This is a genomic window from Pseudomonas thermotolerans DSM 14292, assembly GCF_000364625.1.
Classification (GTDB): domain Bacteria; phylum Pseudomonadota; class Gammaproteobacteria; order Pseudomonadales; family Pseudomonadaceae; genus Aquipseudomonas; species Aquipseudomonas thermotolerans.
The window spans coordinates 1-56,007 of sequence record NZ_KB822616.1 but is presented as its reverse complement, the minus strand read 5'-3'; the positions used below and the strand labels follow the sequence as shown (position 1 = coordinate 56,007).

Annotated in this window: 51 protein-coding genes (1 of these 51 only partly in view); 36 read left to right on the top strand and 15 right to left on the bottom strand. The window is 68.3% G+C overall.

The genetic code is table 11. The features are described from left to right. On the top strand, positions 1–678 hold the 3' end of the coding sequence (gene glmS / locus H165_RS0113600) for a glutamine--fructose-6-phosphate transaminase (isomerizing) (RefSeq protein WP_017939487.1). Its footprint begins 1,158 nt before the window's first position; the window shows 678 of its 1,836 coding nt (coding positions 1,159–1,836); its start codon lies beyond the left edge, outside the window; its stop codon occupies positions 676–678. Between the two features lie 25 nt (positions 679–703). On the opposite strand, the gene H165_RS0113595 is transcribed toward glmS, so the two are convergent. Next, positions 704–1,678, bottom strand: coding sequence for an aliphatic sulfonate ABC transporter substrate-binding protein (locus H165_RS0113595; protein ID WP_017939486.1), 975 nt, complete (start codon positions 1,676–1,678; stop codon positions 704–706). A 296-nt stretch (positions 1,679–1,974) separates the two neighbouring features. On the opposite strand from H165_RS0113595, the gene H165_RS0113590 reads away from it, so the two are divergent. The 8 genes from H165_RS0113590 to H165_RS0113555 all read left to right on the top strand — a co-directional run bounded on the left by H165_RS0113590 (position 1,975) and on the right by H165_RS0113555 (position 14,361). Next, complete coding sequence (locus tag H165_RS0113590) at positions 1,975–3,639, top strand: SulP family inorganic anion transporter (protein ID WP_017939485.1); 1,665 nt, start codon at positions 1,975–1,977, stop codon at positions 3,637–3,639. A gap of 97 nt (positions 3,640–3,736) precedes the next feature. Further along, positions 3,737–4,921 (top strand): C17 cyclopropane fatty acid synthase CfaB, encoded by a 1,185-nt coding sequence (gene cfaB / locus H165_RS0113585; RefSeq protein WP_017939484.1) that lies wholly within the window; start codon positions 3,737–3,739, stop codon positions 4,919–4,921. A gap of 89 nt (positions 4,922–5,010) precedes the next feature. Next, on the top strand, positions 5,011–6,810 hold the full coding sequence (locus tag H165_RS18605) for a sensor histidine kinase (RefSeq protein ID WP_051059508.1): 1,800 nt from the start codon (positions 5,011–5,013) through the stop codon (positions 6,808–6,810). Continuing rightward, entirely contained in the window at positions 6,807–8,153 is a 1,347-nt protein-coding gene (locus H165_RS0113575; protein WP_017939482.1) for a sigma-54-dependent transcriptional regulator, read from the top strand. Before H165_RS18605 ends, H165_RS0113575 begins: the two co-directional genes overlap by 4 nt. A 223-nt stretch (positions 8,154–8,376) precedes the next feature. After that, positions 8,377–9,330: a TAXI family TRAP transporter solute-binding subunit gene (locus H165_RS0113570; protein ID WP_017939481.1), complete on the top strand. Its 954-nt coding sequence runs from the start codon at positions 8,377–8,379 to the stop codon at positions 9,328–9,330. Positions 9,331–9,539: 209 nt separating this feature from the next. Continuing rightward, on the top strand, positions 9,540–11,570 hold the full coding sequence (locus H165_RS0113565; RefSeq protein WP_017939480.1) for a TRAP transporter permease: 2,031 nt from the start codon (positions 9,540–9,542) through the stop codon (positions 11,568–11,570). 11 nt (positions 11,571–11,581) lie between these two features. Further along, the gene (locus H165_RS0113560) at positions 11,582–11,989 is read left to right on the top strand and encodes a DUF1850 domain-containing protein (RefSeq protein WP_017939479.1); all 408 of its coding nucleotides are present in this window, start codon (positions 11,582–11,584) and stop codon (positions 11,987–11,989) included. A 263-nt stretch (positions 11,990–12,252) separates the two neighbouring features. After that, entirely contained in the window at positions 12,253–14,361 is a 2,109-nt protein-coding gene (locus tag H165_RS0113555) for a TonB-dependent siderophore receptor (RefSeq protein WP_017939478.1), read from the top strand. 34 nt (positions 14,362–14,395) lie between these two features. Here the strand turns inward: H165_RS0113555 and cls are convergent, their stop codons facing one another. Together cls and folE2 are read right to left on the bottom strand one after the other, a co-directional pair. Beyond that, on the bottom strand, positions 14,396–15,838 hold the full coding sequence (gene cls, locus H165_RS0113550) for a cardiolipin synthase (protein ID WP_026146626.1): 1,443 nt from the start codon (positions 15,836–15,838) through the stop codon (positions 14,396–14,398). 53 nt (positions 15,839–15,891) lie between these two features. Then, positions 15,892–16,785, bottom strand: a complete 894-nt coding sequence (gene folE2, locus H165_RS0113545; protein ID WP_017939476.1) for a GTP cyclohydrolase FolE2 — start codon at positions 16,783–16,785, stop codon at positions 15,892–15,894. Between the two features lie 112 nt (positions 16,786–16,897). On the opposite strand from folE2, the gene zigA reads away from it, so the two are divergent. Then, on the top strand, positions 16,898–18,103 hold the full coding sequence (zigA, locus tag H165_RS0113540) for a zinc metallochaperone GTPase ZigA (RefSeq protein WP_017939475.1): 1,206 nt from the start codon (positions 16,898–16,900) through the stop codon (positions 18,101–18,103). Here zigA and H165_RS0113535 read toward each other — a convergent pair. Beyond that, positions 18,100–18,453 (bottom strand): hypothetical protein, encoded by a 354-nt coding sequence (locus tag H165_RS0113535; RefSeq protein ID WP_017939474.1) that lies wholly within the window; start codon positions 18,451–18,453, stop codon positions 18,100–18,102. The genes zigA and H165_RS0113535 overlap by 4 nt on opposite strands. Positions 18,454–18,520: 67 nt before the next feature. Here H165_RS0113535 and H165_RS0113530 point away from each other — a divergent pair, with 67 nt between their 5' ends. Continuing rightward, the gene (locus tag H165_RS0113530; RefSeq protein ID WP_026146625.1) at positions 18,521–19,495 is read left to right on the top strand and encodes a CobW family GTP-binding protein; all 975 of its coding nucleotides are present in this window, start codon (positions 18,521–18,523) and stop codon (positions 19,493–19,495) included. Positions 19,496–19,586: 91 nt separating this feature from the next. Here H165_RS0113530 and H165_RS0113525 read toward each other — a convergent pair whose 3' ends face one another. Further along, positions 19,587–20,894 carry an MFS transporter gene (locus H165_RS0113525; RefSeq protein ID WP_017939472.1) on the bottom strand — a complete coding sequence of 436 codons (1,308 nt, stop codon included), beginning with the start codon at positions 20,892–20,894 and terminating at the stop codon, positions 19,587–19,589. Positions 20,895–21,282: 388 nt separating this feature from the next. Between H165_RS0113525 and H165_RS0113520 the strand changes: the two genes are divergently transcribed. Then, the gene (locus H165_RS0113520) at positions 21,283–22,167 is read left to right on the top strand and encodes an alpha/beta fold hydrolase (RefSeq protein ID WP_017939471.1); all 885 of its coding nucleotides are present in this window, start codon (positions 21,283–21,285) and stop codon (positions 22,165–22,167) included. Continuing rightward, entirely contained in the window at positions 22,164–22,538 is a 375-nt protein-coding gene (locus tag H165_RS0113515) for a DUF7079 family protein (protein ID WP_017939470.1), read from the top strand. The genes H165_RS0113520 and H165_RS0113515 overlap by 4 nt, the downstream gene beginning before the upstream one ends. On the opposite strand, the gene H165_RS0113510 is transcribed toward H165_RS0113515, so the two are convergent. The 5 genes from H165_RS0113510 to H165_RS0113480 all read right to left on the bottom strand — a co-directional run bounded on the left by H165_RS0113510 (position 22,523) and on the right by H165_RS0113480 (position 26,991). After that, entirely contained in the window at positions 22,523–22,951 is a 429-nt protein-coding gene (locus H165_RS0113510; RefSeq protein WP_017939469.1) for a DUF3301 domain-containing protein, read from the bottom strand. The two genes, H165_RS0113515 and H165_RS0113510, sit on opposite strands and share 16 nt — an antisense overlap. Positions 22,952–23,220: 269 nt before the next feature. Further along, on the bottom strand, positions 23,221–23,364 hold the full coding sequence (locus H165_RS19620; protein ID WP_017939468.1) for a hypothetical protein: 144 nt from the start codon (positions 23,362–23,364) through the stop codon (positions 23,221–23,223). A 73-nt stretch (positions 23,365–23,437) separates the two neighbouring features. After that, on the bottom strand, positions 23,438–23,917 hold the full coding sequence (locus H165_RS0113495; protein ID WP_017939467.1) for an acyl-CoA thioesterase: 480 nt from the start codon (positions 23,915–23,917) through the stop codon (positions 23,438–23,440). A gap of 121 nt (positions 23,918–24,038) precedes the next feature. Next, positions 24,039–25,406 (bottom strand): glutamine synthetase family protein, encoded by a 1,368-nt coding sequence (locus H165_RS0113490; protein ID WP_017939466.1) that lies wholly within the window; start codon positions 25,404–25,406, stop codon positions 24,039–24,041. A gap of 193 nt (positions 25,407–25,599) precedes the next feature. Next, positions 25,600–26,991, bottom strand: a complete 1,392-nt coding sequence (locus H165_RS0113480; RefSeq protein WP_017939464.1) for an aspartate aminotransferase family protein — start codon at positions 26,989–26,991, stop codon at positions 25,600–25,602. Positions 26,992–27,112: 121 nt separating this feature from the next. On the opposite strand from H165_RS0113480, the gene H165_RS0113475 reads away from it, so the two are divergent. The 8 genes from H165_RS0113475 to mnhG all read left to right on the top strand — a co-directional run bounded on the left by H165_RS0113475 (position 27,113) and on the right by mnhG (position 35,039). Beyond that, positions 27,113–27,889, top strand: a complete 777-nt coding sequence (locus H165_RS0113475) for an SDR family NAD(P)-dependent oxidoreductase (protein ID WP_026146624.1) — start codon at positions 27,113–27,115, stop codon at positions 27,887–27,889. A 34-nt stretch (positions 27,890–27,923) separates the two neighbouring features. Beyond that, on the top strand, positions 27,924–28,622 hold the full coding sequence (locus H165_RS0113470; RefSeq protein WP_017939462.1) for a GntR family transcriptional regulator: 699 nt from the start codon (positions 27,924–27,926) through the stop codon (positions 28,620–28,622). 396 nt (positions 28,623–29,018) lie between these two features. Next, on the top strand, positions 29,019–31,904 hold the full coding sequence (locus H165_RS0113465) for a monovalent cation/H+ antiporter subunit A (protein ID WP_017939461.1): 2,886 nt from the start codon (positions 29,019–29,021) through the stop codon (positions 31,902–31,904). Positions 31,905–31,923: 19 nt separating this feature from the next. Continuing rightward, complete coding sequence (locus H165_RS0113460) at positions 31,924–32,271, top strand: Na+/H+ antiporter subunit C (RefSeq protein ID WP_017939460.1); 348 nt, start codon at positions 31,924–31,926, stop codon at positions 32,269–32,271. Then, positions 32,268–33,890, top strand: a complete 1,623-nt coding sequence (locus tag H165_RS0113455) for a monovalent cation/H+ antiporter subunit D (protein WP_017939459.1) — start codon at positions 32,268–32,270, stop codon at positions 33,888–33,890. Before H165_RS0113460 ends, H165_RS0113455 begins: the two co-directional genes overlap by 4 nt. Continuing rightward, on the top strand, positions 33,887–34,381 hold the full coding sequence (locus H165_RS0113450) for a Na+/H+ antiporter subunit E (protein WP_017939458.1): 495 nt from the start codon (positions 33,887–33,889) through the stop codon (positions 34,379–34,381). Before H165_RS0113455 ends, H165_RS0113450 begins: the two co-directional genes overlap by 4 nt. Further along, a complete protein-coding gene (locus H165_RS0113445; protein WP_197020043.1) occupies positions 34,381–34,659 on the top strand; it encodes a K+/H+ antiporter subunit F in 279 nt (92 codons plus the stop codon). Before H165_RS0113450 ends, H165_RS0113445 begins: the two co-directional genes overlap by 1 nt. Beyond that, entirely contained in the window at positions 34,656–35,039 is a 384-nt protein-coding gene (gene mnhG, locus H165_RS0113440; protein WP_017939456.1) for a monovalent cation/H(+) antiporter subunit G, read from the top strand. Before H165_RS0113445 ends, mnhG begins: the two co-directional genes overlap by 4 nt. A gap of 10 nt (positions 35,040–35,049) precedes the next feature. Here mnhG and H165_RS0113435 read toward each other — a convergent pair whose 3' ends face one another. Further along, the gene (locus H165_RS0113435; RefSeq protein ID WP_017939455.1) at positions 35,050–35,457 is read right to left on the bottom strand and encodes an SMI1/KNR4 family protein; all 408 of its coding nucleotides are present in this window, start codon (positions 35,455–35,457) and stop codon (positions 35,050–35,052) included. 154 nt (positions 35,458–35,611) lie between these two features. On the opposite strand from H165_RS0113435, the gene H165_RS0113430 reads away from it, so the two are divergent. Further along, positions 35,612–36,994 carry a diguanylate cyclase gene (locus tag H165_RS0113430; protein ID WP_017939454.1) on the top strand — a complete coding sequence of 461 codons (1,383 nt, stop codon included), beginning with the start codon at positions 35,612–35,614 and terminating at the stop codon, positions 36,992–36,994. Between the two features lie 43 nt (positions 36,995–37,037). Here H165_RS0113430 and H165_RS0113425 read toward each other — a convergent pair whose 3' ends face one another. Continuing rightward, positions 37,038–37,871, bottom strand: a complete 834-nt coding sequence (locus H165_RS0113425; protein ID WP_017939453.1) for a Tim44 domain-containing protein — start codon at positions 37,869–37,871, stop codon at positions 37,038–37,040. Between the two features lie 162 nt (positions 37,872–38,033). Continuing rightward, positions 38,034–40,214 carry a DNA helicase II gene (uvrD, locus tag H165_RS0113420; protein ID WP_017939452.1) on the bottom strand — a complete coding sequence of 727 codons (2,181 nt, stop codon included), beginning with the start codon at positions 40,212–40,214 and terminating at the stop codon, positions 38,034–38,036. 293 nt (positions 40,215–40,507) lie between these two features. On the opposite strand from uvrD, the gene H165_RS0113415 reads away from it, so the two are divergent. The 4 genes from H165_RS0113415 to H165_RS0113400 all read left to right on the top strand — a co-directional run bounded on the left by H165_RS0113415 (position 40,508) and on the right by H165_RS0113400 (position 46,095). Beyond that, entirely contained in the window at positions 40,508–43,303 is a 2,796-nt protein-coding gene (locus H165_RS0113415; protein WP_017939451.1) for a putative bifunctional diguanylate cyclase/phosphodiesterase, read from the top strand. 116 nt (positions 43,304–43,419) lie between these two features. Next, entirely contained in the window at positions 43,420–44,073 is a 654-nt protein-coding gene (locus H165_RS0113410; protein WP_017939450.1) for a hypothetical protein, read from the top strand. Between the two features lie 108 nt (positions 44,074–44,181). Next, positions 44,182–45,243, top strand: coding sequence for a PA0069 family radical SAM protein (locus H165_RS0113405; protein ID WP_017939449.1), 1,062 nt, complete (start codon positions 44,182–44,184; stop codon positions 45,241–45,243). A 138-nt stretch (positions 45,244–45,381) separates the two neighbouring features. After that, entirely contained in the window at positions 45,382–46,095 is a 714-nt protein-coding gene (locus tag H165_RS0113400; RefSeq protein WP_017939448.1) for a carbonic anhydrase, read from the top strand. Positions 46,096–46,134: 39 nt separating this feature from the next. On the opposite strand, the gene H165_RS0113395 is transcribed toward H165_RS0113400, so the two are convergent. Beyond that, positions 46,135–46,809 (bottom strand): hypothetical protein, encoded by a 675-nt coding sequence (locus tag H165_RS0113395; protein ID WP_017939447.1) that lies wholly within the window; start codon positions 46,807–46,809, stop codon positions 46,135–46,137. Positions 46,810–47,216: 407 nt separating this feature from the next. On the opposite strand from H165_RS0113395, the gene coxB reads away from it, so the two are divergent. Genes coxB through H165_RS0113375 form a run of 4 tightly spaced genes read left to right on the top strand, consistent with a single transcriptional unit; the run spans position 47,217 to position 51,426 of the window. Beyond that, complete coding sequence (coxB, locus tag H165_RS0113390; protein ID WP_026146621.1) at positions 47,217–48,344, top strand: cytochrome c oxidase subunit II; 1,128 nt, start codon at positions 47,217–47,219, stop codon at positions 48,342–48,344. Positions 48,345–48,349: 5 nt separating this feature from the next. Further along, entirely contained in the window at positions 48,350–49,936 is a 1,587-nt protein-coding gene (gene ctaD, locus H165_RS0113385) for a cytochrome c oxidase subunit I (RefSeq protein ID WP_017939445.1), read from the top strand. A gap of 42 nt (positions 49,937–49,978) precedes the next feature. After that, complete coding sequence (locus H165_RS0113380; RefSeq protein ID WP_017939444.1) at positions 49,979–50,527, top strand: cytochrome c oxidase assembly protein; 549 nt, start codon at positions 49,979–49,981, stop codon at positions 50,525–50,527. 11 nt (positions 50,528–50,538) lie between these two features. Continuing rightward, on the top strand, positions 50,539–51,426 hold the full coding sequence (locus H165_RS0113375; RefSeq protein ID WP_017939443.1) for a cytochrome c oxidase subunit 3: 888 nt from the start codon (positions 50,539–50,541) through the stop codon (positions 51,424–51,426). A 36-nt stretch (positions 51,427–51,462) separates the two neighbouring features. Here the strand turns inward: H165_RS0113375 and H165_RS0113370 are convergent, their stop codons facing one another. Further along, complete coding sequence (locus H165_RS0113370) at positions 51,463–51,666, bottom strand: twin transmembrane helix small protein (protein WP_017939442.1); 204 nt, start codon at positions 51,664–51,666, stop codon at positions 51,463–51,465. A gap of 70 nt (positions 51,667–51,736) precedes the next feature. Between H165_RS0113370 and H165_RS0113365 the strand changes: the two genes are divergently transcribed. The 6 genes from H165_RS0113365 to H165_RS0113340 form a co-directional block, all read left to right on the top strand. Then, entirely contained in the window at positions 51,737–52,474 is a 738-nt protein-coding gene (locus H165_RS0113365) for an SURF1 family protein (RefSeq protein WP_017939441.1), read from the top strand. Next, positions 52,458–53,033 carry a hypothetical protein gene (locus H165_RS0113360; protein ID WP_026146620.1) on the top strand — a complete coding sequence of 192 codons (576 nt, stop codon included), beginning with the start codon at positions 52,458–52,460 and terminating at the stop codon, positions 53,031–53,033. The genes H165_RS0113365 and H165_RS0113360 overlap by 17 nt, the downstream gene beginning before the upstream one ends. Before the next feature lie 10 nt (positions 53,034–53,043). Continuing rightward, positions 53,044–54,102: a COX15/CtaA family protein gene (locus tag H165_RS0113355; protein WP_017939439.1), complete on the top strand. Its 1,059-nt coding sequence runs from the start codon at positions 53,044–53,046 to the stop codon at positions 54,100–54,102. A 17-nt stretch (positions 54,103–54,119) separates the two neighbouring features. After that, positions 54,120–55,025 carry a heme o synthase gene (cyoE, locus tag H165_RS0113350; protein ID WP_017939438.1) on the top strand — a complete coding sequence of 302 codons (906 nt, stop codon included), beginning with the start codon at positions 54,120–54,122 and terminating at the stop codon, positions 55,023–55,025. Next, positions 55,022–55,657, top strand: coding sequence for an SCO family protein (locus tag H165_RS0113345; RefSeq protein ID WP_017939437.1), 636 nt, complete (start codon positions 55,022–55,024; stop codon positions 55,655–55,657). Before cyoE ends, H165_RS0113345 begins: the two co-directional genes overlap by 4 nt. A gap of 168 nt (positions 55,658–55,825) precedes the next feature. Next, on the top strand, positions 55,826–56,007 hold a 182-nt coding region (locus H165_RS0113340; protein WP_017938024.1), incomplete at its 3' end, for an IS5/IS1182 family transposase.

Below are 56,007 nucleotides of genomic sequence, written 5' to 3'. Positions count from 1 at the left end.
TCCGACCTGTGCCTGCTGACCAACGCCGGTCCGGAGATCGGCGTGGCCTCCACCAAGGCCTTCACCACCCAGCTGGTGGCGCTGATGCTGCTGACTCTGGCCCTCGGCCGGACCCGTGGCTGCCTGAATGCGGACGTGGAGGCCGGGCTGGTCCGCGAGCTGCGCCGCCTGCCGGCCCACCTCGGCGAGGCGTTGGCCATGGACCGCACCGTGGAGAAGGTCGCCGAGCTGTTCGCCGAGAAGCACCACACCCTGTTCCTCGGCCGCGGCGCCCAGTACCCGGTGGCCATGGAAGGGGCGCTGAAGCTCAAGGAGATCTCCTACATCCACGCCGAGGCCTACCCGGCCGGCGAGCTCAAGCACGGCCCGCTGGCCCTGGTGGATGCCGACATGCCGGTGGTCACCGTGGCGCCGAACAACGAGCTGCTCGAGAAGCTCAAGTCCAACCTGCAGGAAGTGCGTGCCCGCGGCGGCGAGCTGATCGTCTTCGCCGATGCCCAGGCCGGGCTGGACAACGGCGAGGGCACCCACGTGGTGCACGTGCCGCACGTGATCGACGCCCTGGCGCCGATCCTCTACACGGTGCCGCTGCAGCTGCTGTCCTACTACGTCGCGGTGCTCAAGGGCACCGACGTGGACCAGCCGCGCAACCTGGCGAAGAGCGTCACCGTCGAGTGAGCGGCGGCGACGCCCGCGTCGGGCCTCAGTGGCTGTGCGCCGTAACCTGGGCGGCGTCCGGCTGCCAGATGCCCACCGCGGTGGCGTCCACTTTCCTGGGGATCAGCCCCGCTTGGTAGAAGGCGTCGGCGATCGCCTGCTGCTCGGCCAGCGCCTCGCGGGTCACGGCCTGCACCTGGTAGCTGCGCCGCTGGTTGGCCTGCTGCACGGTGCGGGCGTCCAGCCCGCCCCACAGCGGGCCGAGCACCTGGGCGGCCTCTTCGGGGTGCGCCTTGATCCAGCGCCCGGTCTGCTGCAGGGTCTCGAACACCACGGCCAGCACTTCCGGATGCTGCTCGGCATAGGGCGTGGAGGCCAGGTAGTAGCGCTGGTAACTGGCCAGGCCCTCGCCGCTGGCCAGGGTGCGGGCGTTCTGCTGCAGCTGGGCGCTGGAAACGAAGGGCTCCCAGGTCACCCAGGCGTCCACATTGCCGTTCTCGAAGGCGGCACGGCCGTCGGCCGGGGTCAGGTAGGAGGGCTGGATGTCCTTGAAGCTCAGGCCGGCCTTGGCCAGGGCGGCGATCAGCAGATAGTGACTGCCGGCGGCCTTGGTCACCGCCACCCGCTTGCCCTTCAGATCGGCCAGCGACTTGAGCGGGGAATCCTGCGCTACCAGCACGGCCTGGGCGTTGGGCGAGGGGGTTTCCAGCGCGTAGTAGGTGAGCTGGGCGCCGGCCGCCTGGGCGAACACCGGCACGGTGTCCGCCACGTCCGCGGAGATGTCCACGTTGCCGACGTTCAGGGATTCCAGCAGGGGCAGGCCGCTGGGGAACTCGTGCCAGCTGACTTTGGTACCGCGGGCGGCGAGGGCCTTTTCCAGGGTGCCCTGCTGCTTGGCCACGGTGAGCAGGGTGGAGGATTTCTGGAAACCGATGCGCAGGGTGTCGGCCTGGGCCGTGAGGCTCGACAGGCCGCCCAGTACGGCGCCTGCCAGCAGCAGGGGACGAAGGATGCGAGACATGGGACGAACTCCTGGAGATGGATCCGGGGTGGCCGGGCAGCCACCCATATCGAGGTGATCCAATAACATACAGATATAAAAAATTATTAAAAAATAGCTTTTAGGAATTTTCTTATAAGAGGCGGCGCAATGACCGGATCGGCTGGGCGATGGGGCCTGCCACTCTGCTCGGCTTGCCGCACGAGCGGCGATCTCCTCGGTCACCCCCGGCGGGATGGCGGCTCAGAGCGCTCGTTGGAGGGTGCCTTCTGGTAAAATCGCGAGCTTTCGCATGCACATGTTTTTAGGGGGCTGCAATGCTGGCGGTGCATGAGGCGTGGAAGGCGGGGCTGCTGGGGCGCAAGCACTGGCTGCGCAACCTGGTGGCTGGCTTGGTAGTCGGGGTGGTGGCGCTGCCGCTGGCCATGGCGTTCGCCATCGCCTCCGGGGTGAAGCCCGAGCAGGGCATCTACACTGCGATCGTCGCCGGCCTGCTGGTGTCCCTGTGCGGCGGCAGTCGCCTGCAGATCGCCGGGCCGACCGGCGCCTTCATCGTCATCCTCGCCGGGGTGACTGCCAAGCACGGCGTCGACGGTCTACAGATCGCCACCCTGATGGCCGGGGTGATTCTCCTCTGCCTGGGCATCGGCCGTCTCGGCTCGATCATCAAGTTCATCCCCGACCCGGTGATCGTCGGCTTCACCGCCGGCATCGGGGTGATCATCTGGGTCGGCCAGTGGAAGGACTTCTTTGGCCTGCCGGCAGTGACCGGCGAGCATTTCCACGAGCGCTTCTGGCACCTGCTGCAGGCGCTGCCGCACCTGCATCCGACCACCACCCTGCTGGCCGTCACGGCGCTGCTGCTGGTGATCTTCGCGCCGCGGGTGCCCGGCCTGAAGAAGGTGCCCGGGCCGCTGGTGGCCATGCTGGTGGTCACTGCCATCCAGGCGCTGTTCCAGTTCGACGGGGTGGCCACCATCGGCAGCGCCTTCGGCGGCATTCCCCAGGGGCTGCCGAGCTTCGGTCTGCCGGACATCACCCTGCCGCGGATCCTAGAACTGATCGGCCCGGCCTTTGCCATCGCGATGCTCGGCGCCATCGAGTCGCTGCTCTCGGCGGTGGTCGCTGACGGCATGGCCGGCACCAAGCACGACTCCAACCAGGAGTTGATCGGCCAGGGCATCGCCAACATCGCCGCGCCGCTGTTCGGCGGCTTCGCCGCCACCGGCGCCCTGGCGCGCACCGCCACCAACGTCCGCAACGGCGCCACCGGGCCGCTGGCCGGAGTGTTCCATGCCCTGACCCTGCTGCTCATCCTCCTGTTCCTCGCCCCCCTGGCCTCGGACATCCCGCTCTGCGCGCTGGCCGCCATCCTTTTCGTGGTGGCCTGGAACATGAGCGAGCTGAAGCACTTCAAGCGCATGGTGCAGCGCGCGCCGCGCGCCGACGTGGCGGTGCTGCTGGTGACCTTCCTGCTCACCGTGTTCAGCGATCTGGTGATCGCGGTGAACATCGGGGTGATCCTCGCCATGCTGCTGTTCATGCGCCGCATGGCCGGCTCGGTGGCGGTCCAGCAGGTGGTCGAGCAGGAGCTGGAGGCCGAGCTGGGCGGGCAGGGCCATGCTCACCTGCCAGCCGGGGTGCTGGTCTACACCATCGAAGGGCCGCTGTTCTTCGGCGCTGCGGAGACCTTCGAGCGGGTCTTGGCACAGACCCATTCCGATCCGCAGGTGCTGGTGATCCGCCTCAAGCGGGTGCCCTTCATGGACATCACCGGCATCCAGACCCTCGAGGAAGTGATCGAGCAACTGCATCGCCGCGGCATCCGCGTGAAGCTCTGCGAGGCGCGCGGTCGGGTGCTTGGCAAGCTGGGCAAGGCCGGGATCCTGCAGACCATCGGCGCGGAGAACTACCACGCCGACTTCCGTGCAGCCCTGGACAGTCTGAGGCCGGAGGCGACGCCCGCCGTGGCGGGCGCCTGAGCAGGCGGCTGGCACCCAGGGTTGCGTCCCGCGGTTTGGCTGCGCGGGCAACTGGACTACTCTTTGCCTTGTCTGTCACGGACAGGGGGGTACTCCAATGTTGGCGCAACTTCAGCCAATCCTGAGCACACTCAAGCTGCCCCTGCGGCTGCGCCTGTGGGACGGCAAGGAACTCGACCTCAGTCCCGAGCCCAAGGTCACCCTGGTCCTCCGCGATCCAGGCATGCTCGAACTGCTCCGGCAGCCCACTCTGGACGCCCTGGGCAGTGCCTACGTGGAGGGCCGGCTGGACCTGGAAGGGCCGATCGACGAGGTGATCCGCATCGGCGATGCGCTCAGCGAGGCGCTGCTTGGCGAGGAGCAGGGGCCGCCGCCGCCCCGCCGCGAGCATGACAAGTCCACCGACGCGGCGGCGATCTCCTACCACTACGACCTCTCCAACGACTTCTACAAACTGTGGCTGGACCGCGACATGGTCTATTCCTGCGCCTACTTCGAGACCGGCGAGGAGGACCTGGACACCGCCCAGCAGGCCAAGCTGCGTCACCTGTGCCGCAAGCTGCGCCTCCAGCGCGGCGACTACCTGCTCGACGTCGGCTGCGGCTGGGGCGGCCTGGCGCGCTTCGCCGCCCGGGAGTTCGGCGCGCGGGTCTACGGCATCACCCTGAGCCGTGAACAGCTGGCCCTGGCCCGCCAGCGGGTCGCCGAGGAGGGCCTGCAAGAGCAGGTCCAGCTGGAGCTGCTGGACTACCGCGACCTGCCGGCGGACGGGCGCTTCGACAAGGTGGTCAGCGTCGGCATGTTCGAGCATGTCGGCCACGTCAACCTGCCGCTGTACTGCCGCAGGCTGTTCGAGGCGGTGCGCCCGGGCGGCCTGGTGATGAACCACGGGATCACCGCCAGGCACGTCGACGGCCGCCCGGTGGGCCGCGGCGCCGGCGACTTCATCGACCGCTACGTGTTCCCCCACGGCGAGCTGCCGCATCTGGCGCGGATCGTCGGCGACCTCAGCGAGGCCGGTCTGGAGGTGGTCGACGTGGAAAGCCTGCGTCCGCACTACGCGCGCACCCTGGCGTTCTGGAGCCAGAACCTGGAGGCGCGGCTCGACGAGGCGGCGCGCCTGGTCCCCGCGCAGACCCTACGCATCTGGCGGGTTTACCTGGCCGGATGCTCCTACGGCTTCGCCAAGGGCTGGATCAACCTTCACCAGGTGCTCGCCGTGAAGCCGCTGGCCGACGGCTCCCACCAGCTGCCCTGGAGCCGCGCCGACCTGTATCGCTGAAGGCCGCCGGACGACGGGCGGCATGGGACGATTCGCGAGGAGGGAACCGGTGCCTCTAAGATAGGCGGATGCATCCGTCCGAGTCGTCCATGTCCGTTTCCCCGTCGCGCCGTCGCCTGTTGTCCGGCATCCTGGTCATCCTCGCCGGGCTCTGCCTGAGCGTCTGGCTGGCCGGGCGTCTGGCCGAGCGGCAGGCCTGGGCCGAGCGCAGCGGCGAGGCGCGTGACCAGCTGCAGCTCTACGCCCAGTCGATCCGCACCCTGGTGGAGCGCTTCAGCTCGGTGCCCGCGCTGCTGGCCATGGACGGCGACATCCGCGCGCTGCTGCGTGACCCCAAGGACCACGCGCGCCGGCAGGCCCTCAACGAGCGTCTGGAGCGTCTGAACCGGGCGGCCGGGGCCAACGTGCTGTACCTGATGAACCTGCAGGGCGAGGCCCTGGCGGCCAGCAACTGGCGCGAGGAGGGCAGCTTCGTCGGCCATAACTACGCCTTCCGTCCCTATTTCCAGGACGCCCTGCGCCACGGCGGCGGGGCGCGCTACTTCGCCGTGGGGGTGACCACCGGGGTGCCTGGCTACTTCCTTTCCCACGTGGTCCGCGACGACGACGGCAGCCCGCTGGGGGTGCTGGCGGTCAAGCTCGAGCTGGAGGAGCTGCAGCGCGAATGGGCCGCCCAGTCCGGGGTGCTGCTGGTCGCCGACGACTTCCAGGTGGTGGTCCTCAGTAACCGCCCGGCCTGGCGCTTCCGCGCCCTGCGTCCGCTGCGCGAGGCGGAGCGCGCCGAGCTGGTGGAAGTCCGCCGCTATGCCGAGCAGGCCCTGCAACTGCTCGATCGCCGCGTGCAGCGGAGCATCGACGCCAGCGCCGACTGGGTGCAGGTCGCCGGTCCGGAGGGCCGGCGCGACTACCTCTGGCAGCGCCTCGAGCTGCCCGAGCTGGGCTGGACCCTGCATCTGCTCGTCGAGCCCGCCAGCATGGCGGACAGCATGCGCAGCTACCGGCTGGCCGGCGCCGGCGCCTGGCTGGCCCTGGCTTTCCTGCTGCTGTTCCTCGCCCAGCGGCGCAAGAACCGGCGCCTGCAGGCCGGCATCCGCGAGCGCCTGGAGCGCGAGGTCAGTCTGCGCACCGCCGAACTGCGGCAGGCCCAGGAGGAACTGGTGCACGCCGCGCGGATGGCCGCCCTGGGACAGATGTCCGCGGCCCTGGCTCACGAGATCAACCAGCCGCTCACCGCCCTGCAGATGCAGCTGGGCAGCCTGCGCCTGCTGCAGGCGGCCGGCCGCGACCAGGAGGTGCTGGACGGTCTGCAGCGGGTCGACGGCCTCCTGCAGCGCATGGCCGCGCTCACCGGCCACCTGAAGACCTTCGCGCGCAAGAGCCCGCCGGGCTTGAGCGAACGCCTGCGCCCGGCCGCCGTGCTGGAGCAGGCCTTGCAGCTGCTGGGCCCGCGCCTGCGCAAGGAAGGCGTGCAGCTGGATGCCCGGCTCGACCCCGAGGTGCAGGTGGTGGGCGACGGCATCCGTCTCGAACAAGTGCTGCTCAACCTGCTCAACAACGCCCTGGACGCCATGGCCGAGGCCCCCGAGCGGCGCCTGTGGCTGAGCGTCGCCCGCGCCGGCGAGCAGTGCCTGTGCCGCATCGAGGACAGCGGCGGGGGCATCGCCGAGGCGGATCTGCCGCGGGTCTTCGAGCCCTTCTTCACCACCAAGCCGGTCGGTAAGGGCCTGGGCCTCGGCCTCGCGGTGTCCTACGGCATCGTCCGTGACCTGGGCGGCAGCCTGGAGGTGGCCAACGGCACCCGCGGGGCGGTGTTCACCCTGTGTCTGCCGCTGGCCCCGCCGGCGGCGATCCCGGCTACACTGCCGCCGTCGAATCAGGAGGTATCATGAGCGGTCAGGTGATAGTGGTCGACGATGAGCAGGCGATCCGCGAGGCGGTGCAGCAGTGGCTGCAGCTCTCCGGTTTCGAAGTGCGCGCCTGTGCCGGTGCCACAGAGGCCCTCGCCCTGGTCGACCGGGACTATCCGGGCATCGTGGTCAGCGACGTGCGCATGCCGGGCAGCGATGGCCTGCAACTGCTCGACCGGCTGCTGGCGCTGGACCGTGACCTGCCGGTGATCCTGGTCACCGGCCACGGCGACGTGCCCATGGCGGTGCAGGCGCTGCGCCAGGGGGCCTATGACTTCATCGAGAAGCCCTTCACCCCCGAGCGTCTGCTCGACAGCGTGCACCGTGCCCTGGAGAAGCGCCGGCTGGTCTGTGAGAACCGCCAGCTGCGCCAGCAGGCGGCCCTCAAGGACCGCATCGAGGCGTCCCTGCTGGGCATCTCCAAACCCATGGAGCAGCTGCGCCGGCAGGTTCTGGAGCTGGCCCAGACTCCGGTCAACGTGCTGATCCGCGGCGAGACCGGCAGCGGCAAGGAGTGCGTGGCGCGCTGCCTGCACGACTTCGGACCGCGCGCCGGCAAGCCCTTCGTCGCCCTCAACTGCGCGGCCATTCCCGAATCCATCTTCGAGAGCGAGCTGTTCGGCCACGAGAGCGGCGCCTTCACCGGCGCCCAGCAGCGTCGGGTGGGGCGCATCGAGCATGCCGACGGCGGCACCCTGTTCCTCGACGAGGTGGAGGGCATGCCCCTGGCTCAGCAGGTCAAGCTGCTGCGCGTGCTGCAGGAGAAGACCCTGGAGCGGCTCGGTTCCAACAAGAGCATCCAGGTCGATCTGCGGGTGATCAGCGCCGCCAAGCCGGACCTGCAGGAGGAGGTGCGCGCCGGGCGCTTCCGCGAGGACCTGCTGTACCGCCTCAACGTCGCCGTGCTGCAGATTCCGCCGCTGCGCGAGCGCCGCGAGGACATCCCGCTGCTCTTCGAGCACTTCGCCCAGCAGGCCGCCGAACGCCTCGGCCGTGAGGCGCCGCCGCTGACCCCAGGCGAGCTGGCCGGGCTGCTCGGCCACGACTGGCCGGGCAACGTACGCGAGCTGATCAACGCCGCCGAGCGCCATGTGCTGGGGCTTTCCAGCCCGGCGCCGCAGCCGGCCGCCGGGCAGTCCCTGGCCGCGCAGCTGGAGGCCTTCGAGGCGCAGTGCCTGCGCAACGCCCTGCAGCGCTGCCGTGGCAACATCGCCGAGGTGATGGCCCTGCTGCAGCTGCCGCGGCGCACCCTCAACGAGAAGATGCAGCGCCACGGCATCAGCCGCAGCGACTATCTGCCGGCCGGCGGCGACGATCAGGCCTAGACTTTCCGCGAGGCGGGCGCTCGGACCTGTCCTGACGGTAGGCGGAATCTTGCCGATGGAAAGTCTCCAATAGGCGGATTTTTGCTCATGCCGCTCCCCCTGCACGCCGGAAATGCCCGGAAATGGGGCCGTGCGGCGCTGGCACGCACCCTGCTAGGGCAGTCTCCAGCGGCGGGAACATCCAGCCCGTCGACGACCAATAACAACAATGGAGGCTTTACTCATGCGACTGACCAAGCGCCTGAGCCTGTTCGCCGCAGCCGCGGCCATCACTGCCAGCACCGCAGTCCTGGCGGCGCCTACCTTCATCAACATCCTTACCGGTGGTACCAGCGGGGTCTACTACCCGATCGGCGTCGGCCTGTCCCAGATCTACGGGCAGATCGACGGTGCGCGCACCTCGGTACAGGCCACCAAGGCCTCGGTGGAGAACCTCAACCTGCTGCAGGCCGGTCGTGGCGAACTGGCCTTCTCCCTCGGCGACTCGGTGGAGGATGCCTGGAACGGCGTCGAAGAGGTCGGCTTCAAGGCGCCGCTGAAGAAGCTGCGGGCGATCGCCGGAACCTACCCGAACTACATCCAGATCGTCGCCAGCAAGGAATCCGGCATCAAGACCCTGGCCGATCTCAAGGGCAAGCGCATCTCGGTTGGCGCGCCGCGCTCCGGCACCGAGCTGAACGCCCGCGCCATCTTCGCCGCGGCCGGGCTGAGCTACGACGACATGGGGCGCGTCGAGTACCTGCCCTATGCCGAATCGGTGGAGCTGATCAAGAACCGCCAGCTGGACGCCACCCTGCAGTCCTCCGGGCTGGGCATGGCGGCGATCCGCGATCTGGCTGCGACCCTGCCGCTGAACTTCGTGGAGGTTCCCGCCGAGGTGGTGGCCAAGATCGGCCGGCCGTCCTACCAGCCGGGGGTGATTCCGGCCGGCACCTATGAAGGTCAGGACAGCGACGTGCCCACCGTGGCCATCACCAACATCCTGGTGACCCACGAGGGTGTTTCCGACGAGCTGGCCTACCAGATGACCAAACTGATGTTCGACAACCTGCCGCGCCTGGCCAACGCCCACGCCGCCGCCAAGGACATCAGTCTGGAAACCGCTACCCGTAACCTGCCGATTCCCCTGCACCCGGGGGCCGAGCGCTTCTACAAGGAAGTCGGGGTTCTCCAGTAGGACCTGCCGTTTCCGCCGCGTGGGGTCATCGGGAAGGCGCAGCACCGGCACGGACCACCCCTCGACCGCTTGCCGGAGGGGGGAGGGCCCTGGACGGTTTGCCCCTCATCCCCGCCTCCTCCCATCAGTGGGGAGAGGGGCGGGGATGCGCCGAATGGGACCAGCGCAGCGGACGGGAAGACTCTTCCGTTCCAGGGGATCTAGCCGACATGAGCGAATACCAAGGTTTGCACGCCAGCCCGGACCAGTGGCCCAAGGCGTTGTTCTACGCGGCGCTGGCGTTTTCCACCTACCAGATCGTCACCGCGGCCTTCCATCCGCTGTCCACCCAGGTGCAACGGGCCGGGCACGTGGGGTTCCTGCTGCTGATGATCTACCTCTGCTACCCGCTGCGCGGTCAGGCGCGGCCGTTCCAGCCGCTGGCCTGGTTGTTGGGCCTGGCCGGCATGGCCACCTTCGCCTACCAGTGGCTGTTCGAGGCCGAGTTGATCCAGCGTTCAGGCGAGCTGACCGGCGCCGACCTGGCGATCGGCGTCATCCTGCTGGTGCTGGTCTTCGAGGCGGCGCGGCGGGTGATGGGCATCGCTCTGCCGCTGATCTGCGGGCTGTTCCTCGCCTACGGGCTGTTCGGCGAATACCTGCCGGGCGCTCTGGCGCACCGCGGCTACGGCTTCGACCAGATCATCAACCAGCTCTCCTTCGGAACCGAGGGCTTCTATGGCACGCCCACCTACGTGTCGGCCACCTACATCTTCCTGTTCATCCTGTTCGGTGCCTTCCTCGAACAGGCTGGGATGATCCGCTTGTTCACCGACTTCGCCATGGGCCTGTTCGGCCACAAGACCGGCGGCCCGGCCAAGGTCTCGGTGGCGTCCTCGGCGCTGATGGGCACCATCACCGGCTCCGGGGTGGCCAACGTGGTGACCACCGGACAGTTCACCATCCCGCTGATGAAGCGCTTCGGCTACAAGCCGGCCTTCGCCGGAGCGGTGGAGGCCACCGCCAGCATGGGGAGTCAAATCATGCCGCCGGTGATGGGCGCGGTGGCCTTCATCATGGCCGAGACCATCAACGTGCCCTACGTCGAGGTGGCGAAGGCGGCACTGATCCCGGCGCTGCTGTATTTCGGCGCGGTGTTCTGGATGGTGCACCTGCAGGCCAAGCGAGACGGCCTCAAGGGTCTGCCCAGGGAGGAATGTCCGAGCGCCTGGGAAGCGGTTAGGCAGCGCTGGTTCCTGCTGGTTCCGCTGCTGGTGCTGGTCTTCCTGCTGTTCGCCGGCTTCACGCCGCTGTTCTCCGGCACCGTGGGCCTGGCGCTGACCGCCATCGTCATCCTCGGCTCGGCGCTGATCCTGCAGATGTCCTCCAACCTGCTGCGCCTGCTGTTCTGGATAGCCCTGGGCATCGCCTGCGCCGGCTTCTTCAAGCTGGGCATCGGCGTGGTGCTGGGGGTGGTTGCCGGGCTGGTGGTGGCCTGCTGGTTCGTCAAGGGGGGCCGCGAGACCCTGCGCACCTGCCTGTTCGCCCTGGTCGAGGGGGCCCGCCACGCCGTGCCGGTGGGCATCGCCTGCGCCCTGGTCGGGGTGATCATCGGCATCGTCTCGTTGACCGGCGTGGCCTCCACCTTCGCCGGCTACATCCTGGCCATCGGGCAGAACAACCTGTTCCTCTCGCTGGTGCTGACCATGCTCACCTGCCTGGTGCTGGGCATGGGCATTCCGACCATTCCCAACTACATCATCACCAGCTCCATCGCCGCGCCGGCGCTGCTCGATCTGGGCGTGCCGCTGATCGTTTCGCACATGTTCGTCTTCTACTTCGGGCTGATGGCCGACCTCACCCCTCCGGTGGCGCTGGCCTGCTTCGCAGCGGCGCCGATCGCCCGGGAGAGCGGCTTCCGGATCAGCCTGTGGGCGGTGCGCATCGCCACGGCGGGCTTCGTGATGCCCTTCATGGCGGTCTACGACCCGGCGCTGATGGCGCAGAGCGACAGCTGGGCGGCGATCCTCTACGTGGCGGTCAAGGCGGTCTTCGCCATTGGCCTGTGGGGCATCGCGGTGGTCGGCCATTGCAGGGCGCCGCTGGCCTGGTGGGAGCGTCTGCTGGCGGTGGCGGCCGGCTCCAGCCTGGTGCTCGCCATGCCGATCAGCGACGAGTTCGGCTATGCCCTGGGTCTGCTGCTGATCGCCCAGCATCTCTGGCGCACCCGCCGCACCGGTGCCCAGGCGCCCGCTGCCTGAGGTCGACGGGCATGCTCGGACTGTGCATGGGGCTGGCCGGGGTGGTTTGGGCGCAATTGCCGGTGGCGTCCTTCACCTTGGCCTGGACCCACAGCATCGAGAAGGTCCAATGGGAGGAGGATTACCGCGTCACGCCGGACGGGCTGCTGCTCGGCGAGGCGCGGGTCAAGGGTTCCGGCGCCGGCATGGAGATCCCGGACGGCGCCGAACTGCGCGAGGGGGCCTGGCACTACCAGCGCCGGATCCCGCCTCTGCAACCCCTGCGTCTGGGCCGTGCGCCCGAGGCTGGGGATTATCAACTGTGCCTCGACCGGCGTTGTCGCCCCCTGGGCGACTGGCTCGGCCCGCCACAAGCGGACCGGCCGGCGCTGGAACTCTGGAGCTGCGCGACCGGCTTCGGAGCGCCTGCCATGGACTAGGCTGCCGGTGCCATCCGCCTCGGCAGCCGGTCAGGGAACCCCCATGTGGCGCGAGCCCATGGGGGTTTCGTTCATTAGTGGGCGGCGTTCTCCATATTTGTAAATGATTTGTATTGACCCGTGCCGCGGCATCCTGCAAGAATATTATAGATAATGATTAGCGTTTGCGAATTGGCGAAGGCCGTGCCCCGCGGCATTCAGTTGCCAATGGACTGCTGCTAGCCATCGATCGCGCAACAGGAGAGCTTCCCTTGCAGAGCAGAATGCCCCCCCTCGCCGTGGCGCTCGTCGCGGCCTGCAGCTTCTCGTCGGCGCTGGCCGAGGAGGAGTCCGGCCAGCTGGAACTGGATGCCCTGACTGTCACCGCCAGCTCGGAGGCGAGTGCGCCGGACAGCTACCAGGCGCCGCCGAGCCGCGCCTCCACCGGCTTGAAGCTGACCCCGCGGCAGACTCCGCAGGCGATGTCCACGGTCAGCCGCGCGCAGATCGAGGACTTCCGCCTCACCAGCATCAACGAGGCGCTGAAGTTCACTCCCGGGGTCACCGTCGAGTCGGTGGAGACCGACCGCACCTACTTCACCTCCCGCGGCTTCGACATCACCAACTTCCAGTTCGACGGGGTGGGCATTCCCTTCACCTGGGGCGGCCAGGAAGGCTCGCCGGACCTGGCGCCCTTCGAGCGCATCGAGGTGGTGCGCGGCGCCAACGGCCTGATGAGCGGCAGCGGCAACCCTTCGGCGACCGTCAACTTCGTGCGCAAGCGGCCCACCGCCGATCCCCTGGCGCGCATCGACCTCACCGCCGGCTCCTGGGACAAGAGGCGCATCGAGGCGGACGTTTCCGGGGCGCTGAGCGACGCCGGCAACGTCCGCGGCCGTGCGGTCTATGCCCACGAGAAGGGCAATTCCTACCTGGACCGCTACGCCTTGGAGAAGCACGTGTTCTACGGCGTGCTGGAAGCTGACCTGGGCGAGGCCACGGTGTTCAGCCTTGGCCACACGCTGAACGAGAGCCAGGCCGACAGCCCGATGTGGGGCGCGCTGCCGCTGTTCGACTCGCTGGGCCGTTCCACCCATCTGTCGCGCTCCACCAGCACGGCGGCCGACTGGGCCTGGTGGAACAACCAGGAAGGCCGCACCTTCGCCGAGCTGACCCACAGCTTCGCCAACGACTGGCAGGCCAGGGGCACGCTCACCTACGTGAAGAAGGAGAGCGACTCCGCGCTGTTCTACGTGCTCGGCACCCCGGACGCCGCCACCGGACAGGGGCTGTCCGGCTACCCCTCGCTGTACGAGGGCGAGACCCGCCAGTGGCTGGCCGACCTGTCGCTCAGCGGGCCGTTCCGCCTTGCCGGCCGCGAGCACGAGCTGATGCTGGGCGCCAACTGGTACAAGTCGGAAGTGGAGGATCTATCCTTCTACATCCCCGGCTTCTTCGTGCCGGTGCCGACGAAGGACATCTATGCCGGGGACTTCCCCAAGCCGGCTAGCTGGGTCAACCCCGACGGCGCCGAGTACGAGGACAGGCAGAAGAGCTTCTACACGGCAGCGCGCCTCAGCCTGAGCGACGCCCTGTCCCTGGTGCTGGGCGCCCGGGCCATCAAGCTGGAGACCAGCGGGCAGTCCTACGGGGTGGATCGGGCCCGCGAGGATGACGACATCCTGCCCTATGCCGGGCTGGTCTACGACCTGAACGAGCAGTTCTCCGTGTACGCCAGCTACACCGAGATCTTCAACCCGCAGAAGGAGATGGGCGCCGACCTGCGCCGCCTCGACCCCATCGAGGGGGAGAACTACGAAGTGGGGATCAAGGGCGAGCTGTTCGACGGCCGGCTCAACGTCGCCGCGGCGGTGTTCCGCACCAAGCAGTCCAACGTGGCCGAGTCCCTCGGCTTCGACCTCGGCAGCGGCCAGCAGATCTACGAGGGCGTCGACTACCTGAGCGAAGGCTACGAGCTGGAAGTCTCCGGCGAGCTGCTGCCGGACCTGCAGGTGATGGGCGGCTACACCTTCGTGGACATCCAGAACGCTGACCACAGCCACGGCCGCACCTACGCGCCCAAGCATCTGCTGCGCGCCTCCACGGTCTACCGCCTGCCGCAGCTGCCGCAGCTGAAGGTCGGTGCCAACCTCAGCTGGCAGGACGACATTCACCGCGAGGTGGGCCTGCCGGACGGCAGTACCGGGCGCGTCGAGCAGGACGCCTACGCCCTGGTCGGCCTGATGGCCAGCTACGACTTCGCCCCCAACTGGAGCCTGGCGGCCAACCTCAACAACCTGACCAACGAGAAGTACATCACCAGCCTGTACTGGGATCAGAGCTTCTACGGCGCGCCGCGCAACGCCAGCCTGACCCTGAGCTGGAAGTACTGAATCCGCCCCGGCGCCGGTCCGGGAAGGCCGGCGCTTAGAGGATCGGCGAGATCAGCCGGGCCACGCGCATGCCCAGCTGGCGCAGGCGGGCGATGTTCTGGTCGTCATCCTCGCCGATCTCCACGGACCGGCTGAAGTCCTCCTCGAGCATGTCGCGGACCTGCCCGGCCAGACCCGTGTCGTGGGTCAGCAGCATCACCTCGAAGTTCAGGCGAAACGAGCGGTTGTCCAGGTTGGCGCTGCCGATGGCGCAGCTGTCGTCGTCGATCAGCACCACTTTCTGGTGCAGGAAGCCCGGTTGGTAGCGGAACACGCGGATGCCTGCGCGTACCGCCTCGAAGGCGTACAGGCTGGAGGCGGCGTAGACGATGCGGTGGTCCGGGCGCCCGGGGATCAGGATGCGCACGTCCACGCCGCGCAGCACCGCCAGGTGCAGGGCGGCGAACACCGCCTCGTCGGGGATGAAGTAGGGGGTGGTGATCCACAGTCGCTGGCGTGCCGAGTGGATGGCCTCGACGAAGAACAGCGAACAGGTGTCCTGCGGATCGGCCGGGCCACTGGCGATCAGCTGGCAGAACATCCCGCCCTGGCCAAGCCGTGCCGGCAGCAGCAGTGGCGGCAGGCGGCGGGTGGCCCAGTACCAGTCCTCGGCGAAGGTCTCCTGCAGGCAGGTCAGCACCGGCCCGCGCACCTCCGCGTGGGTATCCCGCCAGGGCGCCAGCGGTGGCTTGAGGCCGAGATACTCGTCGCCGACGTTGTGGCCGCCGACGAAGCCCACCTCGCCGTCCACCACCACGATCTTGCGGTGGTTGCGGAAGTTGATCTGGAAGCGGTTGAGCATCCCGCGGCGGGTGGTGAAGGCGTGCACCTGCACGCCGCCGGCGCGCAGCCGCTCGACGTAGGCGCTCGACAGGGTGTGGCTGCCGATGCCGTCGTAGAGCAGGTAGACGCCTACCCCGGCGGCCGCACGGGCGATCAGCAGGTCGGCGAGACGGCGGCCAAGGGGGTCGTCGCGGAGGATGAAGAACTGCACCAGCACCGCGCGGCGTGCCGCGGCGATGGCGGCGAAGATCGCCTCGAAGGTGGCCTGGCCGTCCACCAGCAGGCGTACCTGGTTGTGTGCCAGTGGCGGCATCGGGCTCAGCCGTGGCAGGGCCAGCAGCTTGTCGGAACGGGTGGCCTGGCGCGCTGCCAGGGCCTCGGCGACCCAGGGCCGCCAGTCGAGCGCGGCCATGGCCTCGTGCATCTCCCGGTTGGCCTGACGCCGCGCGCGGATGTAGGCGTCGAAGCGGCTGCGGCCGAACACCAGGTAGGGCAGCAGGGTCAGGTAGGGCATGAACAGCAGCGACAGCGCCCAGGCAATGGCGCCCTGGGCCGTGCGCACGCTGAGCACGGCATGGATCGCCGCCACCACGCCGAGCAGCTGGACGAAAGCGATCAGGTAACCCAATAGGTGGGGGATTGAGGCGAGATCCATTCCGGCTACTGGTTCGGGAAGGTCGCACCAGACTACCTGCTCCGCCGCCGCATTCAATCCCCCGGCCAGTTCCAGCGGCTCTCCGCCACCGCGTCGTGGGCGTGCAGGCTCTCGGCGTGCTCGACCCGCACCTGGAATCCGGCCAGCATGGGCAGGGTGCGCAGGCAGCGGCTCAGGCGTCGCGCGGCATCCTCGCAGAACATCGGGTTCTGCCCGTTGGCCAGGGCGAAGGCCTGCTCGTCGGCGCGCTTCACCGCGGTCTGCAGGGCGGTGCCCAAGGCCGCCTCCAACGGCTCGATCAGCTCGAGCACGGGCAGCGTCGTGCAGCCGGCGGCCAGGCGCACGCGGATCCGGGCTGTGCTGCGCTGGCTGTGCGGGGTGGCGACTATCCCCTGGGCGCTGCCAATCCAGGCGAGGACCGCGGCATGGTCTGGGGTGCGGCCGGCGAAATCGGTGGCGAAACGCTGCTGGATCAACTGGCGGGCCAGGGCGGCGGAGCAGGGGCAGGTGGAGGAATAGCCGATCTCCAGGCCGAGTTCCACGTGAAACCCCCGGGCGTCCAGGCAGGCATCCAGCTGCAGCGGATAGGCCTTCCAGCCGGCCAGGGGGCTGACCAGCGCCGGCCGCTCGAGCAGTGCCTCCAGGCGCAGGGCAAGATTGGCTCGGCGGGACAGTCCGGAATGGCTGGCCAGGAAGTCTGCCAGCACCCGGTGCAGCAGCGCTGGGGTCAGTTCCTCCTGTTGCAGTGCCGCGAGGGCCAGGTACAGGCGCGACATGTGGATGCCGCGCGCCCGGCCGTCGGCCAGGTCCACCCCAGCGTCGGCCCGCGCCGCCTGGCGCTGGCCGGCGAGGATCACCGGCAGGGCGATGCCGCACATGCCCACCCAGTCGAGGGGAAGGGGCTGATCGGGACTGGCTTGGCTGGCGATGTCGGGCAAGGCATTCATCGGCTATCTCGGCGATTGGTTGATCTGTATTGTTATAATATAACATTATCAGCTTCGGGCAGCGGCCATAGAGAGCTGCTGCGTTACTTCCCCCGATTTCCGAGAGAGAACCATGGATACCCGCCTTCCCGTCACCGTTCTGTCCGGCTTCCTGGGCGCCGGCAAGAGCACCCTGCTCAACCATGTGCTGAAGAACCGCGCCGGCCGCCGGGTGGCGGTGATCGTCAACGACATGAGCGAGATCAACATCGACGCCAGCGAGGTGCAGCGCGACATCAGCCTGTCCCGGGGCGAGGAGCGCCTGGTGGCGATGAGCAACGGCTGCATTTGTTGCACCCTGCGCGAGGACCTGCTTGAGGAGGTCAGCCGCCTGGCCCGGGAAGGGCGCTTCGACTACCTGCTGATCGAGTCCACCGGGATCGCCGAGCCCCTGCCGGTGGCCGAGACCTTCACCTTCCGCGATGCCCAGGGCCAGAGCCTCTCCGACCTGGCACGCCTGGACACCCTGGTCACCGTGGTGGACGGGGTGAACTTCCTGCGCGACTTTCAGGCCGCGCCCAGCCTGGAGAGTCGCGGGGAAAGCCTGGGCGGCGAGGACGAACGGACCCTCACCGACCTCTTGATCGACCAGGTGGAGTTCGCCGACGTGCTGCTGATCAGCAAGACCGACCTGATCGGCGCCGAGGAGCTGGCCGAGCTGACCGCCATCCTGCGTAGCCTCAACACCCAGGCGGAGATCCTGCCGATGCGTCTGGGCCAGGTGCCCCTGGAGAAGATCCTCGACACCGGGCGCTTCGACTTCGCACGGGCCGCCCAGGCCCCCGGCTGGCTCAAGGAGCTGCGCGGCGAGCACGTCCCGGAAACCGAGGCCTACGGCATCGCCTCCGGCAGCTACCGGGCGCGCCGGCCGTTCCACCCGCAGCGCTTCTACGAGTTCCTGACCCGCGAATGGGACAACGGCCGCCTGCTGCGCTCCAAGGGCTACTTCTGGCTGGCCAGCCAGCACCGCGAGGCGGGCAGCTGGTCCCAGGCCGGCGGGCTGATGCGCCATGGCCCGGCCGGCTTCTGGTGGCGCTACGTGCCGCGCGAGCACTGGCCGCAGGACGAGGACAGCCTGCGCAGCATCCTCGCCAACTGGGAGGCCGAGGTGGGCGACTGCCGCCAGGAGCTGGTGTTCATCGGCCAGCACATCGACTTCGCGCGGCTCAGCGCCGAGCTGGATGCCTGCCTGCTCGACGACGACGAAATGGCCGCCGGCCCAGAGGCTTGGCAGCGCCTGGACGATCCCTTCGGGCCCTGGAGCGCGCCGGCCGCCTAACGGGCGAACCAGACCCCGTGGCTCTGCCGCTCGCAGTAGGGCTTGAGGTAGGCGGCGTCGCTGGCCACCCCGTAGTAATGGATGTCCTGGCGGTAGGGCAGGTTGCCGACCTGGGCATTGCGACAGACGCCGAAGGCGCCCTGTGGACACTTTTCCAGGTGCTCCACCTCGACCTTCTGGCCCTTCAGCTGCGGCTGGCAGAAGCCGTTGCGGAACAGCTGTGCCGGGATGCTGCGGTTCTCCTGGCAGACCTTGACGTCCAGGCGGTCGCCCTGGCTGTGCACCAGGCAGGCCTCGGCGCGGGCCAGAAGCGGCAGGGTGGAACACAACAGGACGAGCAGGCGGCGCATGGGGCTGGTCTCCGGACGCGAAGGCCTGCACTCTAGGACCTTTGCCATCCTGCGGACAACCATCCCCGTGCTTTCCCGGATTCCCACCCACCTGATCGCTGGCCCGCTGGGCGCCGGCAAGACCAGCCTGATCCGCCAGCTGCTCGCCCAGCGCCCGGCGGACGAACGCTGGGCGGTGCTGATCAACGAGTTCGGCCAGATCGGCCTGGACGCCGCCTTGCTGAGCGAGGGGGACGACGGAGTGCAGCTCGCCGAGGTGGCCGGCGGCTGCCTGTGCTGCGTCAACGGCGCGCCCTTCCAGGTCGGCCTGGCCCGCCTGCTGCGCCGCGCCCGGCCGCAGCGCCTGCTGATCGAACCCTCTGGGCTGGGCCATCCGGACCGCCTGCTGCGCCAGTTGGGCGAAGCGCCCTGGGACGAGGTGCTGACCGTTCAGCCGCTGGTGCTGGTGCTGGATGCCGCCGCTCTGGCCGCCGGCGATGCGCTGCCGGCGGCGCAGCGCGAGGCCCTGGATGGCGCCGGGCTGCTGGTGCTGAACAAGGCGGAACACCTCGATGCCGCAGCGCGCGACCGGGTACAGGCCAGTCTGCCGGCGCGGCCGCTGTACTGGACCAGCCAGGGCCGCCTGCCGTTGACCGCACTGCCCGGCCACGATATGCGCGCCGGCGAACCGGCGGCGGACGGGCTGCCGCCGGGGGTGGAGGCGCCGCCACTCGTCTGGCGCACGCCGGCCGAGCCGGTCTGCCTGACCCAGGCGCAGGTCGAGGGCTGGAGCATCGGCTGGCGCTGGCATCCCAGCCAGCGCTTCGAACTGCTGCGCCTCCAGCAGTGGCTGGGCGGCCTGCCCTGGCGGCGCGCCAAGCTGGTGATGCACAGCAACGCCGGTTGGCTGTCGGCCAACGCCCTGGCCGGCGAGGCGCTGCAGTGGCGTTCCAGCGAGTGGCGTCGGGACTCGCGCCTGGAGCTGATCTTCGCCGCGCCCCAGGACGTGTCGGCGCTGCAGGCGGGGATGGTGGCCTGCCGCCTGGAGCCGGAGCAGGGCTGAGACGCTACCGAGCGTTCGAGTCGCGCTCAGGTACTTCTTTCGGCCAACGAAAAACGGGCCCAGCAGGGCCCGTTTCCGTGTGCGGCCGGGATCAGTCCTGGTTCATCCGCGAGTGGGTGCGAGTGTCCTTCATGAATACGTACACCAGCAGCGAGCAGGCGATGCAGGCGGTGACGTACCAGTAGAACCCACTCTCCATGCCGATGCTCTTGAACCACAGCGCCACGTACTCGGCGGTGCCGCCGAAGATCGACACGGTCAGCGCGTAGGGCAGGCCGACGCCCAGCGCGCGGATCTCGGTGGGGAACAGCTCGGCCTTGACCACGGCGTTGATCGAGGTGTAGCCGCTGACGATGACCAGCGCCGCCATGATCAGGAAGAACGCGCCCCACCAGGTCTCGATGGTATGCAGCGTGCTGAGGATCGGGTAGGTGAACAGGGTGCCCAGCACGCCGAAGGCGATCAGGATCGGGCGGCGGCCGATCCTGTCGGAGAGCCCGCCGACTATGGGTTGCAGCAGCATGAACAGGAACAGCGTGGCGGCCGAGATCATGGTCGAGTCGCCCTTGCTCATGCCCACGGTGTTCACCAGGTACTTCTGCATGTAGGTGGTGTAGGTGTAGAAGGCCAGGGTGCCGCCCATGGTCAGGCCGACCACGGTGAGCACTTCCTTGGGATGACGCAGCAGGGTGCGCAGCAGGCTTTCCTTCGGCTTGTCCTTCTTCCTGGTGAAGGACTCGGTCTCCTCCATGCCGCGGCGCAGGAACATGGCGATCACCGCGCACAGGGCGCCGATCAGGAAGGGCACGCGCCAGCCCCAGCTTTCCAGCTGTTCGGTGGACAGCACCTGCTGGAGGATGATCAGCACCGCCAGGGCGATCAACTGGCCGGAAATCAGGGTCACGTACTGGAAGCTGGAGAAGAAGCCGCGCTGCTCCTGGGTCGCCATCTCCGACAGGTAGGTGGCCGAAGTGCCGTATTCGCCGCCCACCGAGAGGCCCTGCAGCAGGCGCGCGATCACCAGCAGGATGGGCGCGGCGACGCCGATGGTGTCGTAGCCGGGCGTCAGGGCGATGATCAGCGAGCCGAAGCACATCAGCAGAACCGAGGCCAGCAGGGCGGCCTTGCGGCCCTTGCGGTCGGCGTAGATGCCCATCAGCCAGCCGCCGAGAGGCCGCATCAGGAAGCCCACGGCGAAGATCGCTGCGGTGTTGAGCAACTGGGCGGTCATGTCGCCCTGGGGGAAGAAGGCCTTGGCGAAGTACAGCGAGAAGGCTGCGTAGACGTACCAGTCGTACCACTCGACCAGGTTGCCTATCGAACCACTGAGAATCGACTTGATGCGTTGCGATGTCGTGCGGGGTGCTGCAGAGGCAGTCAGGGTACCGGCGTGATCCATATCTTTCCTCGACGCGTTCTCGATGGGTTGTTGTTGTGGGGGGCCGCTGTGCGGCGGCGCCTGGGGGCGGGGCCGTAGCAGGAGCTGTGCCAGGGGCGCAAAGCCCGGAAATGGAGCGGTTTCGGGGGGCGTCGCGGGGCTCGTGAGCGGAATCCCGCCGATGCTGGATTGGTCGTGAGCAGGATTCCGCCGGCGACGGCTCCGGTCGTGCCGATCCTGCAGGGAGGTCGTCACTGGCACGGACGCCCCGCTCCCTGGGGGAGGGAGAATGGCGGGGGCGGCGGTGCCGGGGATTGCTGCGCCGCGCCTACGAGTACTGCCGACCCGACCACTGCAGCGGACGGCCCGCTTCGGATACACTGCGCCCAGTCGTTTCGAGGCCCGTTCGATGCACTTGATTCCCTGGTCGCACCCTACCTCCGCCGGCTTCACCCTGCGTGGCTGGCACAGCGAGCCGTCCGGCAGGCCGCTGCTGCACTTCCTGCACGGCAACGGCTTCTGCGGGCGCACCTACGAGCCCATGCTGCGTCTGCTGGCGGCGGACTTCGATCTCTGGCTGTGCGACGTCCAGGGCCATGGCGACAGCGACCACGGCGGGCGCTTCCGCGGCTGGAACCGCAGTGCCGAGCTGGCGGTGGAGGCCTTCGAGGCCGGCCTCGGGCGCTTCGGTTCGGTGCCGCGCTTCGCCTGCGGACACAGCTTCGGCGGGGTGCTGAGCTGCCTGATCCTCGCCAAGTGGCCGACGCTGTTCCGCCGCGCGGTGCTGCTCGACCCGGTTCTGTTCACCCCGGCGATGATCGGGCTGATGAGCTTCGCCGAGGTGCTCGGTCTGCACCGACGGCATAGCATGGCGGCGCGGGCTGCGGCGCGGCGCAGCCGCTGGCCGGACCGCCAGGCCGCCTACCAGGCGCTGCACGGTCGCGGCATCTACCGGGGCTGGACCGACGCCGCGCTCCGGGCCTACGTTGAACACGCGCTGGTCGAGGTGGACGGCGGCGTCGAGCTGAAGTGCCGGCCGAGCCGGGAGGCGGAGATCTTCGCCTCCTGCCCGAAGCGCCTGTGGCCGTCGCTGGCGCGCATCGAAACTCCCAGCCTGATCCTCTACGGCCTGACCACCTATCCCTTCGTCGCCAGGTCGGTGGCCCGGCTCACCGCCCGCAACCCGCACGTCAGCGCCCGCCAGGTGCCCGGCGGGCACTGCTTCATGCAGGAGTTCCCCGAGGACAGCGCGCAGCGGGTGGCGGACTTCTTGTTGCGGCGCGAATCGAGATGACGAGCCCTGATCCCGTCCGTCTGCGCGTCTGGCAGGCGCTGGCCAGCCTCTGGCTGGACACCGAGCTGCAGGATCACCAGCTGCGCTGGATCGCCGCCGAGCTGCGCGCCAGCGGGCTGCCGCGGGAGGAACTGGAGGCCATCTACCTGTACGAGGTGGCGCCGCTGCTGTGGCCCAACCTGTGGACCCCGGCCGGGGCCTGGGCGGGCTTCGATGCCGCCTGGCTAGCCGCCGGCTGCGAGCGCAACCGGCAGCGCCGGGCGAGCCGCTGGCATCGCGGCAAGTGCCGGCTGCTGCGCTGGCTGATGACCGGGGCGACCCTCGGCGATTGGCGTCAGGTACAGCTGTTACTGGATCAGGAATTCCACTGATCGTGCTGGCGGCGCCAGTCGCTCAGGGAGATCACCTTGGCGGCCGAGCGGGCCGCCGGGTGCTCCAGGGGCGGTTCGCTCGCCGCCTCGGCCCGGGCGTCGAAGGGATGCGGGGCCAGCTCGATGCGCCCCAGGTGACGGCCGAACAGGGTGATGCTGCCGGGGTGGCGCTGTTCGCCGGTGACCGTGAACTCGAAGGCGTAGGTCCGCGCAAGGCGCTTGCGGCCACGGGCGTCGGGGACCAGGGCGATGCGCCGCAGGGCGACGTTGTCGTCGAGCAGCAGCACGTCGGCGCGCGCGCAGTGCTGGCGGACCAGCTCCAGGGCGCGTTCGCGCAGGCCATGGGCATGCCACAGCCAGGCGCCGGCGGTGGCGATCAGCAGCAGGACGAACAGGTTACCCAGGGTCAGCATGGCGGTTCCGTCAGGGACAGGGGCATCCAGCTTATCACCGCCGCCCGGCCAGGGAAGGGCCCGCCGGGAGGACGGGCGGCTCAGGCGGCTCTGGAGTCCGGGGTCGCTTGTCCCGGACGGAGCCGTCACCTGGGGCGATCTTCCGCTCGCTCATCATCACCAGGTCGCGGCCGGTCTCCGGCATCACGCCGATCTCCGACAGCTCGTGGGACAGCTCCCTGTCGGCGACGAAGCCGGGATGAGGGGCCGACCAAGATCCCGGCGATCAGCTAGGCGACCAGCGGCGCCAGGCGCAGACGGGTGGTCAGGGCGCTGAGGAAGTAGGCGAGCGCCAAGCCGACGGCGATGGTGGCGATCAGGGGCGCATGCGGGGCATCGAAGCTCTCGGAGGCGCCGCGCGGCGGGCCATCCAACCCGGCTGTCGCGCCCCTTTCGGAACGGTCGTTTTCAACGGAATGCGGCAGACGTGACGGGCGCGCCGCCGGCTCATTCATCGCGGATGTCCCGGTAGCGGCGCTCCAGTTCCTGGCGCAGGGCGCGGCGCTGCTCGCCCTGGCGGAAGCGCCGGCGCTCCTCGGCGGTCTTCGGCTCGCGCGGCGGCACCCGGCAGGGCTTGCCGTGCTCGTCTACGGCGACCATGGTGAAGAAACAGCTGTTGGTGTGGCGCACCGACTTCTCGCGGATGTTCTCGGTGATCACCTTGATGCCGATCTCCATAGAGGTGGTGCCGGTGTAGTTGACCGAGGCGAGGAAGGTGACCAGCTCGCCGACGTGGATCGGCTGGCGGAACACCACCTGGTCCACCGAGAGGGTCACCACGTAGCTGCCGGCGTAGCGGCTGGCACAGGCGTAGGCCACCTCGTCGAGGTACTTGAGCAGGGTTCCGCCGTGGACGTTGCCGGAGAAGTTGGCCTTGTCCGGGGTCATCAGGACGGTCATGGTGAGTTGGGCGGCGCCGGCTTCCATCGTGCGACTCCTTGATGGTCAGGGGGGATCGGTCGCACGGCGGAAAGCGCGGGACAGCGGCTGGGCGACGCTGCGCTGCTCCCAGCCGCATCAGGCCGAACATCTGCGTTCGGAGATTCTATCACGCGTGGGTCAGGTACCAGCGCCAGTCCTGCTCGCCCACCTCGCCCATGAACTGCCGGTATTCCTGCCACTTGATGGCCAGGAACACCTTGAGGAAATCGCCGCCGAAGGCCTCCTCGGCCCAGGACGAGCGCTCCAGGGCGTGCAGGGCGGTGAGCCAGTCGGTGGGCAGGAGCTCGCGCGCCTGCTCGTAGCCGTTGCCCTGGACGGCCGGACCGGGATCGCACTGGTGGCGGATGCCGTAGTGGATGCCGGCGAGCACCGCGGCGGCGGCCAGGTAGGGGTTGGCGTCGGCGCCGCAGATGCGGTGCTCGATATGCCGGCTATTGGCCGGGCCGCCGGGCACGCGGAAGGACACGGTGCGGTTGTTGACCCCCCAGCTCTTGGCCAGGGGCGCGTAGCTGTTGGCCTGGAAGCGGCGGAAGGAGTTGGCGTTGGGGCAGAAGATAGCCAGGGAGTCGAGCAGGGTGGCCATCATCCCGCCGATCGCCTGGCGCAGCAGCGGGGTGCCTTCCGGGTCCTCGGCAGCGAACAGGTTGTTGCCCTGTTCGTCGGCCAGGCTGACGTGCAGGTGCAGGCCGCTGCCGGCCAGGTCGCCGAACGGTTTGGCCATGAAGCAGGCCTGCAACCCGTGCTTGTTGGCCACGCCCTTGACCAGGCGCTTGTAGCGGATGCCCTCGTCGATCGCCTGGAGGGCGTCGAAGCGGTGCTCCAGGGTCAGTTCCAGCTGCCCGGGGGCGTATTCGGAGATCGCCGTGCGCAGCGGCAGGCTCTGGGCCTCGCAGGCGGCGTAGAGATCGTCGAGGAACGGCTGCAGCTGCTCCAGCTCGTAGACCCCGTAGACCTGCGGCGCCTGCGGGCGGCTGCCGTTCATCTGCAGCGCCGGCTGCGGGCGGCCTTGGGTGTCGCGCCGCTGGTCCAGCAGATAGAACTCCAGCTCGACGGCCATCACCGGGTGGTAGCCGTCGGCCTTCAGGCGCTCGATGGCGCGCACCAGCACATGGCGTGGGTCGGCGGGGGTGGCCGGCAGGCCGCGTTCGGGGTGCATGCTGACCTGGAACTGCCCGGTGGGCACGTTGCGCCAGGGCTGCAGGGTCAGGCTGCCGGGCAGCGGGTAGGTCCAGCAGTCGGCGTCGGCGACCTCCCAGACCAGGCCGCTGGCTTCCACGTCCTCGCCCTGGATGGTCAGGGCGAGGATCGAGCTGGGCAGCGGCCGGCCGTTCTCGTAGACGGCGAGCAACTCGTCGCGGTGCAGCAGCTTGCCGCGCGGCACACCGTTGGCGTCGATGAGGATCAGCTCGAAGCTGCGCACCTCGGGGTGCCGGGCGAGGAAGTCACGGGCTTCCTGGGGATTGGCGAATTGCATGGTGGTGTCCTTGCGTCTCTTCCCCCCTGGGGAGAGGGTAGTTCAGGCCCAGCAGGGCGGTTTGCCCCTCGCTCCGCTCCTGTCCTGGCGGTAGAGGGGCTGGCGGTTCGGCGTGCTGCGCCCGGGCTGGGCCTCCCTGTCCCCCTGGGGCAGGGGGGCGGGGAGGCTCCCCACCGGCGCGGGGAAGGGCGGTTCAGAGCCTTGCTCCGGGAATCGCCAGCAGCTCGCCGAGGCCCTGGTCGAGGGTGGCGATCAGCCGGTCGACGTCTTCCGCCGTGGTGCTCGGGCAGCACAGGGTCATGTTGTGGAACGGGGTGATCAGGATGCCGCGGTTGATCAGGTACAGGTGCAGGGCCATCTGCAGCTCGTCGTGGAAGGCCGCCTCGGCCTCGGCGCCGGTCTTCGGCGGCTGCGCGCAGAACTGGAATTCGCAGCGCGCGCCCAGCTCGGTCACCGACCACTCGAGGCCATGTTTTGCGATCAGCCCGCGGAAGCCCTCAGCCAGCCGCGCGGCCAGCGGCAGCATGTGGTCGTAGGCGGCCTGGGTCATCACCTCTTCGAGGTTGGCGCGCATGCAGTGCATGGCCAGGGCGTTGGCCGACAGGGTGGTGCCCATGCCGCTGTGGCCGTGGCCCTGGTTGTGCTGGCTGGCGCGCTGGCGGGCTGCGCTCATCGCCTCGGCCATGGCCGCGCTGCAGCCGAACACCCCGCAGGGCACCCCGCCGGCGATCGGCTTGCCGAGTACGAAGAAGTCCGGGTCGAGGTTCCACAATCTGGTGCAGCCGCCGATGCCGGTGGAGATGGTGTGGGTCTCGTCGATGATCAGCAGGCTGCCGTACTTGCGGGTCAGCTCGCGGCACTGCTGCAGGAAGCCCGGTTCGGGCAGGACCATGCCGATGTTGGTCATCGCCGGCTCGCAGAGCAGCGCGCAGACATCGCCTTCCGCCAGCGCGGCCTCCAGGGCGGCGACATCGTTGAAGGGGATGGCGCGGCTGTACTGAGTCAGGTCGTAGGCCTGGCCGATCAGTCCGGCGCGGTGCACCGTCCGTCCGTCGCGCTGGCGGACCATGGCGTCGTCCACGGTGCCGTGGTAGCAGCCGTCGAACACCAGCAGAGTCTTGCGTCCGGTGATCGCCCGCGCCCAGCGCACCACGTAGCGGTTGGCGTCGGTGGCGGTGGCGGTGACCTGCCAGTAGGGCAGGCCGAAGCGCTGGGCGAGCAGCTCGCCGCAAACCACTGCGTCTTCGCCGGGCAGCATGGTGGTCAGGCCGTTGCCGGCCTGCTCGGCGAGGGCCCGGGCGATGGGCTCCGGCGAGTGGCCGAACATGGTGCCGGTGTCGCCCAGGCAGAAGTCCACGTATTCGTGACCGTCCGCGTCGTAGAAGCGCGCGCCCTTGGCGCGTTCGACGAACAGCGGCACCGGTGTCGACCAGTCGGCCATCCAGTGCATGGGCACGCCGCCGTACAGGGAGTGCCGAGCCCGTTCGGCAAGGGCTACGGATTTCGGGTTGCGTTCCAGGAAGCGGGCGCGCTCGCGTGCGGCGAACTGCTCGACGGCGGCGGGGCTGATACCACTGGCGGTCATTTCGAACACCTCGTTTTATTTTTGAAACATAGTGCATTTGTGATCACAATTCTGTCAATCTTTCCTAAAGGCGCCTTGTTCAAGGCGGATGGAACGAAATTGTGATCACGGGAGCTGGAAGATGACCGGAACATTGGTGGGCCAGGTGGTCCTGGTCAGCGGCGCCGGGGCTCGCGACGGCATCGGCATGGCCATCGCCCGCGAGCTGGCCCGGCAGGGCGCCCGGGTGCTGCTCACCGCCAGCAGCGAGCGCGTTCAGCAGCGCGTAGCCGAGCTCGCGGCCGAGGGCTTCACCGCCGCCGGGGCGGTCGCCGATCTCACCGACGAGGTCCAGGTACGCCGTCTGGCCGACTGGGCACAGGGGCAGTTCGGTCCGCTGCAAATCCTGGTCAACAACGCCGGGATGGCCATGCAAGGCAGTCCGGAGCCCTTCGTCGAGCTGGCCGACATGGATCTGGCCACCTGGCAGCTGTCCCTGGACCGCAACCTGGGCAGCGCCTTCCTGCTCACCCGTGCCCTGCTGCCCGGGATGCTCGCCCAGGGCTACGGGCGCATCGTCAACATCAGTTCCACCACCGGCAGCCGCGGCGCCAATCCCGGCGAGGCCGCCTATGCCGCGGCCAAGGCCGGGATGCTCGGCCTTTCCATGAGCCTCGCCCTGGAAGTGGCGAAGCGCGGCGTCACCGTCAACTGCGTGGCCCCGGGGTGGATAGCCACTGGCTCGAGCACCGAGGAAGAGCGCCGCGCCGCCCGGTACACGCCCATGGGGCGCGCCGGGCGTCCCGAGGAGGTGGCCGCCGCGGTGGCCTTCCTGGCCTCGCCGGCAGCCAGTTACATCACCGGCGAGGTGCTGGTGGTGGACGGCGGCAACTGCCTGATCGAGAACAAGGCGCCCTGACGTTTTTTCATTCAGCAACTTCACTGGAGCAGCCATGCGCAACTGCAGTCTGACCTTCGCCCAACTGCCGGCCCCACCGGCAGACAACCTGCAAGAACAGCTCTACCAGAGCATCCGCGCCGACCTTCTGGCCGGTCGTTACGCCCCCGGCCAGGCCCTGAAGATCCGCGACCTGGCCCGCCAGTGGGGGACCAGCGCCATGCCGGTGCGCACCGCCCTGCAGCGCCTGGTGGCGGAAGGCGCCCTGGAGGGCGAACCGCAACGCTCGCTGCGGGTTCCGCCGATGACCCGCGAACGCTACGAACAGCTGCTGCCGGTGCGCCTGGCCCTGGAAGGCCTGGCCGTGGAGCTGGCGGTGCCCAGGCTGAGCCCCGAGGACCTGGAGTGCCTGCGCCACTGCGTGGCGGCCATGCAGAACGCGGTACAGCAGGGCAGCGTCGCGCAGTACCTGGACCAGAACAGCCATTTCCACCTGCATCTCTACCAGCGCTGCGCCAATCCCCTGCTGCTGCGCATGATCGATTCGCTGTGGCTGCAGGTTGGCCCCTTCTTCAACCGCCTGTTCAGCGAGGCGGACCTGTCGCTGCGCCTCAACCAGTTCCACGCCGAGGTGCTCGCCGCTCTGGAGCGCGGCGACGCGACCGCGGCGCGCCAGGCGCTGGAACAGGATCTCAGGTACTTCGGCCACTACCTGCTCGGCCTGCTGGCCTTGGAGGAACAGACCCGGCTTTGATGTTTCAGAGTGTGTCGCAAGGCCATGGCGGGCCTGCCGAGGCTCTACAATCGGGGCCGCGGAGGCTCGGCCGGGAACGGCGGAGGCTCGGCGGATCGATTGTCACCGTGCCCTTGCACCCTCTTCTCCACCCCAGACGCTTCGGCAGCCGGCTGCCGACCCGGCGCTCCTCGACCGTGCCGGGCCCGGACCGACGCTATGCTTGCCGGGCGGACAGCCGTCGCGGTCCGTGCGTCGGGGCCTGAGCGGGCCGGTGGCGGCCGGTCGAGCGGCATGGTTTATTGGCCGCCGGTCGGGGTGGCAAACTCGGTCTGGCCGAATCTGCGGGACAGGCCTCGCTCACGCCCGGGGGCTCTTCGGACGGCCCTCCGGTAACCATTGCCCGGGACAAGTCGCATGCTGTTGTGCTGGATCGTACTACTGCCCTTCGTCGGCAGCCTGCTTGCCGCCCTGCTGCGGGCCAACGCGCGCAACCTGGAGGCCTGGCTGGCCGGGTCGGTGGCGTTCGCCTGCCTGCTGCTGACCCTGCTGCTGCACCCGCAGGTGGCCGCGCAGGGCGTGCTGCGCTTCGAGATTCCCTGGGCGCCAGCCTGGGGCCTGGTGCTGATCCTGCGCATGGACGGCTTCGCCTGGCTGTTCTCCTTGCTGGTCAGCGGCATTGGCCTGCTGGTGGTGCTCTACGCCCGCTACTACATGTCGCCGAAGGATCCGGTGCCGCGCTTCTTCTCCTTCCTGCTGGCCTTCATGGGCGGCATGCTCGGCCTGGTGCTGTCCGGCAACCTGATCCAGCTGGCGCTGTTCTGGGAGCTGACCAGCCTGACCTCGTTCATGCTGATCGGCTACTGGTACCACCGTGCTGATGCCCGCCGCGGCGCGCGCATGGCCTTCACGGTGACCGCCGCCGGCGGCCTGTGCCTGCTGGTGGGGTTGATCCTGCTCGGCCAGGTGGTCGGTAGCTACGACCTGGACGCGGTGCTGGCCGCCCGCGAGGCGATCCAGGCGCACCGCTGGTACCTGGCGATCCTGATCCTGGTGGCCCTGGGCGCGCTGACCAAGAGCGCCCAGTTCCCCTTCCACTTTTGGCTGCCGCGGGCCATGGCGGCGCCCACCCCGGTGTCCGCCTTCCTGCACTCGGCGACCATGGTCAAGGCCGGGGTGTTCATCCTCGCCCGGCTCTGGCCGGTGCTTTCCGGCACCGAGGCGTGGAGCTGGATCATCGGCTCGGCGGGCCTGCTGACCCTGCTGATCGGCGCCTTCCTGGCGATCTTCCAGCATGACCTCAAGGGCCTGCTGGCCTACTCGACCATCAGCCACCTGGGGTTGATCACCCTGCTGCTCGGCATGGGGTCGCCCCTGGCCGCCGTGGCGGCGATCTTCCACCTGCTCAACCACGCCACCTTCAAGGCCTCGCTGTTCATGGCCGCGGGGATCATCGACCACGAGAGCGGCACGCGCGACCTGCGCCGGCTCAGCGGTCTGCGCCGGCAGATGCCGATCACCGCCACCCTGGCGATCGTCGCGGCGGCCTCTATGGCCGGGGTGCCGCTGCTCAACGGCTTCCTCTCCAAGGAGATGTTCTTCGCCGAGGCGGTCAGCGCCGGCGACAGCCGGAACTGGTACCTGTCGGCGGCGGCCACCGTGGCCGGGGCCTTCAGCGTCTGTTACTCGCTGCGCTTCGTCTACGAGGTGTTCTTCGGCCCCAGCGCCACTGACCTGCCCAGCACGCCCCACGAGCCGCCGCACTGGATGCGCTTCCCGGTGGAGTTTCTGGTGCTGATCTGTCTGGTGGTGGGGGTGCTGCCGGCGCTGACCATAGGCCCCTTCCTCGACCTCGGCGTGCGCGCGGTGCTGGGCGCCCAGACCCCGGAATACAGCCTGAGCGTCTGGCACGGCTTCAGCCTGCCGCTGGGCATGAGCGTGCTCGCCCTGCTCGGCGGGGTGCTGCTCTACCTGGTACTGCGCAAGCACTTCCGGGTCACCACCCGCGAGGCGGCGCCGCTGCTCTACCGCTTCGACGGGCAGCGCTACTTCGACCAGATCCTGCTGTCCCTGACCCGCTTTGCCGGCTGGGTGGAGAGCCATTTCAGCAGCGAGGGACTGCAGCGCCAGCTGTTGCTGATCATTCTCGCCGTGCTGCTGCTCGGCGCCCTGGCCATCGGCCGCGACCCGCTGCCCCTAGATTGGCGCCCGGCGCAGTGGGATAGCGCCTTCGCCCTGCTCTGGCTGGTCGGCGGGGTGTGCGCCATCGCCGCCGCCTACCAGGCCAAGTTCCACCGCCTGGCCGCCCTGGCCTTCATGGGCGGGGCGGGCATCGTCACCTGCCTGACCTTCGCCTGGTTCTCGGCGCCGGACCTAGCCATGACCCAGCTGGTGGTGGAGGTGGTCACCACGGTGCTGATCCTGCTCGGCCTGCGCTGGCTGCCGCCGCGTCTGGAGCCCGCCAAGACCGGGGCGCGCGAGACCATCGCCGCCCGCGCGCGGCGCCTGCGCGACTTCCTGATCGCCAGCGCCGCCGGCCTGGCCATGGCGCTGCTTGCCTGGCTGCTGCTGAGTCGCGAGCGCGGCGAGCACCTGGCCGCCTACTTCGTCGAGCGCGCCCTGCCCGAGGGCGGTGGCAGCAACATCGTCAACGTGATCCTGGTGGACTTCCGTGGCTTCGATACCTTCGGCGAGATTGTGGTGCTCGGCGCCGTGGCGCTCACCGTCTACGCCCTGCTGCGGCGCTTCCGTCCGGCGCCGGAGAGCATCCCGCTGCCGCAGCAGCAGGAGGGCAGCAAGCTGCGTCCCGGCGAGGAGGCCATCCACGGCGGCATGATGATCCCCGCGGTGTTCGTCCGCGCGCTGCTGCCGGTGCTGGTGCTGATCGGCCTGTACCTGTTCCTGCGCGGCCACAATGCGCCGGGTGGCGGCTTCGTCGCCGGCCTGGTGCTCTCCGTGGCGATCATCCTGCAGTACATGGTGGCCGGCTCGCTGTGGGTGGAGGCGCATCTGCCGATCCGTCCGCACAACTGGATCGCCCTCGGCCTGTGGTGCGCGGTGCTCACCGGTGCCGGGGCCTTCGTCTTCGGCCATCCGTTCCTGACCAGCCATTCCGCGCATCCGGTGCTGCCGCTCATCGGCGAGGTGCCGCTGCCCAGCGCCTTCTTCTTCGACCTGGGCATCTTCCTGCTGGTGGTCGGCGCCACCGTACTGATTCTGGTCGGCCTGGCCCACCAGTCGATCCGCAGCCACCGCATGCCGAAGGCCGAGGAAGCGCCACCGGCCCGACAGGCCAGCCGATGAACTCACGGGGGAAACCAGCATGGAACTGATACTCGCACTGGCCATTGGCGTGCTCACCGGCTCGGGAATCTGGCTGCTGCTGCGTCCGCGCACCTTCCAGGTGATCATGGGCCTGTCGATCCTCTCCTACGCGGTCAACCTGCTGCTGTTCGCCATCGGCCAGCTGAAGGCCGACGCCGTGCCGGTGATCGCCGCGGACGCGGCCAAGGCGGCCGGCGACTACGCCGACCCTGTGCCCCAGGCGCTGGTGCTCACCGCCATCGTCATCGGCTTCGCCATGACCGCGCTGTTCCTGGTGGTGCTGATGGCGTCCCGCGGGCTGACCGGTACCGACCACGTGGACGGTCGTAAGGACACCGATCTATGAGCGGCTGGCAGCAGCACCTGATCGTTCTGCCGATCCTCGTCCCCTTCGTCGCCGCCGCCGCGCTGGTACCCATGGACGAGACCCGGCGGCGCAGCAAGGCGGCGATCGGCCTGCTCTCCGTGCTGCTGCAGCTGGCCGGCGCGCTCTACTGGGTGGTGGCCGCCGACCGGGTGGACGGCGCGGCACCGGCGGCGGTCTACCTGCTGGCCGACTGGGACGCGCCGGTGGCCATCTCCCTGGCCCTCGACCGCCTCACCGCGGTGATGCTGCTGCTCAATGCGCTGCTCGCCTGCGCTGCGCTGATCTTCGCCGTGGCCAAGTGGGATCGCGTCGGGGTGCACTTCCACGTGCTCTTCCAGTTGTTGTTGATGGGCATCAACGGCGCCTTCCTGACCAACGACCTGTTCAACCTGTTCGTGTTCTTCGAGGTCATGCTGGCCGCCTCCTACGGCCTGCTGCTGCACGGCTCGGGGCGCCTGCGGGTCAAGGCCGGGCTGCACTACATCGCCATCAACCTGGTGGCCTCGTCGATCTTCCTGATCGGCGTGGCGCTCATGTACTCGGCCAGTGGCACCCTGAACATGGCCGACATGGCGCGCAAGCTGGCCGGGCTGGGCGATGCCGACCGCCAGCTGTTCGAGACCGGCGCGGCGGTGCTGGCGGTGGCCTTCCTGATCAAGAGCGCGGTCTGGCCGCTGAACTTCTGGCTGCCGGGCAGCTATGGCGCGGCGGTGGCGCCGGTCAGCGCGATCTTCGCGATCATGACCAAGGTGGGCTTCTACGTGCTGCTGCGCCTCTGGCTGCTGGTGTTCGGCGACGCCGCCGGGGCCAGCGGCAGCTTCGGCGCGCCCTGGCTGGTCGGCCTCGGCCTGGCCACCCTGACCTACGCCATCTTCGGCATGCTGGCGGCCACCAACTTCAAGCGCTTCGCCGGCTTCAGCGTGATCGCCTCGGCCGGCACCCTGCTCACCGCCATCCCCTTGGGCGGCAGTTCCGGTACCGCCGCGGCGCTCTACTACCTCCTGGCCTCGACCCTGGCGGTGGCGGCCTTCTACCTGCTGGTGGACCTGCTCGAGCGGATCCGCGACTACAGCGCCAGCCTGCTGGCGGTGACCATCGAATCCTTCGAGGCGCAGGGCATGATCCTCCCCGAGGAGAGCGAGGTGGGCGTGGCCATCCCCGCGGCCATGGCTTTTCTGGCCCTGGCCTTCGGCCTCTGCCTGCTGGTGCTGAGCGGTCTGCCGCCCTTGGCCGGTTTCGTGGGCAAGTTCGCCCTACTGGTCTCGGCGCTGGGCAGCGAGGCGGGGCAGTTCATGCAGTATGCGGTCTGGCTGTTCGTGGTCCTCCTGGTGGTGGCCGGCTTCGCCGCGACCCTGACCCTGACCCGCCTGGGCATCCAGCTGTTCTGGGTGCCGGAGCGCCACAAGAAGCCGCTGCTGCGCCTCGCCGAGGCCGGACCGGTGGCGGCGCTGATCGGCCTGGTAGTGCTGCTCACCCTGGCCGCCGGGCCGGTGCTCGGCTACCTGCAGCGCGCCGCCGATGCCCTGCATGCCCCGGCGGCCTACATCGACGGGGTGCTGGGCGCCCAGCCGAAGACCAGCGGGGAGGGCCGGCCATGAGCGCGCGGCTGCTGCCCTATCCCTGGCTGAGCCTGGCGCTCTGGCTGGTCTGGCTGCTGCTCGACGGCAGCCTGGCGGTCGGCCAGGTGCTGCTCGGCGCGGCCCTGGCGCTGTTCATCCCGCTGGCCAGCCGCTCCATGTACGTGCACGGCCGCATGCACGTGCGCAGGTTCGGCCTGGCGCTGCTGGTCGCCGTGCGGGTGGCGGTGGACATCAGCCTCTCCTGCTGGAAGGTCTGCCGGATCATCCTCGGCCCCGAGGAGGCGCGCCGCCGCTCCGGGTTCATCACCATCGAGCTCAGCATCCGCTCGGTATACGGCATGACCGTGCTGGCCAGCATCGTCAACTCCACCCCGGGCACGGTGTGGACCGAACTGAGCGCGGATAACCGCATCCTCCTGGTGCACCTGCTGGACCTGGACGAGGAGCCGGCGTTCCGCCGCATGTTTCACGAGCGCTACGAGAAGCCCCTGATGGAGATTTTCGAATGATCGCCACTGCGCTGAACGCGGCCCTGATCTTCACCAGCTTCTGCGTGATCCTCGCCATGCTGATGGCCACCCTGCGCCTGCTGCTGGGGCCCAAGGCGCAGGACCGGGTGATCGCCCTGGACATGCTCTACGTGTGCGGGATGATCCTCATGGTCCTGCAGGGCATGCGCCTGCAGGATCAGGTCTACTTCGAGCTGGCCCTGCTGATCGCCGCGCTGGGCTTCGCCGGCTCTCTGGCCATGGCCAAGTTCCTGCTGCGCGGGGAGGTGATCGAATGAGCGACAGCCTGCCGCTCTGGGCGGCCATCCCGATCATCGTCCTCCTGGTGCTCAGCGGGCTGCTGTGCCTGATCGGCGGCCTCGGCATGCTGCGCCTGCACAACTTCTACCAGCGCATTCACGCCCCGGCGATGATCAGCACCTTCGGCGCCTTCGGCTGCCTGTTCTGCTCCATGCTGTTCTTCAGCCTCACGGAACAGCGGCTGGTGGTCCACGAGCTGCTGATCGTCGGTATCCTGCTGTTCACCGCGCCGGTCACCGCGATGATGCTGATGCGCGCGGTGGTGGCCGGCGACCGCCGTGCCGGGCGCCCGCACACCCCGCCGCCGCCGGCGAGCCTGACGGAGGCGCTGCCCTCCGCCGAGCATTCCGACGACTGAGCGGGCCGGGTCAGCCCTCCAGCCAGACGTCCCGCGCCCAGTGCCAGATGGAGTCCCAGGTCGCGTCGGTGAAGTCGCCCTCGTCGGCGGACCACAGGCTCACCTGGCCCTCGATGTCGATCACGTAGTAGTCGCGGCCGTCCTGGCAGACCGGCAGCAGGTCGCGCGGCACGCCGTCGTTCCAGGCCTGGGCGGCGACCTCCGGCAGGTAGGTGTGGGCGTTGGGATCGGTCACCGTGACCGGTTCGATGCGGCCGTAGACCACGTCGCTGACCTTGAGCAGGAATTCGCGCAGGTCGTGGGGCAGGCTGATCAGCAGCTGTTCCTCGATCTCCACCAGCAGGTCCTCGTCGGGCAGCTCCAGGGGGACCGGCACGGGTTCGTTGAGTTCGCGCAATAGCTCGATGACGTCTTCCATAGGACTGCCTTGAGAGAAAAAAGGATTCTTTATAGAGACTTGTTCTCCAGCCGGAAAGGCCGGAAGGGGGTAGCTCTGGCATAATTCCCAAACCGTAGGACCTTATGCCAGTTCGTGCGCATGGCGCACCTCCACTGAATCTCCCGGATGTTCCATGACCCCGACCCCCACCGAGCAGCAATCCGCCGAATGGCTGGACTGCCTAGCCCAGTTCCCCGCCGATTCGGTCCAGTGCCTGGCTCAACTGGCCGAGATGCGCCAGGCCGAGCTGGCGGAGCACTTCTACACCCAGATGCTGGCCGACCCCGAGGCCTCCCAGTACCTCTCCCATGAGCGGGTGCGCGACCATCTGAGTAGCAGCCTGCAGCGCTGGGTGGTGCAACTGTTCGGCGCGCGCAGCGCGGAGCAGATCGCCGCGCAGGTGGATTTGCAGCGCCAGGTCGGCGAGGTCCATGCGCGGATCGGCGTGCCGGTCAGTCTGGTGCTGCGTGGCGCACGCTGCCTGAAGCGCCGTCTGCACGAGCTGATTGATGCCTTGGAGCTGCCACTGGCCGGGAAGATGGCCGCCATGCGCCTGGGCAGCAAGCTCATCGACCTGGCCATGGAAATCATGAGCCAGGCCTATTCCAGCAGCCACGAGCGCAATGCCCGCGCCGAGGAGGCCTACCGGCTGTTCTCGGTGGTGCAGAACATCGGCGCCGAGCGCGAACGCCAGCGCGCCGCGCTGCTGGACTGGGAAAACACCCTGATCTACGAACTGGCCCTGGGGCGCAGCCAGGCCGCCCAGACCTCGCGACTGGCCAGCTCGGAGTTCGGCCTGTGGTTCAGCCACAAGGGTGCCTACGCCTTCAAGGACACTCCGGAAAGCCAGCGCATCCTTGCCTGCATGCAGAACATCGACGACGAGTTACTCGTCAGGTTCGCCGCCGCCGGCAGCGAAGCCGAGCGCATGCAGGTGCTCAGCGAGCTGCGCGAGCAGACCCGCAGCCTGGTGTTCCTCCTCGACTCGCTGTTCGAGCAGGTCAACGAACTGGAAAGCGGCCGCGACGTGCTGACCCGCATGCTCAATCGCAAGTACCTGCCGGTGGTGATGGGCAAGGAGCTGGCCCATGCCCGCGAGCACGGACAGAGCTTCGCCCTGCTGGCCATCGACATCGACCACTTCAAGCGGATCAACGACCAGCACGGCCACGAGGCCGGCGATATGATCCTCCAGCAACTGGCCGCCTTGCTCAGCAACCACAGCCGCGGCGGCGACTACCTGTTCCGTCTGGGTGGCGAGGAGTTCCTGCTGCTGGCGGTGAGTGTCGATCGCCGTGCCGCCCGGCAGATGGCCGAGAACCTGCGCAGCAAGGTGGAGCGGGAGAGCTTCCGGCTGCCGGGTAACCAGCCATTCCGCCTGACGGTGAGCGTCGGCGTGGCGGTCTACGACGGCCACCCGGACTACCAGAAGCTGCTCCGCGAGGCGGACGGCGCTCTGTATATCGCCAAGAACGGCGGACGCAACCGGGTGGTGATGGCGGGCGAGCAGCCCTGAGTGAGGTACGGAGCCGGGTGTACCCGGCTCCGTGGAACGGGGATCAGGCATTCTGCCGGATGCCGGCGACCAGCCAGGGCTGGTTGTCACCGTGCAGGCGCTCCATGCGCCAGCTTTCGCTGAAGGCCTCGCCCTGGTCGAAGCGCGAGGTCTTGGCCACGCCGCTGAAGGTCAGGGTGGCGACCGTCTTGTCGGCCAGCTCGTCGATGCCGTCCAGCTGCACCTGCAGGTCGTCGATGTAGGTGGACTGGAAGCCGTCGCCCAGGCTGGCGCGCTCTTCCTTGAGGAAGCTGAGCATCTGCGGGGTGACGAACTCGGCGATCTTGTCCATCTCCGCGGCGTCCCAGTGCTGCTGCAGGGCCATGAAGTGGGTGCGGCCGGCTTCCAGGAAACGCTGTTCGTCGAACCAGGCCGGGGCGTTGCGGGTCACCGCGGCGGCCGGTGCGGCGCTGCCGAAGATCGGCGCCTGCTGGGGCATTTCACGCTGCAGGGGCTGCGCGCCGGCCAGCGCCGGCTGGGCCTGCTGGGCGCGGCGCGCGGCCAGGAAGCGGAACACCAGGAAGGCGATCAGGCCGAGGATCAGGAAGTCGAACAGCTGGAAGCCTTCGAAGCCGTCCCCCATGAACATGGCGGCGAGCAGGCCGCCGGCGGCGATGCCGGCCAGCGGGCCGAGCCACTTGGAGGCGCCGCTGGTGGCGGCCGGGTTGCGCAGCGGCGCGCTGGGCGCGGCGGCCGGAGTGGCCGGTTGGGCCTGACGGGTCTGGTGGGTCGGCGCCGAGCCGAACGACTTGCCGCTACCCAGGCGCTTGGCGTGGACGTCCACGCTGAGCGTCAGGCCGATGCACAGAGCCAGGACGAGGCTGAGAAAGCGTTGCATAGAGGGAAATCCCGAAAGTGATGGAACAGGCGCGTCATGCTGCCTGTTCTTGGCCGCATTGACCAGCCGCAGAATGTATCGGGATTTATGCCTAGGCTCTCTGGCGCGCCAGCAGGCGCCGCGGCGTCCGGTGCGACCGGTCGTCGGACCTTCAGCGAAGCCTCACAGCGGCTCCAGCTTGGCGTAGGCGAGCATCAGCCACTTGGCGCCTTCGTTCTCGAACTTCACCTGGACCCGGGCGTGGGCACCCGCGCCCTCGAAGTTGAGAATCACGCCGTCGCCGAACAGCGGGTGGCGCACGCTCTGTCCGAGATGCAAGCCGGTGTCTGGCACCGCGGCGTTGGCGAACAGGTTGCTGGGCCGCGTGCTGTTGGCCTGCGGGCGGCTGACGCTGCCGGACAGGCGCGCTTCCTGGACCAGCTCGGCGGGAATCTCGCGGACGAAGCGCGAGACCTTGTTGTAGGTCTCGTTGCCGTACAGGCGGCGGGTCTCGGCGTAGCTGATCACCAGGTGCTGCATGGCGCGGGTCACCCCGACGTAGGCCAGGCGGCGCTCCTCCTCCAGGCGCCCGGGCTCCTCCAGGCTCATCTTGTGGGGGAACAGGCCTTCCTCCATGCCGACCATGAACACCAGGGGGAATTCCAGGCCCTTGGCGCTGTGCAGGGTCATCAGCTGCACGCAGTCCTCGTCGGGGCCGGCCTGGGTTTCGCCGGCCTCCAGGGAGGCGTGGCCGAGGAAGGCCTGCAGCGGGGTCAGACCTTCCTCGTTCTCCTCGTTCTCGAAGGCGCGCGCGGCACTGACCAGCTCCTCCAGGTTGTCCACCCGGGTCTGGCCCTTCTCGCCTTTCTCCTCGCGGTGGTAGGCGAGCAGGCCGCTGCGTTCGATCACCGTCTGGGTCATCAGGTGCAGGGGCATGTCCTCGACACGCAGGGCCAGCTCGTCGATCAGCTCGACGAAGGCGTTCAGCGCGCCGGCCGCGCGTCCGCTGACCAGCTTGTGGCCCACCGCCTGGTGCAGCGCGCCCCACAGCGACAGGCCCTCGCGGCGGGCCAGCTCGCGCAGGGTCTCCACGGTCTTCTCGCCGATGCCGCGCGGTGGCACGTTGATGATTCGCTCCAGGGCTGCGTCGTTGTGGCGGCCGTCGATCAGCCGCAGGTAGGCCACCGCGTTCTTGATCTCGGCGCGCTCGAAGAAGCGCTGGCCGCCGTAGATGCGGTAGGGGATCTGCTCGCGCAGCAGGGCCTCCTCGAGGACCCGCGACTGGGCGTTGGAGCGGTAAAGAATGGCGATGTCGCGGCGCGCCAGGCCCTTCTTCAGCGCGCTCTCGATACTCTCCACCACGTAGCGCGCCTCGTCGTGCTCGTTGAAGGCGGCGTACAGGGCGATCGGCTCGCCGTCGCCGCCGTCGGTCCACAGCTCCTTGCCGAGGCGCCCCTGGTTGTTGGCGATCAGCGCGTTGGCGGCCTTGAGGATGCTCGCCGTGGAGCGGTAGTTCTGCTCCAGGCGGATCAGCTCGCAGTCCGGGAAGTCGCCGGAGAACTGCTGGATGTTCTCGATGCGCGCGCCGCGCCAGCCGTAGATCGACTGGTCGTCGTCGCCGACCACCATCAGGCTCTCGCCGCCCTGGGCGAGCAGGCGCAGCCAGGCGTACTGCACCGCGTTGGTGTCCTGGAACTCGTCCACCAGGATGTGCCGGAAGCGCCGCTGGTAGTGCTCCAGGAGGCCCGGGTGGTCGCGCCACAGGTCGAGGGCGCGCAGCAGCAGTTCGGAGAAGTCGATCACCCCGGTGCGCGCGCAGGCCGCCTCGTAGGCCTCGTAGATGCTGCGCATGGTGGACAGGAACAGGTCGCCGCTGGTCTGGATGTGCTGCGGGCGCAGGCCCTCGTCCTTCTGGCCGTTGATGAACCACTGTGCCTGGCGGGCCGGCCAGCGCTGCTCGTCGAGGCCGAGGTCGCGAATCACCCGCTTGATCAGCCGCTGCTGGTCGTCGGAGTCGAGGATCTGGAAGTTTTGCGCCAGCCCCGCTTCCTGCCAGTGGGCGCGCAGCAGGCGGTGGGCCAGGCCGTGGAAGGTGCCCACCCACATGCCTTGCGGGTTGTCGCCGAGCAGCTGTTCGATGCGCTGGCGCATCTCGTTGGCGGCCTTGTTGGTGAAGGTCACCGCCATGATGCTGTGCGGCGAGGCGCCCAGGCACTGGATCAGGAAGGCGATGCGGTGCACCAGTACGCGGGTCTTGCCCGAGCCGGCGCCGGCCAGCACCAGGTGGCGGCCCAGCGGGGCGGCCACCGCGCGGCATTGCGCATCGTTGAGGGAGGCGAGGAGGAGTTCGGGATCGTTGAGCATCGCGGCATTGTAGGGGCAGCGGGGGGCGGTCGCCAGCCGCAGCGCGTCGGTGGCGGCGATCTGTGCGGAAAACCGTCGAACACGCGCGGAACCCTCTACCAAAGGTAGGTGTAATGGTAATTTGCCAGGCCGAGTATTGGGCTTGCGGAAAAGGCCGAGTATGCTTCGGCCTTCCTCTAGGCCGAACCATTACAAGAACAGCGCCTATGATCGTTACTTCGAGGCCCAGCCGTAACGGGCCGTCTGTGGACGCCGTTGGCGATGTTCGCCAGCAGTTCGCCGCGGAAATCGCAGTGGAGCGCATTCGCCTGCTCTATCATGGCTCGCGGACGCCTACCCTGTTCATGCTGCTCTGTGGCCTGGTCTGCGCAGTCCTGCTCTGGGACCAGGGCCACGTCCCCGGCCTCAGCCTCTGGCTGCTGGGTCTGGTGTTCCTCGCCGTGCTGCGTCTCACCCAGGTGGCTGCCTTCAGCCGCGCCGCGCCGGCACGCCAGGCCCATCCGCGCTGGCACCGGCTGTTCATGCTCGGCGCCGCGGTTTCCGGCTGCGTGCTGGCCGTGGGCGCGGTCACCCTGGTGCCCGCCGACCTGTTCTTCCTCCAGGCCATGGTATTCGGCCTGGTGGCCGCCGCCATCATCTCCGCCAGCGTCGCCTATGCGGTCAGTCTGCCGGCCTTCCTGAGCTTCGCGCTGCCCTGCCTGGGACCGGCCATGGGCTATCTGCTGCTTTCTCCGCATCCCCTGCTGCAGGGCTGGGGACTGCTAGCCGGCATTCTCTTGGCCGGGCTGATGGTGGTTGCCTGGCAGGTCAACCGCCTGGTGTTGCGCAACCTGCTGCGGCGTTTCCAGAACCTGGCGCTGATCCAGCACCTGGAGGAAGCCAAGGCCCGCGCCGAGGGCCTCAACCACCAACTGGCCCGCGAGGTGGAGCAGCGCCGCCGCGCCGAGCGCGAGCTGCGCGCTGCCCGCGACGAGCTGGAGGAACGCGTCGAGCTGCGCACCCGCGAGCTGGCTCAGGCCGGGCATGCCCTGAGCGAGAGCGAGGAGCGCCTGGCCCTGGCCCTGGAGGCCAGTGGCCTGGGCCTCTGGGACTGGAACCTGGAGACGGACGAGGTGCACCACTCGCGGCTCAAGGAGATCTTCGGCATCGAGCCGGCGGCGGTCACCGGGGTGATCCGCCACCTCAGGCCGCGCCTGCATCCGGACGACCTGCCGGCGCTGCGCCGGGCCTTGGTCGAGCACTTGAAGGGGCTCAGCGACGGCTACTGCATCGAGTACCGGGTGCGTCACGCCGACGGCCACTGGATGTGGATCGAGGACCGCGGCCGCGCGGTGGAGCGCGACGCCTCCGGCAAGGTGCTGCGGATGATCGGCACGCGCCGCGACATCAGCCAGTGGAAGAGCCGCGAGGAGGAGCAGCGCCTTTCGGCGATGGTCTTCGAGGCGGCCAGCGAGGGCATCGTCATCCTCGACGCCGACTACCGGGTGCTGATGGTCAACCGCGCCTACAGCGAGGTTACCGGCTACCGCCTGGAGGACGTTCAGGGGCGCCGCCTGGCCGAGCTGGGCGACAACCGCGATTTGCACCGCCAGTACCAGGCGATCTACGCCGAGCTGGAGCGCCACGGCCACTGGCAGGGCGAGCTGATGGACACCCGCAAGAACGGCGAGCTGTATCCGCAGTGGCTGCAGCTCAACGTGGTGCGTGACAGGCAGGGCCGGGTCAGCCACGTGGTGGCCTTCTTCGCCGACCTCACCGCGCGCCGCGAGGCGGAGGAGCGCCTGCGCTACCTGACCCACTACGACGAGCTGACCGGCCTGGCCAACCGCGTGCTGTTCATGGAGCGCCTCCACGAGGCCGGCCAGCGCGCCCGCCACGAGGGCCGCCGGGTGGCCCTGCTGCACCTCGACCTGGACCGCTTCAAGCTGCTCAACGACAGCCTCGGCCACGAGGTCGCCGACCAGCTGCTGCGCCAGATGAGCCACCGCCTACTGCAGGCGGTGCCCGAGGCGGACACGGTGGCGCGGCTGTCCGGCGACGAGTTCGCGGTGATCCTCGACGCCTACACCAGTCTCTCAGCCCTGGCGCGCATCGCCGGACGGCTGCTCGCCAAGCTGCGCGTGCCCATGACCATCGGTGACCACGAGCTGGTGGTCAGCGCCTCCATGGGCATCAGCCTGATGCCGGAGAACGCCCGGGAGATCTCCACCCTGGTTAGCCAGGCCGGCATGGCCATGCGCCACGCCAAGCATCTCGGCGGCAACACCTTCCAGTTCTTCACCGACAACCTGCACGCCCGCACCGTGGAGCGTCTGCAGCTGGAGAATCAGCTGCGCAAGAGCATCGAGCAGGGCCAGCTGGAGGTGTTCTACCAGCCCAAGCTGTGCCTGGCCGACGATAGCATCAACTCCGCCGAGGCGCTGGTCCGCTGGCGCTGCCCGGAACAGGGCCTGGTGTCGCCCGGCGAGTTCATCGCCCTGGCCGAGGAGACCGGGCTGATCGGCCCGATCGGCGAGTTCATGCTGCGCACCGCCTGCCGCCAGGCCCGTGAATGGCAGCTCCAGGGGCTCGCCGACCTGCGCGTGTCGGTGAACATCTCGGTGCACCAACTGCGACAGGGCAATCTGGTGCGGCTGATCCACGAGGTGCTGGAGGAGACGGGCCTGCCGCCGCGCCTGCTGGAGCTGGAGCTCACCGAGAGTCAACTGCTCGACAACGTGGAGAGCGTGATCTCCATCTTCCGTCAGCTGCGCGAGCTGGGCGTCAAGCTGGCGATCGACGACTTCGGCACCGGCTATTCCTCGCTCAGCTACCTGAAGCGCTTCCCTGTGGACTACGTGAAGATCGACCAGACCTTCGTCCGCGACCTGTCCCACGGCGGCGAGGACGCGGCCATCACCCGGGCGATCATCGCCATGGCCCACAGCCTCGGCCTCAAGGTGGTCGCCGAGGGGGTGGAGACCCAGGAGCAGATGGACTTCCTCAAGCTGCAGCGCTGCGACGAGATCCAGGGCTACCTGATCAGCCGCCCGGTGGAGGCCCCGGCGTTCGCCAGCCTGCTGCGCGAGCAGGCGGCGCTCTGTTCGTAACAGCCGGCACGCCGGCGTTACCGCAGGTAGCCGCCGGTCCCACTCAAGGATGGCTGCCGCGTCGCGCAGCGCCCGTCATGCTGGGACCTGGACTCCCCCAGAGAAGGACCGCTGCCATGGACAAACTCAAGCTCGGCCAGCGCCTGCTGCTGGCCGCTCAGGGTGTCGCCCCGCTGGCCCTCAAGCTGCCGGTGATCCTCCGGCTCGGGCCGCAGCGCATCGCCGAGCTGGCCCCGCACCTGCCGGGCGCCAGGCTGCGCGAACTGATCCTCGCCCTGCCGGTCGACTTCCTGGCCAAGACCGCGGTGCACCTGGACCCGCGGGCGATCCTCGACACCTATCTGAGCCTGCCGGACAGCCTGCACCTGGAAGTCGCCCGCCAGCTCTGCGCTGACCGCCAGTTCGCTACCGCGGCGCGCTACGCCGAGTGCCTGTCGCCGTTGAAGATCCGTGTGCTGATCATCGGCATCAACAATGTCGACCACGTGATGCAGATCGCCCGCCACATCGAGGACCTGGAGCTGATCGTGCAGGCCGTGCGCACCCTGTCCGGCGGCTACCTGGCGCAGCTCACCCTGGCCGCCGAGCGCGACGCCAACCTGGCGGTTTCGGTGCGCGTGCTCAGCGGCCTGTCGCCGGCCCGTCAGGCGGAGATCTGCGGCCTGCTACCGGATCATGTCCTCCAGCAGCTGCTGCCGCCGCTCCTGGAGATCGGCGGCGAGGCGCTGCGCGAGCGGTTGCCGGAGCGCCTGCAGGTGCTGGCGGACTGAGTGCCGCTGAGGGATGGCGCTGGAACCGGGGCGTGCCGCCGGTCCGGTGAGGACTGGCCTCGGTGCGTATATACTGTATATTTGAACAGTATCATCGGAGTCGCCAGCATGCCTATCAGTCCACCTCCGCGCGGCCGCGGCACCGCCAGCAACCCGCACAACCGCTACGCTCCGACTCGCAGCCAGGTCGAGGACGACGGCTGGTACCAGGAGGAAACCCCGCCCAGCCACGCCACCGAGGTGCGCCGCGAACAGGCCAGAAGCGTGCTCACCCGCAACCAGTCGCCGGACGTCGGCTTCGACCGCTCGGTGAACCCTTACCGCGGCTGCGAGCATGGCTGCATCTACTGCTTCGCGCGGCCCAGCCACGCCTACTGGGATCTCTCGCCGGGCCTCGACTTCGAGACCCGGCTGATCGCCAAGACCAATATGGCCGAGCGTCTCGAGGAGGAGCTGGGCAAGCCAGGCTACACGCCGCAGCCGATCGCGCTGGGCATCAACACCGACGCCTACCAGCCCATCGAGCGGGAATACCGGCTGACCCGCCAGGCTCTGGAAATCTGCCTGCGCTATCGCCACCCGCTGCACCTGATCACCAAGAGTTCGCTGATCCTCCGCGACCTCGACCTGCTCGAAGCGCTGGCCGCGCAGAATCTGGTCAGCGTGGCCATCAGCCTGACCACTCTGGACGACGAGCTGAAGCGCATCATGGAGCCCCGCGCTGCGGCCCCGGCGGCGCGCCTACGCACCATGCGCAGCCTCCACGCGCATGGCGTGCCGGTCGGCGTGCTCTGCGCGCCGCTGATTCCGATGGTCAACGACATGGAGCTGGAACGCCTGCTGGAAGCCGCCCGCGACGCCGGTGCCCGCTCCGCCGGCTACGTGCTGCTGCGCCTGCCGCTGGAGATCGCCGAGCTGTTCGAGGAATGGTTGCGCAGTCACTTTCCGGAGCGCGCCGAGCACGTGATGAGCCTGATCCGCCAGAGCCGCGGCGGCCGGAACTACGACAGCCGCTTCGGCACCCGCATGAGCGGTGAAGGGGTGTTCGCCGAGCTGCTCGCCAAGCGCTTCCGCCTTGCCATCCGGCGTCTCGGCCTGGAGCCGCGCGGCGAGCCGGCGCTGGACTGCTCGCGGTTCTGCCCGCCGGGACGACAGCTGGCGCTGCTCTGATGGCATAAGATGAACGGCATCGCCTGGGGCCGTGCCGATGTGACGCCGCGGCTGGCCCAGGCGTCAGTTAGCTTGGCTGCCCGCCGTCGTGCGGGTCATGCTTTATCCCTCCCGCCCGAGCACCGAGGTCGCTGTACCATGACTGATCAACCCAGCAACGCCAACGAGAGCCTGGAAAGTGCGGACGAAGCGCTGCGGCGCATCGTCGAGGGCTTCCGGCGTTTCCGCCAGGACGTATTTCCCGAGCAGGAGGAGCTGTTCAAGAAGCTCGCCCACGAGCAGCGTCCGCGGGCGATGTTCATCACCTGCGCGGACTCGCGCATCGTCCCGGAGCTGATCACCCAGAGTGCGCCGGGCGACCTGTTCGTCACCCGCAACGTCGGCAACGTGGTGCCGCCCTACGGGCAGATGAACGGCGGCGTGTCCACTGCCATCGAGTTCGCGGTGATGGCCCTGCGCGTGCAGCACATCATTATCTGCGGGCATTCCGACTGCGGGGCGATGAAGGCGGTGCTCGACCCGCACACCCTGGAGCGCATGCCGACGGTGAAGGCCTGGCTGCGCCATGCCGAGGTGGCCAAGACGGTGGTGGCGGAGAACTGCGCCTGCAGCGGCCGCGACACCTACGAGGTGCTCACTGAGGAGAACGTGGTGGCCCAGCTCGACCACCTGCGCACCCACCCCTCGGTGGCGGCGCGCCTGGCCAGCGGGCAGCTGTTCATCCACGGCTGGGTCTATGACATCGAGACCAGCGAGATCCGCGCCTACGACGCCGAGGAAGGCCGCTTCCTGCCGCTGGACGGCGCCAAGCTGCCGATGGCCACCCCGCGCCCGCGCTATCTGCAGGGCTGAGGCCCCGGCGGGGGCGATGCCCCCGCGCTTCCGGGCAGGTCAGCTGGCGATGCGGTCGCCGGTGCCGGCCTGGCTGCCCTGCAGCACCAACTCCACACCGAGCTGCTGGGACAGGCACGGCCAGCGCTTCCAGGCCGCCACCGTCTGCGGGGCCTGCAGGCGCTGGCGGTAGGCCTGCACCGACTCCTGGGCGAAGATGCTCTCCGGCAACAGGCCTTCCAGCGCCTGGCGCACGGCCTCGTCGAGCTGGTTGGCGAAGGGTTCGCCGATCAGCTGGTGGGCGACCAGGTTGGCCACCGTGGTGTCCAGGGGAATCAGCGGCTGGCCGAAGTGGGCGATGTAGCGGTCGTTGACTTCCTCCACCAGGCGATGGGCCAGGTAGGCCTCGTCGAGCAGGCCGTCCAGCCCGTCGTGGCCGTCCATCAGTGCCGGCGGCGCCAGGAAGAACTGCTCCGCCACCTTGAGCACCGGCTTCACCCCGTCCTCGATGCCCGCTTCGCGTGCCACCTGGTTGGCCGCCACCAGCACGTCCGGCACCTGTTCGATGTAGGCGATCACGAAACGCGTCAGCGCGCCCAGGGCATCCTCGGCAGGCAGGCGGATGGCAGGGTGCAGGCTGGGCAGTTGGTCTTCCAGACGGCGTTGTAGTTGATGGTGAGAGTCTTCCTGCTGCTGGGCGCGCTGGATCAGCTCTCGCAGGGCGGGGGTATTCATGACGGCTCCTGGTTTAGGACATGAAGGTCAGGGGCGGATGACAACAAAGCACGGACATTGACCATAGCTCGCCAGCGAAGCGGGCTAAGACGTGATTGCCATAATTATGCTGGGGTTATTAGCCGGTGGCATAACAATTTTGCAATCAGATTGCTATTACGCTCGTAAGCATGGCGTTCAGGACAAGGCTTCGGGGGCTTCCGCCATTTCCGTCCTCACATTGCGAGGTGGAAGTCCCTGTCTATACTCCGAAGCGAAAGGCGTTACCTGATGACACCCGACTGCGCACCTGAAGTGTCGAGAGCTCGGCCGTTGTAGTCAGTGGGGTCATGACGACCCCGGAACAGCCGTTCCCTTGGCCGCAGGCACAGCCGGCGGGATAACAAGAACGATAAGGGGAACCCGCGATGACGCTACATCCACGAGCCTGGATGGGGATCCTGTTGTGGCTGGCCTTCACCACGCCGACGCGTGCCGAGTGGACGGTGAACATGGCGCCCGGTGCCACCGACGTCAGCCATGCGGTCTTCGATCTGCACATGACCATCTTCTGGATCTGCGCGGTGATCGGCGTGCTGGTATTCGGCGTGATGTTCTGGTCGATGCTGGTGCACCGCCGCTCCACCGGCCAGGAGGCCGCGCACTTCCACGAGAGCACCACCGTGGAGATCCTCTGGACCGCGGTGCCTTTCATCATCCTGGTGCTGATGGCGATCCCGGCGACCAAGACGCTGATCGACATCTACGACCCTAGCGAGTCAGAACTCGACGTCCAGATCACCGGCTACCAGTGGAAGTGGCACTACAAGTACCTGGGCCAGGACGTGGAGTTCTTCAGCAACCTGGCCACTCCCCGCGAGCAGATCGACAACCGCGCGCCCAAGGGTGAGCACTACCTGCTGGAGGTGGACGAGCCGCTGGTGGTGCCGGTGGGCACCAAGGTGCGCTTCCTGATCACCGCCGCCGACGTGATCCACTCCTGGTGGGTACCTTCGCTGGCGGTCAAGAAGGACGCCATCCCTGGCTTCGTCAACGAGGCTTGGACACGCATCGACAAGCCGGGCATCTACCGTGGCCAGTGCACCGAGCTGTGCGGCAAGGACCACGGCTTCATGCCGGTGGTGGTCGAGGCCAAGAGCAAGGAGGACTTCACCGCCTGGCTGGCCGAGCGCAAGCAGGCCGCAGCGGCCGAGCGCGAGCTGACCAGCAAGGAATGGAGCATGGAAGAGCTGATGGCGCGTGGCGAGAAGGCCTACAACACCACCTGCGCGGCCTGTCACCAGCCTGACGGAACCGGCCTGCCGCCGATGTTCCCGGCGCTCAAGGGCTCTCCGATCGCCACCGGACCGGTGCAGGGGCACATCGACATAGTGGTCAACGGCAAGCCCGGCACCGCCATGGCCGCCTTCGGGAAGCAGCTCTCCGAGGTCGACCTCGCCGCAATCATCACCTACGAACGCAACGCCTTCGGCAACAAGGTCGGCGACATGGTCACGCCGAAGGACATCCTTGCGTTCAAACAGGCTCAGGAGTGACGGACATGAGTGCAGTGATCGACCACGGTCATGCAGGGCATGACCACCATGGCCCGGCCAAGGGCCTGATGCGCTGGGTGTTGACCACCAACCACAAGGACATCGGCACCATGTACCTGTGGTTCAGCTTCGCCATGTTCCTGCTCGGCGGCTCCATGGCCATGGTGATCCGCGCCGAGCTGTTCCAGCCCGGCCTGCAGATCGTCCAGCCGGAATTCTTCAACCAGATGACCACCATGCACGGCCTGATCATGGTGTTCGGCGCGGTGATGCCGGCCTTCGTCGGCCTGGCCAACTGGATGATTCCGCTGATGATCGGCGCGCCGGACATGGCCCTGCCGCGCATGAACAACTTCAGCTTCTGGCTGCTGCCGGCGGCCTTCACCCTGCTGGTCTCCACCCTGTTCATGGAGGGCGGCGGGCCGAACTTCGGCTGGACCTTCTACGCGCCGCTGTCCACCACCTACGCGCCGGAGAGCGTCACCTTCTTCATCTTCGCCATCCACCTGATGGGCATCAGCTCGATCATGGGCGCGATCAACGTGATCGCCACCATCCTCAACCTGCGCGCCCCGGGCATGACCCTGATGAAGATGCCGCTGTTCGCCTGGACCTGGCTGATCACCGCCTTCCTGCTGATCGCGGTGATGCCGGTGCTGGCCGGTTGCGTGACCATGATGCTGATGGACGTGCACTTCGGCACCAGCTTCTTCAACGCCGCCGGCGGCGGTGACCCGGTGCTGTTCCAGCACGTGTTCTGGTTCTTCGGTCACCCCGAGGTGTACATCATGATCCTGCCGGCCTTCGGCGCGATCAGCTCGATCATCCCGGCCTTCAGCCGCAAGCCGCTGTTTGGCTACACCTCGATGGTCTACGCCACCGCGAGCATCGCCTTCCTCTCGTTCATCGTCTGGGCGCACCACATGTTCACCGTGGGCATCCCGATCACCGGCGAGCTGTTCTTCATGTATGCCACCATGCTGATCGCCGTGCCCACCGGGGTGAAGGTATTCAACTGGGTGACCACCATGTGGCGCGGCTCGCTGACTTTCGAGGCGCCCATGCTGTTCGCCGTGGCCTTCGTCATCCTGTTCACCATTGGCGGCTTCTCCGGGCTGATGCTGGCCATCGCCCCGGCGGACTTCCAGTATCACGACACCTACTTCGTGGTGGCGCACTTCCACTACGTGCTGGTGCCGGGGGCGATCTTCGGCATCTTCGCCTCGGCCTACTACTGGCTGCCCAAGTGGACCGGCCACATGTACGACGAGACCCTGGCCAGGCTGCACTTCTGGATGAGCTTCATCGGCATGAACCTGGCGTTCTTCCCGATGCACTTCCTCGGCCTGGCCGGCATGCCGCGGCGCATCCCCGACTACAACCTGCAGTTCGCCGACTTCAACATGGTCTCGTCGATCGGCGCCTTTACCTTCGGCGTCACCCAGCTGCTGTTCCTGTTCATCGTCATCAAGTGCATCCGCGGCGGCAAGCCGGCGCCGGCCAAGCCCTGGGACGGCGCCGACGGTCTGGAGTGGACGGTGCCTTCGCCGGCGCCCTACCACACCTTCAGCACGCCGCCGGAAGTGAAGTGAGGGGCCCGGGAGCGTCTGCTGCCCGGGGACGGGAGTCGGGTCATGAGCGAACTGCCGCTGCGCCGCCTGGTCGGCCGCCTGCTGGCCGTGGTGGTGGTGATGTTCTGCTTCGGGGTGTTCGTCCTGCCGCCATTCTACGACGCCATGTGCCAGGCCTTCGGCATCAATGGCAAGACGGCCGGCGCCTACCAGGGCGAGCAGCGCCCGGACGAGTCGCGCCTGGTGCGCGTGCAGTTTCTCGCCACCAACGCCGCCGGCATGGTCTGGGAGTTCCGCCCTGTGGCCGACGAGCTGCTGGTGCGTCCCGGGGAGCCGCGCGACATGTTGTTCGTCGCCCACAATCCCAGCGACCGGCCGATGACCGCCCAGGCGATTCCCAGCGTGGCACCGGCAAAAGCGGCGGCCTACTTCCACAAGACCGAGTGCTTCTGCTTCACCCAGCAGGTGCTGCAGCCTGGCGAGCGAATCGAAATGCCGGTGCGCTTCATCGTCGATCGCGATTTGCCCAAGGATGTGAAGCACCTGACCCTGGCCTACACCCTGTTCGACATCACTGCGCGTAAACCGCCTGTAGCCCAGGCGACTCCATAAGGAGAACAACAATGACGAGTCACGAGCAGTATTACGTCCCCGCCCAGAGCAAGTGGCCGATCATCGCCACCCTCGGCCTGCTGGTCAGCGTCTACGGGGTGGGCACCTGGTTCAACGACCTGTCGGCCAACCGCGAGCAGTCCCACGGACCGCTGATCTTCTTCTGCGGCGGACTGATCCTCGCCTACATGCTGTTCGGCTGGTTCGGCAACGTCATCCGGGAAAGCCGCAGCGGTCTGTACAGCGCGCAGATGGACCGCTCGTTCCGCTGGGGGATGACCTGGTTCATCTTCTCCGAGGTGATGTTCTTCGCCGCCTTCTTCGGCGCGCTGTTCTACGTGCGGACGTTCGCCGGACCCTGGCTCGGCGGGGAAGGAGACAAGGGGCTGAGCAACATGCTCTGGGAGGGCTTCCAGTTCACCTGGCCGCTGCTGGAGAACCCGGATTCCAAGCTGTTTCCGCCGCCGAAAGCGGTGATCGACCCCTGGCATCTGCCGCTGATAAACACCATCCTGCTGGTCAGCTCCAGCTTCACCGTGACCTTCGCCCACCACGCCCTGCGCAGGAACAAGCGCGGTGCGCTGAAGGCCTGGTTGGCGCTGACCATCCTGCTCGGGGCGATCTTCCTGGTGTTCCAGGCCGAGGAGTATGTGTACGCCTACCAGGAACTGGGCCTGACCCTCGGCTCGGGCATCTACGGGGCGACCTTCTTCATGCTCACCGGCTTCCACGGTGCCCACGTGACCCTCGGCGCGCTGATCCTGACGATCATGCTGATCCGCATCCTGCGCGGCCACTTCGATCCCGAGCACCACTTCGGCTTCGAGGCGGCGAGCTGGTACTGGCACTTCGTCGACGTGGTGTGGATCGGCCTGTTCATCTTCGTCTACGTGCTGTGAAGAACGCGACGAGCGGCAGGCCGCCGGGGCTTGCCGCTACCAGGTTACATGGGAGACCAGTTGGCCGGAGTAGAAGCCCCAGGCAATCAGCGCCAGGGTGATGGCCGCGAGGATGACCCGGACCGTGAGGGCGTTGACCACCCGTGAGCCGTGGCCCGCGTCCTTGACCAGAAAGAACAGGCCGCTGAACAGACTGGCCACGGTGGCCAGCAACAAGAGGACGATCGCAGCCTTGAGCATGGCGTGACTCCGGGGGAAGGGGGATGCAGTGCAGTATAGCCAGCCGCTTTCGGGCCCTCGGGGGGCCGGCATGAGCCGCGGCTTTCGCCCCGGCCTGCTGCCCAGCCTGCTGGTGGCCGTGCTGCTGCCGCTGCTAGTGGGGCTGGGCTTCTGGCAGCTGTCCCGCGCCGAGGAGAAGCGCCTGCTCCTGGCCAGCTACGAGGCGCGTCGCACGGCTGCGCCGATCAGCGTCGGTGAGCTGGAGCGCAGCCCCGACCCCGCCTATCGCCGGGTGCTGCTGCAGGGGTATTTCGACACGCGGCACAGCCTGCTGCTGGACAATCGAACTCACGCTGGCCAGCCCGGCGTCGAGCTGCTGCAACCCTTCTACGACCAGTCCAGCGGCCTTTGGCTGCTGGTCAACCGCGGCTGGCTGCCCTGGCCGGATCGCCGTGTGCCACCGACCTTCGACACACCGCAGGGCGTCCAGCTGCTGCACGCCTGGGCCTACGTACCGCCGGGCGCGGCCTTCCGCCTGCGGGACGACCCGCCGGACGACGGCTGGCCGCGGCTGGTCACCCGCGTCGATGTGACCGGCCTCTGGCAGCAGCTGGGACGCGGCGGCCTGGCCCTGGAGCTGCGCCTGGAGCCGTGCGAGGTGGCCTACCACACGGACTGGCCGGTGGTGGCCATGGGCCCGGAGAAGCACATCGGCTATGCCGTGCAGTGGTTCGCCCTGGCGGCGGCGCTGCTCGGCCTGTTCATCTATCTCGGAGTGCACAACGCACGGGGGAACGCCCATGGAGATCGGCATGACTCACGCTACTAGCCTGCCTGAACCGGACCGCCGCCGCGGCCGCTGGCAGCTCATCCTCCTGCTGCTGGTGGTGATCGGCCCGATTCTGCTGGCCTCGGCCATGTACAAGTGGCGCTTCTGGGTGCCCGAGTCGCGCAGCTACCATGGCACGCTGATCGGCGACGGCCGCGACCTGGCCGACATCGGCGTGCAGGCCGCCGCCAATGGTCGTTGGCAGCTGCTGGTGACCGTCCCGGGTGAATGCGACGCGGCCTGCGGAGAGCTGCTCTACCTGGCCCGGCAGATCAACATCGGCCTGGCTCGCGAGGCCTCCCGCGCCAGCCACGCGCTGGCCAGCGCCACGGCGCTGCCGGCCGAGCTCGATGCCCGGTTGCGCCGCGAGTACCCGCGTCTGGAGCGCCATGCCCTGGATCTTCGCCAGTACCGCGAGGCCGGCCAGGACGCCGCCGTACCCAGTCTGTGGATCGTCGATCCGCTCGGCAATCTGGTGCTGCGCTACGGCCCCGGGGTGAACGGCAAGGGCGTGCTCGAGGACCTGCGCCTGCTGCTCAAGCTCTCCCATATCGGCTGAGGAGGACGAGATGCTGCGCAAGCCCGGATTCCGCTTCGCCCTCTGTGCCACCGTGCTGGCTTTCCTCGTGGTGCTGCTCGGTGCCTACACCCGGCTGACCCACGCCGGCCTCGGCTGCCCGGACTGGCCGGGCTGCTACGGCTTCCTCGGCGTGCCCATGAGCGAGGCCAAGCAGGCCCTGGCCGAGGCGCGCTTCCCCGAGGCGCCCCTGGAGGTGGTAAAGGGCTGGAACGAGATGGTCCACCGCTACTTCGCCGGCACCCTCGGCCTGCTGATCCTCGGTCTCGCCGTGCAGGCCCTGCGCCACCGTGGCGAGCCTGGCCAGCCGCTCAGGCTGCCGCTACTGATCTTCGGCCTGGTGATCCTCCAGGCGGCCTTCGGCATGTGGACCGTGACCCTCAAGCTCTGGCCCCAGGTGGTCACCGCCCACCTACTCGGCGGCTTCGCCACCCTGGCCCTGCTGTTCCTGCTCAGCCTGCGCCTGTCCGGTGCCTTCCCGGCCTTGCCGGCGCTTTCCGGGCGGCTTCGGGGGCTGGCCGGAGCGGCGCTGGCGCTGCTGGTCGGGCAGATCGCTCTGGGCGGCTGGGTCAGCTCCAACTACGCGGCGGTGGCCTGCGTCGACCTGCCCACCTGCCATGGCCAGTGGTGGCCGGCCATGGATTTCGCCAACGGTTTCCACCTGACCCAGCAGATCGGCCCCAATTACCTCGGCGGCCAGCTGGACAGCGACGCCCGTACCGCCATCCACATGAGCCATCGCCTCGGAGCGTTGCTGGTGACCCTGATCCTGCTGCTGCTGGCCTGGCGCCTGCGTGCCGCCGGTCTCGGCCGCCTGGCCGCGCTGCTGGTCCTGGCGCTGGCCGTGCAGATCGGCCTCGGGCTGAGCAACGTGCTACTGCACCTGCCGCTGCCGGTGGCGGTGGCGCACAACGGCGGCGGCGCGGCCCTGTTGCTGGTGCTGGTGCTGATCAACTATCGCCTGAGGCCCGTGCGTGCCGGCGCGCTTCGGGAGTCTCCGGATTCCCACGGAACGCTCGCGCCTGCCCCGCTGGCCTCGGCTGGCAAATGACCACAAGGAGAGACACCATGGCCACTCTGCTGCGTACCGGCCGGCGTGCCGAACAAGCCAGCTGGCGTGACTTCCTCGAGCTGACCAAGCCCAAGGTGGTGGTGCTGATGCTGATCACCTCGCTGGTCGGCATGTTCCTCGCCACCCGTGCCGGAGTGCCTTGGACCGTGCTGCTGTTCGGCAACCTCGGCATCGCCCTCTGCGCAGGCGCCGCGGCGGCGGTCAACCACGTCGTGGATCGGCGCATCGACGCCATCATGGCGCGCACCCACAAGCGCCCGGTGACCGCCGGGCGCCTCTCGCCGCGCGCCGCGCTGCTCTTCGCGCTGGTCCTGGCGGTGCTCGGCCAGGCGCTGCTGCTGGTCTTCACCAACCCGCTGACCGCCTGGCTGACCCTCGCCTCGCTGCTCGGCTACGCGGTGCTCTACACCGGCTTCCTCAAGCGCGCCACGCCGCAGAACATCGTCATCGGCGGATTGGCAGGCGCCGCGCCGCCACTGCTTGGCTGGGTGGCGGTGACCGGTCACCTGTCCGCCGAGCCGCTGCTGCTGGTGCTGATCATCTTCGCCTGGACCCCGCCGCACTTCTGGGCTTTGGCCATCCACCGCAAGGAGGAGTACGCCAAGGCCGACATCCCCATGCTGCCGGTGACCCACGGCGAGTACTACACCAAGGTGCACATCCTGCTTTACACCCTGATCCTCCTGGCAGTGAGCCTGCTGCCCTTCGTCATCCACATGAGCGGCCCGCTTTACCTGGCTGGCGCGCTGCTGCTTGGCGGACGCTTCCTGTACTGGGCCTGGGTGCTGTACCGTGACAGCAAACCGCACGCGGCGATCCGTACCTTCAAGTACTCTGTCGCCTACCTGTTCCTACTGTTCATCGCCCTGCTGGTGGACCACTACCTGTTGCTGAGCCCATGACCGGAATCCAGAAAACCCTGTTCGTTCTCATCGCCGTGATCGCCGTGATCTTCGGCCTGACCGTGCACAAGGTCCTTAACGGCCGCAGCCAGGGCGACCCTGCGGCGCTGGTCGACGCCGGCATCATCCTCCTGCCGCAGAGCCGCCAGCTGCCGGCGCTCGAGCTTACCGACCAGGACGGCCAGGCGGTGGCGGTGAACCAGCTCAAGGGCCAGTGGAGCCTGCTGTTCTTCGGCTACACCTACTGCCCGGACATCTGCCCCACCACCCTGGCGCAGCTGCGCGAGTTGAAGGGCAAGCTGCCGGCGGAGGCCCTGGAGCGCCTGCGGGTGGTGATGATCAGCGTGGATCCGCAGCGCGACAGCCCGCAGCAGCTCAAGCAGTACCTGGGTTACTTCGACGCCGGCTTCCAGGGCCTGACCGGTGAGCTGGCGGACATCCAGAAACTGGCCAGCGCGGTGAGCATCCCCTTCATCCCGGCGGACACCAGCAAGCCCAACTACACCGTGGACCACAGCGGCAACCTGGTGATCCTCGGTCCGGACGGCACCCAGCGTGGCTTCATCCGCGCGCCGCTGAACAACCAGAAGCTGGCGACTCAGCTGCCGGTATTGGTGGGCAGCGAGGGATAGTCGCCGGCGCAAGACTGGCCAGCATCCGCTGCGGGAGTATTTTCTGGCTGCCTATATGTCGAACGTAACTACGTAGTTACGCCCACCACAACGACATTTCTTAGGGAAACTCTGAAAAAGACTTCCTGATTTGGCAAAATCCGCCGACTTCACCCGCAGAGCTTTCCGATGAAGCAGATGACCTTCGCCGACGCCGAGTACGCCGGCAAGCGCAAGCAGACCCGCAAGGAACTGTTCCTGATCGAAATGGAACAGGTGGTGCCGTGGCAGGGCCTGATCGCCCTGATCGAGCCGCACTACCCGAAGGGTGAAGGCGGTCGTCCCGCCTATCCGCTGATGGCGATGCTGCG

Excerpts from the sequence above, each read along its gene's own strand:
- H165_RS0113595 (WP_017939486.1), bottom strand. The coding sequence starts at position 1,678 with ATGTCTCGCATCCTTCGTCCCCTGCTGCTGGCAGGCGCCGTACTGGGC.
- H165_RS0113590 (WP_017939485.1), top strand. The coding sequence starts at position 1,975 with ATGCTGGCGGTGCATGAGGCGTGGAAGGCGGGGCTGCTGGGGCGCAAG.
- cfaB (WP_017939484.1), top strand. The coding sequence starts at position 3,737 with ATGTTGGCGCAACTTCAGCCAATCCTGAGCACACTCAAGCTGCCCCTG.
- H165_RS18605 (WP_051059508.1), top strand. The coding sequence starts at position 5,011 with ATGTCCGTTTCCCCGTCGCGCCGTCGCCTGTTGTCCGGCATCCTGGTC.
- H165_RS0113575 (WP_017939482.1), top strand. The coding sequence starts at position 6,807 with ATGAGCGGTCAGGTGATAGTGGTCGACGATGAGCAGGCGATCCGCGAG.
- H165_RS0113570 (WP_017939481.1), top strand. The coding sequence starts at position 8,377 with ATGCGACTGACCAAGCGCCTGAGCCTGTTCGCCGCAGCCGCGGCCATC.
- H165_RS0113565 (WP_017939480.1), top strand. The coding sequence starts at position 9,540 with ATGAGCGAATACCAAGGTTTGCACGCCAGCCCGGACCAGTGGCCCAAG.
- H165_RS0113560 (WP_017939479.1), top strand. The coding sequence starts at position 11,582 with ATGCTCGGACTGTGCATGGGGCTGGCCGGGGTGGTTTGGGCGCAATTG.
- H165_RS0113555 (WP_017939478.1), top strand. The coding sequence starts at position 12,253 with ATGCCCCCCCTCGCCGTGGCGCTCGTCGCGGCCTGCAGCTTCTCGTCG.
- cls (WP_026146626.1), bottom strand. The coding sequence starts at position 15,838 with ATGGATCTCGCCTCAATCCCCCACCTATTGGGTTACCTGATCGCTTTC.
- folE2 (WP_017939476.1), bottom strand. The coding sequence starts at position 16,785 with ATGAATGCCTTGCCCGACATCGCCAGCCAAGCCAGTCCCGATCAGCCC.
- zigA (WP_017939475.1), top strand. The coding sequence starts at position 16,898 with ATGGATACCCGCCTTCCCGTCACCGTTCTGTCCGGCTTCCTGGGCGCC.
- H165_RS0113535 (WP_017939474.1), bottom strand. The coding sequence starts at position 18,453 with ATGCGCCGCCTGCTCGTCCTGTTGTGTTCCACCCTGCCGCTTCTGGCC.
- H165_RS0113525 (WP_017939472.1), bottom strand. The coding sequence starts at position 20,894 with ATGGATCACGCCGGTACCCTGACTGCCTCTGCAGCACCCCGCACGACA.
- H165_RS0113520 (WP_017939471.1), top strand. The coding sequence starts at position 21,283 with ATGCACTTGATTCCCTGGTCGCACCCTACCTCCGCCGGCTTCACCCTG.
- H165_RS0113515 (WP_017939470.1), top strand. The coding sequence starts at position 22,164 with ATGACGAGCCCTGATCCCGTCCGTCTGCGCGTCTGGCAGGCGCTGGCC.
- H165_RS0113510 (WP_017939469.1), bottom strand. The coding sequence starts at position 22,951 with ATGCTGACCCTGGGTAACCTGTTCGTCCTGCTGCTGATCGCCACCGCC.
- H165_RS0113495 (WP_017939467.1), bottom strand. The coding sequence starts at position 23,917 with ATGGAAGCCGGCGCCGCCCAACTCACCATGACCGTCCTGATGACCCCG.
- H165_RS0113490 (WP_017939466.1), bottom strand. The coding sequence starts at position 25,406 with ATGCAATTCGCCAATCCCCAGGAAGCCCGTGACTTCCTCGCCCGGCAC.
- H165_RS0113480 (WP_017939464.1), bottom strand. The coding sequence starts at position 26,991 with ATGACCGCCAGTGGTATCAGCCCCGCCGCCGTCGAGCAGTTCGCCGCA.
- H165_RS0113475 (WP_026146624.1), top strand. The coding sequence starts at position 27,113 with ATGACCGGAACATTGGTGGGCCAGGTGGTCCTGGTCAGCGGCGCCGGG.
- H165_RS0113470 (WP_017939462.1), top strand. The coding sequence starts at position 27,924 with ATGCGCAACTGCAGTCTGACCTTCGCCCAACTGCCGGCCCCACCGGCA.
- H165_RS0113465 (WP_017939461.1), top strand. The coding sequence starts at position 29,019 with ATGCTGTTGTGCTGGATCGTACTACTGCCCTTCGTCGGCAGCCTGCTT.
- H165_RS0113460 (WP_017939460.1), top strand. The coding sequence starts at position 31,924 with ATGGAACTGATACTCGCACTGGCCATTGGCGTGCTCACCGGCTCGGGA.
- H165_RS0113455 (WP_017939459.1), top strand. The coding sequence starts at position 32,268 with ATGAGCGGCTGGCAGCAGCACCTGATCGTTCTGCCGATCCTCGTCCCC.
- H165_RS0113450 (WP_017939458.1), top strand. The coding sequence starts at position 33,887 with ATGAGCGCGCGGCTGCTGCCCTATCCCTGGCTGAGCCTGGCGCTCTGG.
- mnhG (WP_017939456.1), top strand. The coding sequence starts at position 34,656 with ATGAGCGACAGCCTGCCGCTCTGGGCGGCCATCCCGATCATCGTCCTC.
- H165_RS0113435 (WP_017939455.1), bottom strand. The coding sequence starts at position 35,457 with ATGGAAGACGTCATCGAGCTATTGCGCGAACTCAACGAACCCGTGCCG.
- H165_RS0113430 (WP_017939454.1), top strand. The coding sequence starts at position 35,612 with ATGACCCCGACCCCCACCGAGCAGCAATCCGCCGAATGGCTGGACTGC.
- H165_RS0113425 (WP_017939453.1), bottom strand. The coding sequence starts at position 37,871 with ATGCAACGCTTTCTCAGCCTCGTCCTGGCTCTGTGCATCGGCCTGACG.
- uvrD (WP_017939452.1), bottom strand. The coding sequence starts at position 40,214 with ATGCTCAACGATCCCGAACTCCTCCTCGCCTCCCTCAACGATGCGCAA.
- H165_RS0113410 (WP_017939450.1), top strand. The coding sequence starts at position 43,420 with ATGGACAAACTCAAGCTCGGCCAGCGCCTGCTGCTGGCCGCTCAGGGT.
- H165_RS0113405 (WP_017939449.1), top strand. The coding sequence starts at position 44,182 with ATGCCTATCAGTCCACCTCCGCGCGGCCGCGGCACCGCCAGCAACCCG.
- H165_RS0113400 (WP_017939448.1), top strand. The coding sequence starts at position 45,382 with ATGACTGATCAACCCAGCAACGCCAACGAGAGCCTGGAAAGTGCGGAC.
- H165_RS0113395 (WP_017939447.1), bottom strand. The coding sequence starts at position 46,809 with ATGAATACCCCCGCCCTGCGAGAGCTGATCCAGCGCGCCCAGCAGCAG.
- coxB (WP_026146621.1), top strand. The coding sequence starts at position 47,217 with ATGACGCTACATCCACGAGCCTGGATGGGGATCCTGTTGTGGCTGGCC.
- ctaD (WP_017939445.1), top strand. The coding sequence starts at position 48,350 with ATGAGTGCAGTGATCGACCACGGTCATGCAGGGCATGACCACCATGGC.
- H165_RS0113380 (WP_017939444.1), top strand. The coding sequence starts at position 49,979 with ATGAGCGAACTGCCGCTGCGCCGCCTGGTCGGCCGCCTGCTGGCCGTG.
- H165_RS0113375 (WP_017939443.1), top strand. The coding sequence starts at position 50,539 with ATGACGAGTCACGAGCAGTATTACGTCCCCGCCCAGAGCAAGTGGCCG.
- H165_RS0113370 (WP_017939442.1), bottom strand. The coding sequence starts at position 51,666 with ATGCTCAAGGCTGCGATCGTCCTCTTGTTGCTGGCCACCGTGGCCAGT.
- H165_RS0113365 (WP_017939441.1), top strand. The coding sequence starts at position 51,737 with ATGAGCCGCGGCTTTCGCCCCGGCCTGCTGCCCAGCCTGCTGGTGGCC.
- H165_RS0113360 (WP_026146620.1), top strand. The coding sequence starts at position 52,458 with ATGACTCACGCTACTAGCCTGCCTGAACCGGACCGCCGCCGCGGCCGC.
- H165_RS0113355 (WP_017939439.1), top strand. The coding sequence starts at position 53,044 with ATGCTGCGCAAGCCCGGATTCCGCTTCGCCCTCTGTGCCACCGTGCTG.
- cyoE (WP_017939438.1), top strand. The coding sequence starts at position 54,120 with ATGGCCACTCTGCTGCGTACCGGCCGGCGTGCCGAACAAGCCAGCTGG.
- H165_RS0113345 (WP_017939437.1), top strand. The coding sequence starts at position 55,022 with ATGACCGGAATCCAGAAAACCCTGTTCGTTCTCATCGCCGTGATCGCC.